Origin of the sequence: Pseudomonas sp. B22(2017) (assembly GCF_002113105.1) — a bacterium.
Lineage (GTDB): Bacteria > Pseudomonadota > Gammaproteobacteria > Pseudomonadales > Pseudomonadaceae > Aquipseudomonas > Aquipseudomonas asiatica.
Genome location: NZ_NEJN01000004.1, coordinates 343,594 through 398,860 on the forward strand (window position 1 = coordinate 343,594; position 55,267 = coordinate 398,860).

Genomic DNA, 55,267 nt, shown 5'->3' on the forward strand with positions numbered 1-55,267 from the left:
AGCTCACGGGCAAATTCGAGGATACCGGTCTTGTCGGAGACGCTGATCAGGGCGCGGCGGACTGGCAGGCGGGTAGTCTGGTCGGTCATTTCGGGTTCCAATAACGCGGTGGAGTCAGCAAAAAAGGCGCCTCTGTTCAGGGAGCCGCCTTTTCTGGTTGGGATTCTGGCTTACAACAAGTCGTACTGCTTGAGCTTCTTGCGCAGGGTGCCTCGGTTCAGCCCGAGCATCTCGCTGGCCTTGGTCTGGTTGCCCTTCACGTAGTTCATCACGCTTTCGAGCAGGGGCGCCTCGACTTCGGAGAGCACCAGGTTGTACACGTCCGTCACGGTCGCGCCTTCCAGGTGGGCGAAGTAGTTGTGCAGCGCCTTCTCGACGCTGTCGCGAAGGGTCTGGCCCTCCTCGCTCGGCGTGTTGAGGTGCTGTTTCAGGTTGGCGTTGTCGCTCACGGGCGTTGTTCCACTCACAAATGTCTCGGTCATCATCGTCATGCGGCCACCCCTTGTCCGTCCTCTGTCTCAAGGCTCTGTCGACGTTCGCTGAAAAACGCGCGAACGTTGGCGCACTGCGCTTGTGTGTCTTCCAAAGCGTTGAACCGGGAGCGAAACTCCTTGCCGCCGGGTCGTGTTGCCAGGTACCAGCCAACGTGCTTGCGGGCGATACGTACGCCCATCACATCGCCATAGAAGGCATGCAGCGCGGCCAGGTGCTCCAGCAGGATGCGTTCCACTTCCTCCAGCTGCGGCGCTGGCAGGTGTTCGCCAGTGCGCAGGTAATGCTCGATCTCGCGAAAGATCCATGGCCGCCCTTGGGCGGCCCGGCCGATCAACAGGCCATCGACCCCGGTGGCGTCCAGCACCGCCCGGGCCTTTTCTGGCGAGGTGATATCGCCGTTGGCAAAAACCGGGATCGACACCGCCTGCTTGATGGCAGCGATGGTGTCGTATTCGGCTTCGCCGGTGTACAGGTCGGCGCGTGTGCGGCCATGCACCGCCAGCGCCTGGATGCCGGCCTGCTCGGCAATCTTCGCCACGTTCAGGCCGTTCTTGTTCGCCCGGTCCCAGCCGGTGCGGATCTTCAGGGTCACCGGGACGTCCACGGCGCCGACCACGGCGTGGAGAATCTCGCTGACCAAGGCTTCATCTCTCAATAAAGCAGAGCCTGCGGCTTTGTTGCAGACTTTTTTTGCCGGGCAGCCCATGTTGATATCAATGATCTGGGCGCCTGCTTCGACGTTGGCCTTTGCCGCCGCTGCCATCATCTGCGCATCACCACCGGCGATCTGTACCGAGCGTGGCTCGGGATCACCTTCATGGATGCGGCGCAGGCTCGACTTGCGGCTGTTCCAAAGGCTCATGTCACTGGAGACCATTTCCGACACCACCATGCCGGCGCCCAGGCGCTGGCAAAGTGTACGGAAAGGCTGGTCCGTGACCCCGGCCATGGGCGCGAGGATCAGGTTGTTGCGTAGTGTGTATGGGCCGATGCGTACCGCCGACATAGGTGATCCCTGTTGTGGGGCCGAATCTTGGAGTTCGAAAAAGGGTTGGCATGATACCCGCTCTCGGTGACCGGATAAAGATGGATTTGGATAAAATCTGAACAGTTGTCGGCTTATGACTTTTGGTATGGGTGAGGTCCAGGACCTTGCGCGGCCCCTGTGGGAGCGGGCCTGCCCGCGAAGCAGGCGGCGCAATGGATGGCACGGGCTTCGCCCGTGTTCGCGGGCACGCCCGCTCCCACAGGGCTGCTGGTTATTCCGGCGAACGGAAGCTCAGGCTGTAATTAACGGCCTTCGGCCCTGGGTCGAGGATGTCCAGGGCGATATGGATCGGGGTCTGGCTTGGCATTTCGCCGCGCCCGGCCAGTTCGCCGGACAGGTATTCGCTGGGCTTGAAGCGACGGCTGGCGATCAGCTGGCCATTGAGGTCGGCGAAGCGCAGCTCCAGCAGCGGGAACGGCTGGGCGAACGGCGCGCGGTTGTAGATGATCGCATCGACGATCAGAGCGCCCTTGAAGTCCGGGTGGCTACGAACCACCAGGTTGCTGCTCTTGATTCGGGCGATATCGACGCGGGTCGGCACCTCGCAGCCGACCAACGGGCAGATTTGCTGGAAGATCGGCCGGTATTGGTCCTGGCGGGCCATTTCGTCGAAATGGAACCAGACGTACTGGAACGCAAGCAAGCCAGCGGCCAGCAGTGTCAGGAAGCCCCACAACAAGCGCTTGCCCCAGTTGGGTGCGGGCTGTTCCCAGCCTAGTTGCAGGGGGTCGTCGACCACATCTACCAGCGGCTCCTTGCGCGCCGGGCGCTCGGCTTTGCCGGCTAGGCCTGGTTCAAGACGTTCGCCGGGCAGCGGCTCGACAGGTTCGTCGTCGCGCGCTGACAGGTGCAGCTCCAGTGGCTCGTCGTCGCGGGCGCTCAGGCCCCGTACAGGGGCCTCATCATCGGCGGCCCGCAGCGGTTCGTTGAATTCGGGGTGGTCATCGATTTCGGCGGCACGGTGTACCGGTGGTTCGTCGTCGATGTCCAGGTCAAGATTGCCACCTAACGTCGGCTCGGTACGCTCGCCTGGGGCGGGTTCCAGGTCCAGCTCCAGGGGCTCCGGCTCCCGCAGCACGGGCGTGGGTTCTACCGCCTGTTGCGGCTCGAACGGCTCATCGGTTGCCGTACCGAACAGGTCGTCGGCATGTTCGTCCGGGTGCAGTTCGTCACGCCGCGCCTGCAGGCCGTCATCCTGGCTTGCCGGGCGAGCCGAGGCCGGTTGGCCGCGGCGCTCCAGGCGCTCCAGTTCCATGTCGAGGTCGAGCGATTCCAGCGCCTGGGTGGTGAGCGCCCAGTCCTCGTCCGAGGGGGCGCTGGGCTCGCTGGCGACTGGCTGGGGTGCGATCGCCGGTTCGACCAGCGGTTCGGCAGGTGCAGCTGGTATCGGCACCGCAGGTGCGCTGGCTCCGCTGGCGCGGTTCTGCTCCAGCAGCTGCCTGGCGGCGTTGAACACCTGCAGGCAGTGGCCGCAGCGCACTACACCGCGGGCCACGCTCAACTGGTGGTGGGTGACGCGAAAGCTGGTCTGGCAATGCGGGCACTGGGTGACGAAACTGTCGGTCATGCGGCAATCCGGGAGCTGTGCAGAAAAGTATTCTAGGCCCGCTTAACGGCGGCGACCACTGATGCGCACCCAGCCATCGCGAACGACGATCGGGTCCAGTTCGAAGTCGGCGGCATAGGCTGCGGCCACTTCCTCACCTTGCTCGGCGAGGATGCCCGACAGCGCCAGCAGGCCACCTGGGCGGACCAGGCCGGACAGTTGCGGTGCCAGCGACACCAGCGGGCCGGCGAGGATGTTGGCGACCAGCACATCGGCCTGCATGGCCGGCATGTTCTCTGGCAGGTACAGCGCCAGCTTCTCGTCGGCGATGCCGTTGCGCTGGGCGTTGTCGCGCGAAGCCTCGATGGCCTGTACGTCGATGTCGGTACCGACCGCCTCACGGGCGCCCAGCAGCAACGCGGCGATGGCCAGAATGCCGGAGCCGCAGCCGAAGTCCAGCACCTGGGTGCCTTCGAGCTGCTGGCCGTCGAGCCATTCCAGGCACAGTGCGGTGGTGGGGTGGGTACCGGTGCCGAACGCCAGGCCCGGGTCGAGCAGCAGGTTCACCGCGTCCTGTTCCGGGGCCTCGTGCCAGCTTGGCACGATCCACAGGCGGCGGCCGAAGCGCATCGGCTGGAAGTTGTCCATCCAGCTGCGTTCCCAGTCCTGGTCCTCGATCACCTCGGCCTGGTGCTCGGGCAGTTCGGCAGCGGTCAGCAGGCGCAGGTGGGCGAATACCTGCTCAGGATCGGCATCGGCCTCGAACAGGGCCAGCAGGTGGGTGTGCGACCACAGCGGAGTGGTGTTGAGGTCTGGCTCGAAGATCGGTTGATCCTCGGCATCCATGAACGTGACCGAGACGGCACCCACTTCGAGCAGGGCATCTTCGTAGGTTTCGGCTTGTTCCGGGCTGATGGCCAGGCGTACTTGCAGCCAGGGCATGGCGGGCACCTTTGGTAAATCGACAGGGGCAGCCCTAGGCTGCGCGAAGGCTGGCAGTTTACGCGAGTGCGGGGGATTTGTGGATCTGGGCTGCTGTGCAGCCCGTTCGCAGCACAAGGCTGCTCCTACAAGAGATCACATACCCCTGTAGGAGCAGCCTTGTGCTGCGAATAGGGCGCGAAGCGCCCCCGGAATGCATCAGACAAAACAGAGGGAAAGCGACTCAGCTATATAAGCAGGCTTCTCTTCTCCCTCGATCTCCAGCGTGGCAATCGCCTTTAGCAGCCATTGCCCTGGTTTCTTTTCCGTCACTTCGGCCAGGTCCACCTTCAGCCGTACCTGGCTGTCGACCTTGACCGGCTGGATGAACCGCACGCTGTCCAGCCCATAGTTCACCACCATCTTCAGCCCTTCCGGCAGAACCAGGATGTCCTCGATCAGCTTGGGAATCAGCGACAATGTCAGGAAACCGTGGGCGATGGTGCTGCCGAACGGGGTTTTTGCCGCCTTTTCCGGGTCAACATGGATGAACTGGAAATCGCCCGTGGCTTCGGCGAACAGGTTGATGCGTTGCTGGTCGATCTTCAGCCAGGCCGAGCGGCCCAGTTCCTTACCAACGTACTGCGAAAGCTCTGTAACCGGTACATGGGGCATCGCGAACTCTCCGGGTTGTCAGTTGGTACGAAAGTGCAAGATCAGCACGGCGAACCGTTTCAGTCAAGTTGCACGTTTTTCGACGAATATCGGTATATGACGGCACATGCTTATAATGGCGGCCATGCCCGAGGGAGATGCTTATGCTGTTGCGTGGTTTGACCTGGCTGGTGCTATTCCAGCTGCTGGGGACGGCAATCAACCATCTGTTGGTGCCGTTTCTGCCGGGGCCGATCATCGGCCTGTTGCTGCTTTTGTTCTTCCTCATGGCCCGTGGTGAGGTGGGCAAGCCGCTGAACGAGGCCGCCAGCAGCCTTCTGCGTTACCTGCCGCTGTTGCTGGTGCCACCAGCGGTGGGGGTGATGGTGTATGCCAGGGATATCGCCGCCGACTTCTGGGCCATTGCCGGTGCCTTGCTGATCTCCTGCCTGGTGACCCTGGTGTTCGTCGGCGTGTTGATGCAAAAGCTCATCCACCGTCAGGGCCGGAGCGAGGAGCAGCCATGATGCTCGACTGGCAAGGCGCACTGGATGCGGTCGTTCATCATCCCTTGTTCGGTATCGGCATCACGCTTGGGGCCTACCAGGTGGTGCTGGCGGCCTACGAGAAGACCCGCTGGATCTTCCTGCAGCCGGTACTGGTCTCGATGCTGCTGGTGATCGGCGTGTTGCTGGTGTGTGGCATCGACTACAGCGAATATCGCAAGAGCACCGAAATCATGAACATCCTGCTGGGGCCTGCCACCGTAGCCCTGGCTGTGCCGCTCTACCTCAACCTGCGGCGTATCCGACAGCTGTTCTGGCCCACATTTACTACGCTGGTAGTCGGAGGCCTGTTCGCCACGCTGTGCTGCCTGTTGTTGGGCTGGTGGTTCGGTGCCGAGCACATGATCCTGATGACCATGGCGCCGAAGTCGGTCACTTCGCCGATCGCCATGCTGGTGGCTGAGCAGATTGGCGGCGTGGCTGCCCTGGCGGCGGTGTTCGTGCTGATTACCGGGGTTATCGGGGCAATCTTCGGCCCGGCGCTGCTGAGCCGTTTTGGCGTGCATAGCCCCGAGGCCCGTGGCATGTCTTTGGGCGTGACCGCGCATGCAGTGGGCACTTCGGTGGCCCTGCAGGAAAGTGACGAATGCGGCGCCTTTGCCGCGCTGGCGATGAGCCTGATGGGGGTGGCCACGGCGGTGTTCCTGCCGCTGGCGGTCAGCCTGGTGGCTTGAGGACTTGTGATGACGCTACCGCTGTTTCCTCTCAATACCGTGCTGTTTCCTGGTTGTTTCCTCGATTTGCAGATATTCGAGGCACGCTATCTGGACATGATCGGGCGCTGCATGAAGCGGGGCGAAGGTTTTGGTGTGGTGTGCATCCTCGAAGGCGAGCAGGTCGGCAAGGCGCCGCCGGTGGTCGCCTCGATCGGCTGCGAGGCGGTGATCCGTGACTTCGTGCAGCAGGATAACGGCTTGCTGGGTATCCGCGTCGAAGGCGTGCGGCGCTTCAACCTGGAAAGCACCGAGGTGCAGAAGGACCAGTTGCTGGTGGGGCAGGTGCAATGGCTGCCGGAGCAGGCGGATAGCCCGTTGCTGGAGGCGGACGAAGACCTGCTGGCGTTGCTGGTGGCCCTGGGTGAACACCCGATGGTCGAAGCCCTGGACATGCCGCGGCCTGTGGACGGGCGCCAGACGTTGGCCAACCAGTTGGCGTACCTGCTGCCGTTCATGGAAGAGGACAAGCTGGATTTGCTGAGCCTCGACTCGCCGCAGGAGCGGTTGGGGGAGATCCAGAAGCTGCTGGAGCGGATTCAGGGTGAATTGTTTGCCTGATACTGCTGTGTTGCCAGTGCCAGCCTCTTCGCAGCACAAGGCTGCTCCTACAGGCTGACGAGAGCCCTGTAGGAGCAGCCTTGTGCTGCGAAGAGGCCGGTACAGGTGACATCAATATTGATACCGCAGCAAAGCCTGCGGCAGCGCATGCATGGCAAAGAACGCCAGCAACGCGACACACGCCGGCAACACCAGCCACCACACCCGCAGCGGCAAGGCCGGGAGCGTCTGGTGACGCTGCGCCAGTGCCAGGCTGAGCGCGCACACGCAGCACGCCAGCAAGGCCCCGGCGAGGATGTCGGTCGGCCAGTGCGCCCCGAGGTACACCCGTGACAGGGCAATCGCCAGCGCCGGAATGCAGCCCAGCATCACCCAGGTGAGGCGCATCCGCGGCGGCTGACCGCGACCGGCCAGCACTGCCATTACCAGGAAGAACGCAAACGACGCCGAACTGTGCCCACTGGGCATGCTGTAGCTGGTCAGCGGGTCGCTCAGCACTTCCGGGCGGGCCCGGGCGAACAGCCACTTCAGCGTGCCGTTGGCAAACGCCGTACCCATCAGTGCGCCCGCAGCGAACATGGCATGCCGCCACTGCCGGGCAAGCAGCAGCAGGCCCGTCAGCAGCCCGCCGAGGAATAACTGGGTGCGGAAATCGCCCAGCCGGGTCACCAGCACCACGGCGCCATCGATGGCCTGGCTGCGGTGCTCCTGCACCAGTGTCATCACGCCCTGGTCGAACTCGTGCAGGTAGGGCCAGCCGAGGAAGACCCCGGTCAAGGCCAGGAAACTCATGCCTGCGATCAGCCGGGTGCCGTGGCGTTGATCACGAATGCTGGTGTTCAGGCTCAGCCCGATGATGACTGCCAGGGTGCCGGCGATGATCCCGGCATCCAGCCAGAAGCCTTCCGGCAAGGGCAGGCGCATGGCTGCGCCGGTAGCCCAGCCGGGCAGCAGGTAGGCCACTGCCCAGCCGGCACCGGCCACCAGGCTGACGGCGATGAAGCGCGGCAGCGGCATGTCGAACATGCCGGCGACCATTGGCAGCATAGGCCGCAGCGGCCCGATGAAGCGCCCTACCAGCAGGCTGGCGATGCCGTAGCGCTGGAAGTAGGCCTCGGCGCTGCCGATCCATTCCGGATGGTGGCGCAGCAGGGGCAGCCTGCGAATGTTCTGGTGGAAGTACTTGCCCACCGTGTACGACAACGCATCGCCCACCAGGCCACCGAGAAAGCCCAGCAGCAGCGTTTCGCCCAGGCTGAAGGCGCCGCTGCCGGCCAGTACCGCGACCGCGAACAGCAGCACGGTGCCTGGCACGATGATGCCGGCAATGGCCAGGCACTCGATGCAGGCCACCAGGAATATCGCCAGGCCAAGCCACTGCGGGTTGGCGCTGAGCCAGCCAGTCAGGCTGTCGAGCCATTGGCCCATGGTTCAGCTTCCTTGTTCCAGAATGAAGAAGTCGCGGCCTTCGACTTGGCCGCGACGTAACGGGTTCCGCGTGCAGAAACGGGCGTACTCAGCATCGACGAAACGGTAGGGCAGGTGCTCGTCGCGGCCATGCGGGATGCCCAGGCGGGCGGCCTGGATCACCCGTGGCACGATGTTGCCGCAATCCTCCACGTACAGGCGCTCGGCGTCAAAACGCTGGGCGTCCCAGTGCGGCACCTTCAGGCCCAGGGCCCGGCACAGCAAGGTCTGGCCCGCGCACAGGCGCTCGGGCGGGCGGAGGTTGCCGCTGGCATCGGGGTTATTCAGTTGCATCTGTGCCAGGCTGTTCGGCCCCGAGCGGGCGTCCTGCCAAGGATAGGCCGACTTGATGAGCACCGCGTTGCCTGGCCCGTGGGCGCTGAAGTTCAGCGAGTCGCCGCCGCGCGCGTAGTACATATAGATGTGCCCGCCATCGAGGAACAGCGCCTTGCGCTTTTCGGTGTAGCCGAGCGAGGCGTGGCTGCCTTTGTCGGTGAGGTAGTAGGCCTCGGTCTCGATGATGCGCGCGGCCAGCCACAGGTCGCCGTGGCGATGGCGGATGACTTTGCCCAGCAGGGCCTTGGCCAGGGTCTGGGCGTCGCGGTCGAAAAAGCTGTCGGGCAAGGCTGGCATGCGGGCGGTTCGTGGCTGGGACGGCGGGGATGATAGCAATGAATAGCTTAATCGAGGCTGAATCGAGTGGGATGTTGGCAGTGCCGGCCCTTTCGCGGGCTCGCCCGCTCACAGGTACCTCGGAGGTCCCAGGCCTTGTGCAATCCCTGTGGGAGCAGGTTTACCCGTGAAAGGGCACTGACAGGAGATAGAAATTTCGATAACCCCGGTTACATCTTTCCTACACAATGCCCCAGCCATTTTCTACCATCCGCCACCCGCCGCTGGGCGTACACCTGCGCGCCAGTTATAATCAGCCGATTTCCCCTTCGCCAAGACACCGAACCCATGACTGAGTCCGTTCTTGACTATATGACCCGCCTGGGTCGCGCTGCCCGTGAGGCTTCCCGGGTGATCGGCCGTGCCAGCACCGCGCAGAAGAACCGCGCCCTGCAAGCTGCCGCCGACGCACTGGACGCCGCTCGTGCAGAGCTGACCGCTGCCAACGAGCTGGACCTGGCCGCCGGCCGTGCCAACGGCCTGGAGCCCGCGCTGCTCGACCGCCTGGCGCTGACCCCGGCGCGTATCGACGGCATGATCACCGGCCTGCGCCAGGTGGCCAGCCTGCCGGACCCGGTCGGTGCCATCCGCGACATGAGCTACCGCCCATCCGGTATCCAGGTCGGCAAGATGCGCACGCCGCTGGGGGTGATCGGGATCATCTACGAATCGCGCCCGAACGTGACCATCGATGCCGCCAGCCTGTGCCTGAAGTCGGGTAACGCGACCATCCTGCGTGGCGGCTCCGAAGCCATCCACTCCAACCGCGCCATCGCCACCTGCATCCAGCGTGGCCTGGCCGCCGCCGGCCTGCCGGCAGCCGTGGTGCAGGTGGTCGAGACTACCGACCGCGAAGCCGTGGGCGCGCTGATCAGTATGCCGGAATTCGTCGACGTAATCGTGCCGCGCGGTGGCCGTGGCCTGATCGAACGCATCAGCCGCGATGCTCGCGTGCCGGTGATCAAGCACCTGGACGGTATCTGCCACGTCTACGTCAGCCAGCATGCCGACCTGGACAAGGCCTGGCGTGTGGCGTTCAACGCCAAGACCTACCGCTACGGCATCTGTGGCGCCATGGAAACGCTGCTGGTCGACCAGCAGGTGGCCGAGCGCTTCCTGCCGGAAATGGCCCGCCGCTTCCAGGAGAAGGGCGTCGAGCTGCGTGGCTGCGAGCGCACCCGGGCGATCATCGAGGCCAAACCGGCCACCGAGGCCGACTGGCACACCGAGTACCTGGACGCGATCCTGTCGATCCGTGTGGTCGACGGCCTGGACCAGGCCATCGAGCACATCAACCACTATGGCTCGCACCACACCGATTCGATCATCAGCGAACACCAGGCTGAAGCCCGCCAGTTCATGGCCGAGGTCGACTCGGCGTCGGTCATGCTCAATACCCCGACCTGCTTCGCCGACGGCTTCGAGTATGGCCTGGGTGCGGAAATCGGCATTTCCACCGACAAGCTGCACGCCCGCGGCCCGGTCGGCCTGGAAGGCCTGACCTGCGAGAAGTACGTGGTGATCGGTGACGGCCAGCTGCGCGGCCAGGAGTCCTGCTGAGTTGAGCAAGGCCCAGGCAGTCCGGCGCATCGGCATTCTTGGCGGCACCTTCGACCCCGTGCACATCGGCCACCTGCGCAGCGCGCTGGAAGTGGCCGAGTTCATGGGGCTGGACGAACTGCGCCTGCTGCCCAACGCCCGGCCGCCGCACCGCGACACCCCGCAGGTGGCCGCGCAGGACCGCCTGGCCATGGTGCAAGGCGCTGTACAGGGCGTGCCCTGCCTGAGCGTGGATGCCCGCGAACTGGCGCGCGACAAACCGTCGTACACCATCGACACGCTGGAATCGATCCGCGCCGAACTGGCCGCTGACGACCAGTTGTTCCTGGTGCTGGGCTGGGATGCCTTCTGTGGCCTGCCCGGCTGGCACCGCTGGGAAGAATTGCTGCAACACTGTCACATCCTGGTGCTGCAACGCCCGGATGCCGACGTAGAACCCCCTGACGAGCTGCGCAACCTGCTGGCTGCGCGCTCGGAGAGCGATCCCACCGCCTTGTCCGGCCCGGCGGGAAACATTTCGTTCGTCTGGCAGACGCCGCTTGCGGTGTCGGCTACACAGATCCGACAGCTGCTGGCCAGCGGCAAATCGGTGAGGTTCCTGGTGCCGGACGCCGTACTGGCCTACATCGAGGCGCACGAACTGTATCGTGCACCTAACTGACGGTGCCTCTGGCGCCTCATCCAACGAGTTGAACGAGTTTTATATGACCAAGCAGAAAATCCACGGCGAAGAACTGGTTGCCCTGACCAAGGCAGCGCTGGAAGACGTCAAGGCCCAGGACATCCAGGTCATCGACGTGCGCGAAAAGCACAGCCTGACCGACTACATGATCATCGCCACCGGTACTTCCAACCGCCAGATCAATGCGATGCTGGAAAAGGTCCGCGAAGCGGTCAAGGCCAAGGGTGCCCAGCCGCTGGGTGAAGAAGGCAAGGGCGACAGCGACTGGGTGCTGCTGGACCTGAACGATGTCATCGTGCACATGATGACCGCCGCTGCCCGCCAGTTCTACGACCTGGAGCGCCTGTGGCAGGGTGCCGAGCAGAGCCGTGCCGCCGATGGCAAGCACCACAGCCCGGACCATGCCCACGAGTACTCCGACAAGCTCAAGGACCGGGAATAAGGAAAGCGCTGTGCGTCTGCGCCTGATCGCGGTCGGCTCGCGCATGCCAAAGTGGGTCGAGGAAGGCTGGCATGAATATGCCAAGCGCCTGCCCGCCGAGCTGTCGCTGGAGCTGGTGGAAATCCCGCTGAACACCCGTGGCAAGAATGCCGACGTCGCCCGCCTGATCCGTCAGGAGGGCGAAGCCATGCTGAGCAAGGTTCAGCCAGGGGAACGCATCGTCACCCTCGAGGTCCATGGCAAGCCCTGGAGTACCGAGCAGTTGGCGACCGAGCTGGACCGCTGGCGCCTGGATGCGCGCACGGTGAATTTGATGGTGGGCGGCCCGGAAGGCCTGGCGCCCGAGGTCTGTGCGCGCGCCGAGCAACGCTGGTCGCTGTCGCCGCTGACCTTGCCGCACCCATTGGTAAGGATACTCATCGGCGAGCAGATCTACCGCGCCTGGACCGTGCTGTCCGGGCATCCTTACCATAAATGAGCCTGTAAGCAGTCCGATGTCGCAGCCGATCCGTCTCAAGGACCACGAGAAAGACGCCCGCCTGGTGCGCAACCGCGTCGTGGTCGGCGCAGTCGCGATCATGCTGCTTATCTGCGTGCTGATTGCGCGTCTGTACTACCTGCAGGTCATCCAGCACGACTATCACTCGACGCTGTCGGAGAACAACCGGGTGCATGTGCAGCCGATCCCGCCGACCCGCGGGCTGATCTTCGACCGCAACGGGGTGATCGTCGCCGACAACCGGCCCAGCTTCAGCCTGTCGATGACCCGCGAACGTGCGGGTAACTGGCAGGAAGTGCTGGATACCATCGTCGAAGTGCTGGAGTTGACGCCCGACGACCGCGCCCTGTTCGAGAAGCGCATGCGCCAGGGCCGCAGGCCGTTCGAGCCGGTGCCGATCCTGTTCGAACTCAACGAAGAGCAGATCGCCCGTGTGGCGGTGAACCAGTTCCGCCTGCCGGGCGTGGAAGTGGTAGCCCAGCTGGTGCGCCATTACCCGCAGGGCGCGCATTTCGCCCATTCGGTGGGGTATGTGGGGCGGATCAACGAGAAAGAGCTGAAAACCCTCGACCCGGTGAACTACAGCGGCACCCACCACATCGGCAAGACCGGCATCGAGCGCTTCTACGAAGCCGACCTGCATGGCCAGGTGGGCTACGAGGAAGTCGAGACCAACGCCCGCGGCCGCGTGCTGCGGGTGCTCAAGCGCACCGACCCGAAACCGGGCAAGGACATCGTGCTGAGCCTGGACATCAAGCTGCAGGAGGCCGCCGAGGCTGCCCTGGGGGGCCGGCGTGGTGCGGTGGTGGCGCTCGACCCGCGTACCGGCGAGGTGCTGGCGATGGTCAGCCAGCCCAGCTTCGACCCCAACCTGTTCGTCACCGGCATCGGCTTCAAGGCCTATGCCGAACTGCGCGACTCGATCGACCGACCGCTGTTCAACCGCGTGCTGCGCGGCCTGTACCCGCCAGGTTCGACCATCAAGCCGGCGGTGGCCATCGCCGGCCTGGACAGCGGCGTGGTCAATGCCGGCAGCCGGGTGTTCGACCCGGGCTACTACCAGCTGCCCAACTACGACCACAAATACCGTAACTGGAACCGTTCGGGCGATGGCTGGGTCGACCTGGACACCGCGATCATGCGCTCCAACGACACCTACTTCTACGACCTCGCCCACAAGATGGGCATCGATCGGCTGTCCAGCTACATGAACAAGTTCGGCATCGGCCAGCGGGTTTCCCTCGACATGTTCGAGGAATCCGCCGGGCTGATGCCATCGCGTGAATGGAAGCGCGCCACCCGCCGCCAGGCCTGGTTCCCCGGCGAAACCCTGATCCTCGGCATCGGTCAGGGCTACATGCAGGCCACGCCGCTGCAACTGGCCCAGGCCACTGCGCTGATCGCCAACAAGGGCGTGTGGAACCGCCCCCACCTGGCCAAGACCATCGAAGGCCAGCCGCCGGTGGATGACAACCCCATGGAAAACATCGTGCTGCGTGACAAGTCCGACTGGGCCAAGGTTACCCATGGCATGGAGCAGGTGATGCACAATGCCCGCGGTACCGCACGCAAGGCGGCCATCGGCTCGCAATATCGCATTGCCGGCAAGAGTGGTACCGCCCAGGTGGTGGCGATCAAGCAGGGCGAGAAGTACGACCGCAACAAGCTTCAGGAGCGCCACCGCGACCACGCCCTGTTCGTCGCCTTCGCCCCGGCCGAGGACCCGAAGATCGTGGTTTCGGTGATGGTCGAGAACGGGGAGTCCGGCTCGGGCGTCGCCGCCCCGGTGGTGCGCCAGGTGATGGACGCCTGGTTGCTCGACGAAAACGGCCGGCTCAAGCCCGAGTTCGCGCCTGCCACGGTTACCCAGGAATCAGCCCTGTGATGAACAATTTCGATCGCATGCTCTCCAGCGAGGATGTGATGCGTCGGCGCGCCAGCTTTCTGCAGCGCATCCACGTCGACGGCCCTTTGCTGATCATTCTGCTGACCCTCGCGGCCGGCAGCCTGTTCGTCCTGTATTCGGCCAGTGGCAAGAACTGGGACCTGCTGCTCAAGCAGGCCACCTCGTTCGGCATCGGCCTGGTGTCGATGTTCATCATCGCCCAGCTGGAGCCGCGCTTCATGGCTCGCTGGGTGCCGCTGGCCTACCTGGCCGGGGTGCTGTTGCTGGTGGTGGTGGACGTGATGGGCCACAACGCCATGGGCGCCACGCGCTGGATCAACATCCCCGGGGTGATCCGCTTCCAGCCCTCGGAGTTCATGAAGATCATCATGCCGGCGACCATCGCCTGGTATCTGTCCAAGCGCACGTTGCCGCCGCATCTGAAGCATGTGGCGATCAGCCTGGTGCTGATCGGCGTGCCGTTCATCCTGATCGTGCGCCAGCCCGACCTGGGTACGGCGCTGCTGATCCTCGCCTCCGGGGCTTTCGTGCTGTTCATGGGCGGGCTGCGCTGGCGCTGGATCCTCAGCGTACTGGCGGCTGCGGTGCCAGTGGCGGTGGCGATGTGGTTCTTCGTCATGCATGACTACCAGAAGCAACGGGTACTGACCTTCCTCGACCCGGAAAGCGACCCGTTGGGCACTGGCTGGAACATCATCCAGTCGAAGGCGGCGATCGGCTCGGGCGGTGTGTTCGGCAAGGGCTGGCTGCTCGGCACCCAGTCGCACCTGGATTTCCTGCCGGAAAGCCACACAGACTTCATCATCGCCGTGCTCGGCGAGGAATTCGGCCTGGTCGGCATCTGCCTGCTGCTGATCGTCTACCTGCTGCTGATCGGCCGTGGCCTGATGATCACCGCCCAGGCGCAGACCCTGTTCGGCAAGCTGCTGGCGGGCAGCCTGACCATGACCTTCTTTGTGTACGTGTTCGTCAATATCGGTATGGTCAGCGGCCTTCTGCCCGTGGTGGGCGTGCCGCTGCCCTTCATCAGCTATGGCGGAACTTCGTTGGTGACGCTGCTGTCAGCGTTTGGCGTTCTGATGTCGATCCACACGCACCGCAAATGGATCGCTCAGGTTTGAATAAGGTGAAGAATTTCATGCAAGCAGTGCGTAACTGGGCTGCCCGTTGTGCGCCGTGGATCGGCGCGGTGGGCCTGTTCGGCGCTGTACAGCTGGCCCATGCCGGCGATTATCAGGGCTCGCCGCAGGTGGCCCAGTTCGTTGGCGAAATGAGCCGCGACTATGGCTTTGCCCCTGAGCAGCTGATGGGTGTGTTCGCGGAGGTGCAGCGCAAGCAGTCGATCCTCGACGCCATTTCGCGCCCGGCCGAACGGGTAAAGCCGTGGAAGGACTACCGGCCGATGTTCATCACTGACGCGCGTATTGCCCGCGGTGTGGACTTCTGGCGCCAGCACGAAGCGGTGCTGGCCCGTGCCGAGCAGGAATATGGCGTGCCGGCGCAGTACATCGTTGCCATCATCGGCGTGGAAACCTTCTTTGGCCGCAACACCGGTAACTACCGGGTGATCGATGCCTTGTCGACCCTGGGCTTCGACTACCCGCCACGGGCGGAATTCTTCCGCAAGGAGCTGCGCGAGTTCCTGCTGCTGGCCCGTGAGGAACAGCTCGACCCGCTGACGCTCAAAGGCTCCTACGCTGGTGCAATGGGCCTGCCGCAGTTCATGCCGAGCAGCTTCCGCAACTTCGCGGTGGACTTCGACGGCGACGGCCACATCAATATCTGGAACAACCCGGACGATGCCATTGGCAGCGTGGCCAGCTACTTCAAGCGCCACGGCTGGGTGCCCGGCGAAGGTGTGGTCAGCCGCGCCTGGGTGGACGGTGGGCGCGCCGACGAAGGCCTGACCACCGGCATCGAGCCGGTAAAAACCGTTGGGGAGTTGCGCACGCTTGGCTGGTCGGTCCATGATTCGTTGCGCGATGATCTGCCGGTTACCGCCTTTCGTCTCGAGGGCGACAATGGCCCCGAGTACTGGATGGGCCTGAAGAACTTCTACGCGATCACTCGCTACAACCGCAGCGTGATGTATGCCATGGCGGTGCATCAGCTATCGGAACAGCTGGTTCAAGCACGGGGCGTCAAGTAATGCGCGCAATCATCTCTGGCAAGTCTTTCAAGCTGCTCACCTGCCTCGCCGTGGGCGTGGTGCTGGCCAGCTGTTCGTCCAACCGCCCGCCCCAGCAAAGCAGTGGCAACGTGGTGCGCACCCAGCCGGGCCTGGACATCAACCGGGCGCACAAGGACGGCGCGCCGTGGTGGGACGTGGATGTGAACAAGATCCCCGACGCCACGCCAACCGTGCATACCGGCAACTACAAGGCCAACCCGTACACGGTGCTGGGCAAGACCTACTACCCGATGCAGGACTCGCGCAATTATCGCGCGGAAGGTACCGCGTCTTGGTATGGCACCAAGTTCCACGGCCAGAACACCGCCAACGGCGAGCTGTACGACCTGTACGGCATGAGCGCGGCGCACAAGACCCTGCCGCTGCCGGCCTACGTGCGGGTGACCAACCTGGCCAACGGCCGTAGCGTAATCCTGCGGGTGAACGACCGTGGGCCGTTCTATTCGGACCGCATCATCGACCTGTCCTATGCCGCGGCGAAAAAGCTCGGTTATGCCGAGATTGGCACCGCGCACGTGCGCGTCGAAGGTATCGACCCGCAGCAGTGGTGGGCCCAGCGTGGCCAGACACCACCGATGGTGCTCAAGGAGCCCCAGGTGGCCCAGACCCAGGCGATCCCGGCCAGTACCGGGCGCGTCGAGCAATGGACCCCGCCGCCCCAGCAGCATGCGGCGCCGGTGGTGCCGGTGCAGGTGGCCGGCAACAACGTGCCGGCCGGCAGTGGCGGCAGCTTCCTGCAGGTGGGTGCCTTCGCCAACCCGGACGCCGCCGAACTGCTGCGCTCCAAGCTCAGCAGCATGGTCAGCGCGCCAGTGTTCATCAGCTCGATCGTGCGTAACCAGCAGACCCTGCACCGCGTGCGCCTCGGGCCGATCAACAGCCAGGGCGAGATCCAGCAAGCGCAGGACAGCATCCGCCTGGCGAACCTTGGGCAGGCCAAGCTGGTCACAGCTGACTGACCGCGTTGCCTTCTTCGCGGGCACGCCCGCTCCCACAGGGCATGCGAAACCCTGTGGGAGCGGGCGCGCCCGCGAAGAAGGCAACACCAAACTGTCGGTTTTGTCATGAATTGACGGGCGCGGGCATGTACAATGTCGGCTTTTGCCCGCAGCGACATAAAGCCGCACATTGCGAGCCAGGCCTACGGCCGCAAAAACTAGACTGACTGGCGCTGGGCACATGATCTTGCCCAGGGAACATCAGACCATTAGCGATTTTCGAGAGACGGATGAACATCACCAACCTTGCCAAACGACTTTGCCTGCCCGTACTGCTGATGATCACGCCTGCCGCCTTCGCGGCTGAGCAGATGACGCCGGCGCCACCGCAACTGGCAGCCAAGTCCTACGTACTCATGGATGCGTCCAGCGGCAACGTGCTGGTCGAGAACAACGGTGACGAGCGCCTGCCGCCTGCCAGCCTGACCAAGCTGATGACGGCCTACATCGCCACCTTGGACATCCGTCGCGGCCAGATCGGTGAAAACGACCCGGTTACCGTCAGCGAAAACGCCTGGCGGACCGGCGGTTCGCGCATGTTCATCAAGGTGGGCAGCCAGGTGACCGTCAGCGACCTGCTGCATGGCATCATCATCCAGTCCGGCAACGACGCCTCGGTTGCCCTGGCCGAGCACATCGCCGGCAGCGAAGACGCCTTCGCCGACATGATGAACAAGACCGCTGCCGACCTGGGCATGGCCAACAGCCACTTCATGAACCCGACCGGCCTGCCGCACCCGGACCATTACTCGTCGGCCCACGACATGGCTACCCTGGCCCGTGCGATCATCAATGTCGACCCGGCCCACTACGCCATCTACTCGCAGAAAGAGTTCTTCTGGAACAACATCAAGCAGCCAAACCGCAACCTGCTGCTGTGGCGTGACAAGACTGTCGACGGCCTGAAGACCGGCCACACCGACGAAGCCGGCTACTGCATGGTGGCTTCGGCCGTTCGCGATGGCCAGCGCCTGATCGCCGTGGTCTTCGGCACCAACAGCGAGCAGTCGCGTGCTGCCGAGACCCAGAAGCTGCTGACCTATGGCTTCCGCTTCTTCGAAACCCAGACCTTCTACCAGAAGGGTACCGAGCTGACCAAGTCGCCGGTCTGGAAGGGCGCGACTGGCGAAGTGAAAGCTGGCCTGGCCAACGACCTGACCCTGACTATGCCTAAAGGCCAATTGAAGCGCCTGCAGGCTTCGATGACCATGAACCCGCAGCTCACCGCGCCAATCGCCAAAGGTGACGTGATCGGCAAAGTGGAAGTCAAACTGGACGAGAAAGTGGTTCACAGCGCCGACCTGATCGCCCTCGAGGGCGTCGAGGAAGGTGGTTTCTTCCGCCGTATGTGGGATAGCATCCGTCTATTCTTCTACGGGTTGTTCAACTGATACGTGACCTGCATGCCCCCGCGTATCCAGCGGGGGCGTTGTTGTTGCCACGGCTTACGAGGCCGTTTCCGCCATGAGCGAACCAGACGTCAAGTCGCACAAGATCGAATTCCCCTGCGACGATTACCCGATCAAGGTCATCGGTGACACCGTTGTCGGCTTCAAGGACACGGTGATCGAGATCCTGAGCAAGCACGCGAAGGTCGACCTTTCCACCCTGGCCGAGCGCCAGAGCAAGGAAGGCAAGTACACCACCGTGCAATTGCACATCGTTGCCGAAAGCGAGAACCAGCTGCACGATATCAACAGCGCCCTGCGCGCTACCGGCATCGTGAAAATGGTGCTCTGATGTCCGCCTGCCTCGGTTTTCGCGAGCTTGGCCTGCAGCCCTACGAACCGGTGCTGGAGGCCATGCGTCGCTTCACCGAGCAGCGCAGCCCGGACAGCCAGGATGAAGTCTGGCTGGTCGAGCACCCCGCGGTCTTCACCCAGGGCCAGGCCGGCAAGGCCGAGCACCTGCTGGTGCCGGGCGACATCCCGGTAGTGCAGACCGATCGCGGTGGCCAGGTGACCTACCATGGCCCCGGGCAGCTGGTGGCCTACCTGCTGCTGGATGTGCGCCGGCTGGGCTTTGGCGTGCGTGAGCTGGTCAGCCGTATCGAGCAGACCCTCATCGACCTGCTCGCCAGTTACGATGTCCAGGCCGCGGCCAAGCCCGATGCCCCGGGCGTCTATGTCGACGGAGCGAAAATCGCCTCCCTCGGCCTGCGAATCCGCAACGGCCGTTCGTTCCACGGCCTTGCCCTGAACGTGGACATGGACCTCGCGCCATTCCGCCGAATCAACCCCTGCGGCTATGCGGGGCTGGCGATGACCCAGCTGCGCGACCTGGCAGGTCCGATCGAACTCGACGAGGTCAGGACAAGGCTGCGCGGACAGCTGGTCAAGCACCTCGACTACGCTGAGCAGACGACCCTCACGGGCGGAATCGACTGAATATGACAACTGTGCAAGAAGCCGTGCCGAACCTGATACCTACCCAGGATGCCACCCCGCGCCCAGCGCCGAAGAAGGTGGAAGCCGGGGTCAAGCTGCGTGGTGCCGAAAAGGTGGCGCGCATCCCGGTGAAGATCATCCCCACCGAAGAGCTGCCGAAGAAGCCCGACTGGATCCGCGTGCGTATCCCGGTGTCGCCCGAGGTAGACCGCATCAAGCAGCTGCTGCGCAAGCACAAGCTGCACAGCGTATGCGAAGAGGCATCCTGCCCGAACCTGGGCGAGTGCTTCTCCGGTGGTACCGCCACCTTCATGATCATGGGTGACATCTGCACCCGTCGTTGCCCGTTCTGCGACGTTGGCCACGGCCGGCCGAAACCGCTGGACCTGGACGAGCCGAAGAACCTGGCCATCGCCATCGCCGACCTGCGCCTGAAGTACGTGGTGATCACCTCGGTGGACCGCGACGACCTGCGTGACGGTGGTGCCCAGCACTTTGCCGACTGCATTCGCGAAATCCGTGCGCTGTCGCCGGGCGTACAGCTGGAAACCCTGGTGCCGGACTACCGTGGGCGCATGGATATTGCCCTGGAGATCACCGCGCAAGAGCCGCCGGATGTGTTCAACCACAACCTCGAGACCGTACCGCGCCTGTACAAGGCCGCGCGCCCGGGTTCGGACTACGACTGGTCGCTGGACCTGCTGCAGAAGTTCAAGCAGTTGGTGCCGCACGTACCGACCAAGTCGGGCCTGATGCTCGGCCTGGGCGAGACCGACGAGGAAGTGATCGAAGTGATGCACCGCATGCGCGAGCATGACATCGACATGCTCACCCTCGGCCAGTATCTGCAGCCGTCGCGCAGCCACCTGCCGGTGCAGCGTTTCGTTCACCCGGACACCTTCGCCTGGTTCGCCGAGGAAGGTTACAAGATGGGCTTCAAGAACGTCGCTTCCGGCCCGTTGGTGCGTTCTTCGTACCACGCTGACCAGCAGGCTCACGAAGCCAAGATCAAGCTCTGAGCCAAGCACAGAGCCACGCATGCCGATGCGCGCCGAAGGGCCGCATCGGCATTTTTGTTTGTGCCACACGCGCTGCAAGGAGCCGCGATGAATTGCGCCGAAACCTTCCAACCCAGCCTGCCAGCCGCGCTGCCGCGTGATGCCTGTTTTGCCATTGTCGCCCCGGCGGGCGCGGCGCGGCTGGATACGCACAAGGTCAACCAGTGGTTCGTTGATAGAGGCTACAGCTGCCGCATCTATCCGGGAGCCCTTCAGGCTCAGGGCTATCTGGCGGGGCCGGACCGGCAGCGGTTACAGGACCTGCATGATGCCTTTGCCGACCCGGCTATCGACGCCATTCTGTGCATGCGTGGGGGGTACGGCAGCATGCGCCTGCTCGACCAGCTCGATTTCGAACTGATCCGGCGCAACCCCAAACCGCTGGTCGGTTACAGCGACATAACCGCGCTGCACACGGCGATCTACCGGCATACCGGGCTGCTCACCTTCCATGGCGGGATGCTCAATGCCGACCTGCTGGGGGCCAAGTTGCCGCCAACCGAGACTTCGTTGCTGGCGCAGCTGGGTGGGCATGTGCGGGCAGGGGAGCAGATCGTGCACCCTGCTGACTTCGCCTTGAGCAGTGTGTTGCATGGGGTGGCCAGCGGGCCGCTGCTGGGCGGCAACCTGTCGATGCTGGGCGCGACCCTGGGGACGATTGCCGAGCTGGATACGCAGGGCTGCATCCTGTTCATCGAGGACGTCAACGAGCCGCTTTACCGGGTGGATCGCTTGCTGACCCAGCTGCGCCTGGCAGGCAAGCTGGAGGGGGTGAAGGGTGTGCTGGTGGGGGACTTTGCCGGGATTACCACTGCGGCGTTGACGCCCCTGCTGGAGGATATCTTCGCGCCGCTGGGTGTGCCGGTGCTGGCCGGGTGGCGCAGTGGGCATTGTGACCCGAATGTGTGCTTGCCGTTGGGGGCTCGTGTAAGGCTGGACAGTGATCGGCAGAGCTTGCTGCTGGAGCAGGATCTTTTCCAGGCTTGAGATTGTCGGGGCTGCTGTGCAGCCCATCGCGACACAAGGCCGCTCCTACAGGAGACCGCGTTACCCCGATGGTTCGCGATCGCTTGTAGGAGCGGCCTTGTGTCGCGATGGGCCGCGCAGCGGCCCCAAGATTCTCACTGCTGACGCAGGCTCTCGAGCAGCTTGTGCGTCGGATACCCATCCGCCGGCCACCCCAGCCCCTGCTGGGCATTGCGGATCGCCTTGCGGGTATTGGCGCCAATGATGCCATCGGCATTGCCGGCTTCGTGCCCGTTGCTGTTCAGCAGGTTCTGCAGCTCCATGCGCTCGCTGCGGCTGAGGGGCAGGTCTTCTTTCGGCCAGCTGCCGGCAATGAAGCCCCAGCCCGTGAAGCGATCACCCAGCAGGCTTACTGCCAGCGCGTAGGACGACGAATTGTTGTACTTGAGGATGGCGCGGAAGTTGTCCAGCACCAGGAACGCCGGGCCACGCGCGCCCGCGGGCAGCAGCAGTGCGGCAGACAGCTGGTTGCTACCCACCGGCAACTGGGTACCGGCAGGCAGTTTCACGCCCATCGCCAGCCACTCGCTCACCGGCTTGCGCAGGGCGCCATCGGCCTGCCAGTAATCGAAGCCAGGCGGCACCTGTACCTCGAAGCCCCACGGCTGGCCACGCTTCCAGCCCGAACTCTGCAGATAGTGCGCGGTCGAGGCCAAGGCGTCTGCCGTGCTGTTCCAGATGTCGCGGCGGCCATCGCCGTCGAAGTCCACGGCATGGGTGTTGTAGGTGGTCGGGATGAACTGGGTCTGGCCCATGGCACCGGCCCACGAGCCACGCATGGCCTCAGGCTGGATGTCGCCGTGCTGAATGATCTGCAGCGCGGCGATCAGCTGGTCCTGGGCGAACTGCGGGCGTCGGCCCTCATAGGCCAGAGTAGCCAGCGAGCGGATCACCGACTTGTTGCCCTGAAACTGGCCGAAGTTGCTTTCCATGCCCCATACCGCGACCAGCACCTGGCGATCGACACCATAGCTTTGCTCGATGCGGGTCAGCAGTTCGGCGTTCTGCTCCAGCAGCTTCTTGCCGTTGCGCACGCGCAGAGGCGACAGGGCGCCTTCGAGGTATTCCCATACGGGGCGGGTGAACTCCGGCTGGCTGCGATCGGCCTTGATCACGTCCATGTCGGGGGTGACGCCGAGGAAGGCGCGGTCGAACGTATCCTGCGAAATGCCGGCTTGCAGGGCTTGCTGGCGAAAGCCTGCTTGCCATTGCGCGAAGGTTTGCAGAGGCTGGATTTCAGTGCTGGTGTCGGGCGTCGTACCGGGCAGGGTCACCACAGGGATGGGCTGGGCGGGGGCCAGCGGCAGGGCGTCGGCGGCGGTGGGCTTTTCTGCGCAGGCCACGAGCAGGATGAAACTGGAGGCCGCGATCAGCTGGCGGGTTTTCCAGCGGGGGAGAAGACTGAGGAGCATTCACAGATCCAGAATTGCAGGTCAGGTGACGACCATATCATGCCTGCGCTCTCGATGCTTTCATGCAGCCAAAAAGTAGGAAGCCTCCCAATCTCTCGATTGGAAGGCTTCGCGGCGGTAGCTGCCTTTGCCCTTGTTCGGCTGTTCCTGGCGGCAGCGGAACAGCGGTTGGGCGATGATCGACTTGGCCTTGTTGGGGCCGTGCTTTTTCGGCTTTTTGCTCATGGCGGGGTTCCCCGGTTGGGTGGGTTTCGCAGCGCACTGTAGGGCTTGGGGCAGGGTGGGGCCAATTGATTGTGTATATGGCCGAATACCTGGTTCTTATGGATTTGGCAGGGCCCTTGTAGGAGCAGCCTTGTGCTGCGAAGAGGTCTGTAAGGCAGAAGACTTTCTTCGGCACTTATGGCCTCTTCGCAGCACAAGGCTGCTCCTACAGGGCACTGAGGCAGTCTGGAGGACGATTTACTCGGGCGGGAGTGTCAGGCGCTGGCCGGCCATCAGCAGCGACAAGCGCGCCAGGCCGGTCCACGGCGAGCCCTCGGCCTGCCCCTTGATCTGTGCATCGATACGCTGGGCATCCTGCAGCAACTGCGCCCAACGCTGCGCCGACAGGCGCTGCAGGGCCTTGCTGACCAGTGGCCGGCGTTTGTCCCAGACCGGTGGGCGGGCCTGGCTGAAGGCCTTGTCCAGCGGTACACCTTGGCTGAACTGTTGGGCCAGCCCCGCCAGTTGGCGCAGCTCTCGGGCAAGGGCCCAGAGAATCACTGGTGGCTCCACGCCTTCACCGCGCAAGCCTTCGAGCATACGCAAGGCATGCGCAGCTTCGCCGTTGAGAATGGCATCGACCAGGCCGAAGACATCGAAGCGGGCACTGTCGGCGACGGCGGCCTGCACGGTCTCCACGGTGATCTGGTTGCCCTCGGCAAGCAGCTTGAGCTTTTCGATTTCCTGTGCGGCCGCCAGCAGGTTGCCTTCCACGCGCGCGGCAATCAGGTCGACGGCGTCACGCTGTGCCGACAGGCCGGCCTGCTGCAGGCGCTGGTTGATCCACTGCGGCAGCTGGTGCACATCCACCGGCCAGATCTGGATGAACTGGCAGTGGGCACCTTCGATCAGCGCCTTGCCCCACTTGGTCTTCTGTGCGCTGCCGTCGAGCTTGGGCAGGCTGACCAGCAGCAAGGTGTCTTCGGCAGGGTTGGCGCAGTATTCCATCAGCGCAGCAGCGCCCTTGTCACCAGGCTTGCCCGAGGGCAGGCGCAATTCCAGCAGGCGGCGCTGGGCGAACAGGGACAGGCTGGCGCCAGCCTGGAGCAGGGTGCCCCAGTCGAAGTTGGCGTCGGCACTGAATACCTGGCGTTCGTCGAAGCCCTGCTGGCGCGCGGCGTTGCGGATGGCGTCGGCGGCTTCCTGGCACAGCAGCGGGTCGTCGCCGCTGACCACGTAGACCGGTGCCAGGGCGCCTTGCAGATGCTTGTTGAGTTGGGCGGGAGCGAGCTTCATGGGAAACAGGCGGGGTACCCGAAGGTACCCCGCTCGGGCTTAGTTGCCCGGTACTTCCAGTGGCGACTGCTGAGGCGTTTCGGCCTGCTGGCGGCGAGCGGCCTCCAGCGCAGCGGCTTCGGCCTTGGCACGCTCGTCGGCTTGACGCTGCAGCTCGTCCAGCTGGGACGGGGTCAGCATCTGCAGGCGAACGACCATGGCGTTGACCAGGTCGCGACGCATTTCTTCGCGGGCGCGGTTGGCTTCCTGTTCGGAGCCGGTGATGTTCGAGCCGTCCCGCAAGTAGATCTTGCGCACTTCCAGCTTGTCGCTCATCAGCTCCAGGTTGTTCAGGCCCTGGATGCTGTAGTTCAGCACGGTGGTCAGCTCGTACTCGGCGGTACGGTTGCCACTGTTGTAGGTCGCCGAGCGCTCGCGCTCCTGCTCGTTGGTTAGCACCAGTCGGTACGGTGCGCCAGCGTGCACGTTGACGCCGCTACGCTGCAGTACTTCACGCAGCTGGACCACGGTCGGGCCGTAGGCGTTGCGTGCGCTTACGTCCATTTCCTTCACGCTCAGCTCGGTGGAGCCGGTGCCACGCAGCTGGAAACCGCAGGCGCTGAGCATGACCGCCAGGCCAATTACCAGCAAATTGCGTTTGATCATGTTGTTGCTCCCTTGTGGGCCTGTTCGCCCGCCCGCAGTGCCTGCGGGCGGGCGTTGCCATCAGTTGGCGACGATGTTGACCAGCTTGCCCGGAACCACGATGACCTTGCGGATGGTCAGGCCATCGATGAAGCGCAGGACGTTCTCGTTGCTGCGCGCGGCGGCTTCGATTTCTTCGCGGCTGGCGGCGGCCGGCATTTCGACCTGGCCACGCAGCTTGCCGTTGACCTGCACCACCAGGGTGACGGTGTCCTGTACCAGGGCTGCCTCGTCGACGGCTGGCCAGCTGGCGTCGATGACGGCCTGCTGGTGGCCCAGCTGTTGCCACAGCTCGTGGGAGATGTGCGGGGTGATCGGCGCCAGCAGCAGGGTGACGGCCTCCAGGCCTTCCTGCAGCAGGGCACGGTCCTGTTCAGTGGCCTGCGGGGCCTTTTCCAGCACGTTCATCACGGTCATCACCTGGGCGATGGCGGTGTTGAACTTGTGGAACTGGCCCACGTCGGTGCTGGCCTGCTTGATGGCGGCGTGGATGGCGCGGCGGATGACCTTCTGCGCGTCGTCCAGGGCGGCGACATCCAGCTTGCCCGGCAGGCCTTGGGCTACATGAGCCTGGGCCAGGCGCCAGACGCGGCGCAGGAAGCGGCTGGCGCCTTCGACGCCGGAGTCGGACCATTCCAGGCTCATGTCGGGCGGCGAGGCGAACATCATGAACAGGCGGCAGGTATCGGCGCCGTACTGGTCGATCATCGATTGCGGGTCGACGCCGTTGTTCTTCGACTTCGACATCTTCTCGGTGCCACCGATTTCCACCGGCAGGCCGTCGGTCTTCAGGCGGGCGCCAATGATCTTGGCCTTGGCATCACGCTCGACCTCGACATCGGCCGGGTTGAACCAGTCCTTGCCGCCGTTGCTGGCCACACGGTAGTAGGTTTCGGCGACCACCATGCCCTGGGTCAGCAGGTTCTTGAACGGCTCGTTCGAGGTGACCAGGCCTTCGTCACGCATCAGCTTGTGGAAGAAGCGCGCGTACAGCAGGTGCAGGATGGCGTGCTCGATACCGCCGATGTACTGGTCGACCGGCAGCCAGTGGTTGGCCGCTTTCGGGTCGACCATGCCACCTTCGTAGTTCGGCGAGGCGTAGCGGGCGAAGTACCAGGACGACTCGACGAAGGTGTCCATGGTGTCGGTTTCGCGCTTGGCCGCGGTGCCGCATTTCGGGCAGCTGCACTCGTAGAATTCAGGCATGCGCGCCAGTGGCGAACCGGCACCGTCCGGCACCACGTTCTCCGGCAGGGTGACCGGCAGCTGGTCTTCCGGCACCGGTACGTCGCCGCAGGATGGGCAGTGGATGATCGGGATCGGGCAGCCCCAGTAGCGCTGGCGGCTGATACCCCAGTCACGCAGGCGGAACTGGGTACGCGATTTGCCCAGCTCCTTGCGGATCAGGGCGGCTTCGATGGCGTCGAAGGCACCGGCGAAGTCCAGGCCGTCGAATTCGCCGGAGTTGATCAGTTGGCCGTGCTCGCCATAGGCGGCCAGCCACTCGCTGCCGACTTCGTCGCCAGCGCTGGTGCGCACCACGGCCTTGACTGGCAGGTTGTACTTGTGGGCGAACTCGAAGTCGCGCTCATCGTGGGCCGGCACGGCCATGACGGCGCCATCGCCGTAGTGCATCAGCACGTAGTTGGCGACCCATACCGGCAGCTTCTCGCCGGTCAGCGGGTGCTCGACCAGCAGGGAAGTGGCCATGCCCTTCTTCTCCTGGGTGGCCATGTCGGCTTCGGCAACGCTGCCGCTCTTGCACTCGTCGATGAACGCCTGCAGCGCCGGATTGCCCTGGGCGGCCTGGGTGGCCAGCGGGTGTTCGGCGGCGACGGCGACGTAGGTGGCGCCCATCAGCGTGTCGGGGCGGGTGGTGAAGACCTTGAGGGTGCCTTCGTGGCCGATGCTGGCCAGGTCGTACGGGAACTGCACTTCCATGCCGCGCGACTTGCCGATCCAGTTGCGCTGCATGGTCTTGACCTGCTCAGGCCAGCCCGGCAGCTCGTCGAGGCTTTCCAGCAGCTCGTCGGCGTAGTCGGTGATGCGGAAGTAGTACATCGGGATTTCGCGCTTCTCGATCAGCGCGCCCGAACGCCAGCCACGGCCGTCGATGACCTGCTCGTTGGCCAGTACGGTCTGGTCCGCCGGGTCCCAGTTCACGGTACCGTTCTTGCGGTAGATGATGCCTTTCTCGAACAGGCGGGTGAACAGCCACTGCTCCCAGCGGTAGTAGTCGGGCTTGCAGGTGGTGACTTCACGTGCCCAGTCGATGGCCAGGCCCAGGCTCTTGAGCTGGGTCTTCATGTAGTCGATGTTTTCGTACGTCCACTTGGCCGGGGCGACGTTGTTCTTCATCGCCGCGTTTTCCGCGGGCATACCGAATGCGTCCCAGCCCATCGGCTGCAGGACGTTCTTGCCCAGCATGCGCTGGTAGCGGGCAATCACGTCACCGATGGTGTAGTTGCGCACGTGGCCCATGTGTAGCTTGCCGCTCGGGTACGGGAACATCGACAGGCAGTAGTAGGTGTCCTTGCCTGGCTGTTCGGTAACAGCGAACGATTGTTGCTCGTCCCAGAACTTCTGGGCGGCGGCTTCGATATCACGGGGCGTGTATTGTTCGTGCATGGCTACTTTTTGCTGAGAGGGAAGAGACCTTGTTCCAGGCAGCGGAACCTCGCTGCGTCCGGCACTCCGGTGTCGTTTAGAGTGAACGCCGTAGCATACAGCAGCGCCGCGCATCGTGGGAAACCTTCGTTGCGAATGCCCGCTGGTCGCGGCACACGGCTGCTTTTTTCAACGACGCTAAGCTCAGGTGTGGGGGGAGATATTCTTATCTTCAATGAGGTGAACGGATGGGAGAGACGCAGCTACCCGCAATCAGACCGGAGCTATACGAACGCCTGATCGACCGGCTTGGCCTGGCGCTGGAAGTGGCCAGGACCTCGGTGCGATTGCGCGACGAAATGCCAGCCGAGCTGGAGTTGCGTGGCCTGAGCCACGCAGAGTTCGAACTGATCAAGGCCTACCTGGATTCCCTCCCGGAGCGCCACAATGCCTGTGTCGGCAGTTACCCACAAGCGGAGCCGACATCGGCCAAGATCATCTGGCTCAAGGACAAGAAACGCCCCGCCAGCACGGCGAGATCCAGGACGCTGCCGCATCGCTAGCCGTTCAGGACGCCAGGCGCAGGCAATCGCGCGCCGGTTCTTAAATTTTGCACAGCTCACGATTGGCGCCGGCCACACCCTTGTTGACCGGCGTCGATCCTTCTAGGCTGCACGCCTGCCAAGGAGGTGTGGCCAATGCCGATCCGATTCTTCGTCAAACAATGGCTGATGCCGCCAGGCGTCCTGTTCCTGCTGCTGCTTGTGGCGTGGTGGCTGCGTCGCCGCCGGCCCAGGCTGGCAGCGCTGTGTTTTGCCGTGGGCCTTGGTGGCCTGTGGCTGATGAGCCTGCCGCTGGTGGTGCAGGAAACCGCCCGTGCGCTGGAGACGGAAGCGCCGCTGGCGGTAAGCGATTGGGCCGGCCTGGCAAGCCGGGCGGATGCCATCGTGCTGCTGGGCGCGGGGCGTGAGCGAGGTGACCCGGCCTGGGGTGGTAGCGACCAGCCCACGGCCACGGCGCTGGAGCGCATGCGCTTCGCCGCGCGGCTGGCCAAGGCTTCGGGCTTGCCGGTGCTGACCAGTGGCGGGTTGCACTATGGCACGCCGCCGAGCGAGGCGCGGTTGATGGCTGATCGCCTGCGTGAAGATTTCGGTGTCGAGGTGAAATGGCGGGAGGAGGGCAGCCGCACGACCTGGGAGAATGCCCGGCTAACGGCCAAGGTGTTGCAGCCGTTGGGGATGCGCCGGGTGGTCGTGGTGACCCAGGCCTGGCACATGCAGCGCTCGCGCTGGAGCTTCGAGCAGGCGGGGTTCGAGGTGGTGCCGGCGCCAGTCGGGTTCCTCGGGCGCGATCATGCGCGGCCGTTCGGCGGGTTGCTGCCGGAGAGCCGGGCGATGTGGCAGAGCGGGCAGTTGCTCAATGAAGTGGCCGGGTTGGTGGGGTATCGGCTGTTCTACTGATTTACCGGCTTACGCGATCCCTTGTAGGAGCGGCCTTGTGTCGCGATGGGCTGCATGGCAGCCCCAGATTTCAGCTTCTATGCCGGGAATGCCGGGGCCGCTTTGCGGCCCTATCGCGACACAAGGCCGCTCCTACAGTGATCTGCGTCGCCTGGTTAAACAGTCTTGGCTATACGGCCTGCCAGCAACGCCCAACCCAGCAGCAATGCACAGACAATCGCCAGCGGCCACGACCGCCATTGCAGGTACGGCGTCAGCTTCTGCATCGGCACCACCTCGCCATACAGCACCGCCTGCTGGAACTGCGGTACCTGCGTGGTAATGCGGCCAAACGGGTCGATCAGCGCGGTCACGCCATTGTTGGTGGCGCGGATCATCCAGCGCCCGGCTTCCAGCGCGCGCATCTGTGCCATCTGCAGGTGCTGCAACGGGCCGATCGAGGTACCGAACCAGGTGTCGTTGCTGATGGTCAGCAGCAGGTCGCTGCGGGACGCCAGGCCTGCGGCGAATTCGGGATAGACCACCTCGTAGCAGATGTAAGGCGCAATCTGGTAGCCCTTTGCCTGCAGCAGCGGCTGGTCTTCCGGCCCGCGGGCGAAGTCCGACATGGGCAAGTTGAAGAACTCGATCAGGCCACGCAGCATGTCCTGCAGCGGCACATACTCGCCAAAAGGCACCAGCTTCTGCTTGAGGTAGGTGCCATCGCCTTCACCAGTGACGGTGATGCCGTTGTAGTAGCGGCGCTGGTGATGCACCACTTCACGCACCGGTACGCCGGTAATCAGCGCCGAATGCCGCTCGGCGGCAAACCGGCCCATCACGTCGATATAGCCTTGGGCCTGGTCCTTGAGCACCGGGACCGCGGTTTCCGGCCACACCAGCAGGTCTACCGGCCTGGAACTGAAGCTCAGGTCACGGTACAGCGCCAGCTGCGCATCGATGTGCGCCGGGTCCCATTTCAGGTCCTGCTCGACGTTGCCCTGGATGGCCGCCACTTTCAGTGGGTCGCCCGCCGGCTTGGTCCAGGCATGGCCCTTGAGCGCCAGGCCCAGCACCCACGGGGCCAGCAACAGCAGGCAGCCCACCGCGAGGAACGAGGGGCGGGCGCGCAGGCGGTGCACATTGCACAGCAGGGCAGCGGTCAGGGCCAGTGCGAAGGAAATCAGCCACACGCCACCCAGCGGTGCCAGGCCGGCCAGCGGGCCGTCCAGCTGGCTGTAGCCGGCGTAGAGCCAGGGGAAGCCGGTCAGGAACCAGCCGCGGAAGGCCTCTTGCAGCAGCCACAGGGCGGCAAAGCACAAGGCGTCGGCCAGTGGTGCTTCGGTGCGGCGCAGCCAGCGTGCCCACAGCCAGGTGGGCAGGGCGAAGAACCAGGCCAGGGCGGCGAAGAAGGCCAGCAGCAGCAGGATCGCCAGCAGCGGCGAGGCACCGCCGTAGGTGTTCATGCTGACGTAGATCCACCAGGTACCGGCACCGTACAGGCCGAAGCCGAACCACCAGCCGCGCCACATGGCCTGGCGCGGGCTGAGCTCGCGCAGGCCGAGGTAGAGCAGGGCGATGGACAACACGGCCAAGGGCCAGATGTCGAAAGGCGCCAGGGCCAGGAGGGTGGAGGCACCGGCCGCCAGGGCCAGCAGGTTACCGGGCCAGCCGGGGCGGGTGATCCAACGCATGTTTGTCCTTAACGGGTGATCGGTGTCAGGCGCAGCAAGTGTATCCGCCGGCTGTCGGCATTGAGAATACGGAACTTGTAAGGGCCGATCTCGGTGGTCTCGTTGCGCTTGGGCAGGTGACCGAAGGCGCTCATTACCAGGCCGCCGACGGTGTCGAACTCGTCATCGGAGAATTCGCTGTCGAAGAACTCGTTGAAGTTTTCGATCGGGGTAAGCGCCTTGACCAGGAAGTCGCCGCTGGGCAGCGGTTTGATGTAGCTGTCTTCCTCGACGTCGTGCTCGTCCTCGATGTCGCCGACGATCTGCTCCAGCACGTCCTCGATGGTGACCAGGCCGGCCACGCCGCCGTACTCGTCGATGACGATGGCCATGTGGTTATGGTTGGCGCGGAACTCGCGCAGCAGCACGTTCAGTCGCTTGGACTCGGGCACGAAAGTGGCCGGGCGCAGCAGGTCCTTGATGTTGAAGCTGTCGCCATTCTCCTTGAGGATCAGCGGCAGCAGGTCCTTGGCGAGCAGGATCCCGAGCACATCGTCGTGGCTTTCGCCGATCACCGGGTAGCGCGAGTGCGCGGCGTCGATCACCGCCGGCAGGAACTCGCGAGGCGACTGGCTGGCCTTGATGCTGATCATCTGCGAACGCGGCACCATGATGTCGCGAACCTGCAGGTCGGCCACCTGGATGGCGCCTTCGACGATGGTCAGCGCTTCGCTGTCCAGCAGTTTGTTCTGATGGGCTTCGCGCAGCAGTTCAAGGAGTTGCTGGCGGTTTTTCGGCTCATGGGCAAAAGCCTGGGTCAGTTTACCCAGCCAGGACTTCTGCCCGTTGCTCGATCGATCTTCGCTCATGGCGGTTCTCGTGATCCTTCGTGTTTCAGTGTGTGATGGTGTCGGTTTCATCGTCGGCGTACGGGTCGGGATGACCCAGTTCTGCCAGCAATTCCCGTTCCAGGCCTTCCATTTCCTCGGCTTCCTCATCCTCGATGTGGTCGTAGCCGAGCAGGTGCAGGCAACCGTGTATGACCAGGTGTGCCCAGTGCGCTTCCAGCGACTTGCCTTGATCGGCGGCTTCGCGCTCGACCACTGGCACGCAGATCACCAGGTCGCCCAGCAACGGGATATCGAGCAGGTCGTCGGGGACGTCGGCCGGGAACGACAGCACATTGGTCGCGTAGTCCTTGTGCCGGTAGGTGTGGTTCAGCTCGCGGCCTTCGGCTTCGTCGACCAGGCGAATGGTCATTTCCGAATCGGCGCTGCGCTGGCGCAGGGCCAGTTCGCACCAGCGGCGAAAGGCGGTGTCATCCGGGGCGGCAGCATCCGTGGCCCGTTGAATATCGAGTTCAAGCATCTTTGCCGGGCGCCTCGGGCTTGGCCTGGCGGGCATCGAAGCGGTCGTAGGCCTCGACAATGCGCTGCACCAGTGGGTGACGAACCACATCTTTGGGTTGGAAGTGGGTGAAGCTGATCCCCGGAACGTCCTTCAGCACCTCGATGACGTGTGCCAGACCTGACTTGGTGCCACGGGGCAGGTCGACCTGGGTGATGTCACCGGTGATGACCGCGGTGGAGCCAAAGCCGATACGGGTGAGGAACATCTTCATCTGTTCCAGCGTGGTGTTCTGGCTCTCGTCGAGGATGATGAAGCTGTTGTTCAGGGTGCGGCCACGCATGTAGGCCAGCGGGGCGATCTCGATCACCTGGCGCTCGATCAGCTTGGCCACGTGTTCGAAGCCGAGCATTTCGTACAGGGCGTCGTACAGCGGGCGCAGGTACGGGTCGATCTTCTGGGCCAGGTCGCCGGGCAGGAAGCCGAGCTTTTCGCCCGCCTCTACCGCAGGTCGCACCAGCAGGATCCGGCGCACCTGTTCGCGTTCCAGCGCGTCCACGGCGCAGGCCACGGCCAGGTAGGTCTTGCCGGTACCGGCCGGGCCGATGCCGAAGTTGATGTCGTTGGCCAGGATTTCCTTGACGTAGCGTTGCTGGTTGACCCCGCGCGGGCGGATGTTGCCCTTGCGCGTGCGCAGCGACACGCTGACCTCGTTGACGGCCGGGTTGTCGATGTTCTCGACGGTCGATTCCTGCAGGTACAGATGCACGGTTTCCGGCGACAGGTCGCTGGCCTTTGTCTCGCGGTAGAGACGGCGCAGCAGTTGTTCGGCAGCGGAGGTGGTCTTGGGTTCGCCGATCAGTTCGAACTGATTGCCGCGGTTGCGGATCTCGATGGCCAGGCGCTGTTCGATCAGGCGCAGGTGCTCGTCGAACTGGCCGCACAAGTTGGCGAAACGGTGGGCCTCGAAGGGTTCGAGGATGAAGCGATGGGGTTGTATGGGTGCGTTCAAGGTCGTTTTTAGCCGCTCGACGGCAATGGATGTGAACTCAAGAATAACCCTTGAATGGCAGTGGCGAAAGCACTGAAACGTTCAACGGTATGTATGGCCTGTTCCGGCCCTATCGCCGGCAAGCCGGGCTCCCACAGATACTGCACAGGCCTGAAGCTTGCGCAGTACCTGTGGGAGCTGGCTTGCCGGCGATCAGGCCGGGACAGGCAACACAGATCAGCAAACCTGTCTGCTATGATGCCCGCCTTTTCTTACGCATGTGTTATCCCGACGAACATGAGCAAACGCGAACCTGCCATCTATAAAGTGATCTTCCTCAACCAGGGGCAGGTCTTCGAGATGTATGCCAAGCAGATCTACCAGAGCGACCTGTGGGGGTTCCTGGAAATCGAGGAGTTCGTGTTCGGCGAGCGTTCGCAGCTGGTGGTGGACCCGAGCGAGGAGAAGCTCAAGAGCCAGTTCGATGGGGTGATCCGCAGTTTCGTGCCGATGCACTCGATCGTGCGCATAGACGAGGTGGAGCGCCTGGGTACGGCGAAGATCAGCGAAGCCAAGGGTGGCGGCAACGTGATGCCGTTCCCCATGCCGATGCCGGAAAAGTAACCCTCAGGGGAGTGGCGAGAACGGCGTGCGCCCTTCGGCGTTCTGCAGTTCCAGCAGGTACTTGCGGAAGATCTGGCCGAGCACCTGGGTGGCATGCTCCAGCTCGTCGCGGGGCATTTGCTCGGTCACTTCGTCGGCCATGTCCAGCGCATCCTCGGCGCCGTTGACCGCGGCCATCTTCAGCAGGATGTAGGCCTGCACATTGTTGGCCTTGACCCCTTCGCCACGGAAGAACATGGCGCCCAGGCGATACTGGGCCTCGGCATGGCCTTGCAGCGAGGCCTTTTCGAACCAGTTCAGGGCTTTGCCCAGGTTTTTCGGCGTTTGCGTGTAGTAGTACTCGCCCAGTTCGAATTGCGCCTGGGCATCCCCCGCCGTTGCCGTCTGCTCACAAGCCTTGAGGGCGTTTGCCAGGTCTTCAGGCTGGACATTCAAGGTGCAGCGGCCCGTCGCCGGAATCAGCAACGAGTTACCGCCCTCCGCCAGGGCCAGCAGGGGCTGAAGAAGCAACAGGCAGCCCAGGGTCAGGGCGCGGCCGGTGCGGTTCATGGGGATCGACTTACCTCTGCAAAGCTGCGGCCAATGTCTCTGGTGGCACATTATGGGATAAGCAGCGCCAACCTTACAAAGTTTTACTCGATTTTCTGCTTGGTTGGGGAAGTCAGCTGATTGTGCATGGGTATTTGTTGCCTGTGCCGGCCTCTGTGGGAGCGGCCTTGTGTCGCGAAAGGGCTGCGAAGCAGCCCCAGCAATCTGTGCATTACTGCTGAAGTGCTGGGGCCGCTTTGCGGCCCTTTCGCGACACAAGGCCGCTCCCACAAAAGCGCGGTGCTGCGCGCTATTTCAGGGCTGCAAAAGCCTTTTCAGCCGCATCCAGGGTGATCTGCAGCTCCTTGTCCCCATGGGCGATGGAGGTAAAGCCGGCCTCGAACGCGCTCGGCGCCAGGTACACGCCACCATCGAGCATCAGGTGGAAGAAGCGCTTGAAGCGCTCGGCATCGCTGGCCATCACGTCTTCGAAGGTGACGATGTCGTCGGCACCGCTGAAGTACAGGCCGAACATGGCACCGGCCTGGGTGGTGACGAACGGCACGCCAGCGGCATCGGCGCGCTGTTGCAGGCCGTCGAGCATGCGGCTGGTGTAGTCGGTCAGCTCGGCGTGGAAGCCCGGGCGGCTGATCAGCTTCAGGGTGGTCAGGCCGGCGGCCATGGCCAGCGGGTTACCCGATAGGGTACCGGCCTGGTAGACCGGGCCGAGCGGGGCGATGCAGCCCATGATTTCACGCTTGCCGCCGAAGCAGCCGACCGGCATGCCGCCGCCGACGATCTTGCCGAAGGTCGACAGGTCCGGCTTGATGCCGTAGTGGCCCTGGGCGCCGCCGAGCGAAACGCGGAAACCGGTCATCACTTCGTCAAAGATCAACACCACGCCGTGCTTGTCGCACTGCTCGCGCAGGCCTTCGAGGAAGCCTGGCGCCGGCGGTACGCAGTTCATGTTGCCGGCTACCGGCTCGACGATGATGCAGGCTACGGTCTGGCCGACTTCGGCCAGGGTTTTCTCGACGGCGGCTATGTCGTTGAACGGCAGGGTCAGGGTGTGCTTGGCGAAGTCCGCCGGCACGCCCGCCGAGCTTGGCACGCCCTGGGTCAGCAGGCCGGAGCCGGCTTTTACCAGCAGGCTGTCGGAGTGGCCGTGGTAGCAGCCTTCGAACTTGATGATGGCGTCACGGCCGGTGTAGCCACGGGCCAGGCGGATGGCGCTCATGGTGGCTTCGGTGCCCGAGCTGACCATGCGCACCATCTCCATGGATGGCACCAGCGAGCAGACCAGGTCGGCCATCTCGGTTTCCATGGCGGTCGGGGCGCCATAGGACAGGCCGTGCTCCAGCTGCCTGCGTACCGAGTCCAGTACCTCCGGGTGGCCGTGGCCGAGGATCATCGGGCCCCAGGAGCCGACGTAGTCGACGTAGCGCTTGTCATCCTCGTCAACGACGTAGGCGCCTTCGGCATGCTTGAAGAACAGCGGCGTGCCGCCAACGCTCTTGAAAGCGCGGACCGGTGAGTTGACGCCACCGGGGATGTGCTTCTGGGCTTGGGCGAACAGGGCTTCGGAACGGGACATGGGGGTTCTCTCGAATCAGGATGCGAACAAGGCGTTGAAGGCGCGGGCGCGGCGGGTGACTTCCTGCGCGCTGTCGGCACCGAACAGGCCGTGGATCACCGCCAGCAGGTCGGCGCCATGGGCGACCAGCGGGGCGGCGTTGTCGAGGGTAATGCCGCCGATCACCGCGATCGGCAGTTTCACCTGGGCGCGGGCCTGCTCCAGCAGTTCGATGTTGGCAGCGGGTGCACCCGGCTTGGTGACGGAATTGAAGAAGCGGCCAAAGGCCACGTAGCTGGCGCCTTCGCTGGCAGCCTGCGCGGCCAGCTCGAGGCTGGCGTGGCAGGTGGAACCGATGATCGCCTGGCGGCCGAGCAATGCGCGGGCCGGGGTCAGCGGGCCGTCGGTCTGGCCCAGGTGCACGCCGACGCCCAGGCGCGAGGCCAGTTCGGCGTCGTCGTTGATGATCAGCTGAGTGCCGTAGCGCTCGCAGAGCTGCATAAGCCCTTCAGCTTCGCGCAGGCGGCGTGCCGCGTCGTCACTTTTGTCGCGGTACTGCAGCAGGCATACGCCGCCTTCGAGTGCCGCCTCGACATGGGACAGGAAACGGCCAGCGAGCAGCTGGCTGTCGGTGATGGCGTACAGACCGCGTAGCTTCATTGGAGGCCTCGTGTCAGGAGCAGAAATCCAGCGGCAGGCGGCGCGGCACGAACTGGCCCTTGCCCAGCTGTTCGGCGTCACGCAGGGTGCGCCAGGTGTAGTCCAGGGCGCTGCGGACGGCGCTTTCCAGCTGCTCGCCAAGGGCCAGGCGGCCGGCCAGGGCACTGGCCAGGGTGCAGCCCGAACCGTGGTAGCTGCCCGGCAGGCGCTGGCAGGTCCAGGTGTGGTGCTGGCCGTCGCGGCTGTACAGGCGGTTGTGAATTTCGTCTTCGTCGCCGTGACCGCCGGTAATCAGCAGGTGTCTACAGAACGGCAACAGTTTCTCGGCACACTCGTCGGCAGTGCCTTCGGGCAGTTCGGCAAGGATGCGGGCTTCGGGCAGGTTCGGCGTGGCGATGGTCGCCAGCGGCAGCAGGCGTTCGCGCAGGGCGTAGCCCACTTCGTCCTTGCCCAGGCGGCCACCACCACCGGCACGCAGCACTGGGTCGCAGACCAGTGGCAGGTGCGGGTGGGCGGCCAGCAGTTCGGCGACGGTGTCGACCATTTCGATCGAACCGAGCATGCCGAGCTTGACGGCGGCCACCGTAGAGTCGGCCAGCACGGCGTTGGCCTGGGCCAGCACCCACTCGCGGTCGAGCACGCGGAAGTCGGAAACGTTGACGGTATCCTGCACGGTCAGGGCGGTCACTGCGGGTGCGGCGTGACAGCCTTGGGCGATCAGGGCTTCGATATCTGCCTGCAGGCCGGCGCCGCCACTGGGGTCGTGGCCGGAGAGACAGAGGACAACGGGGCGGGAGCTGTAGATATTCATGGTCGGCGAGCTTACCACCAATCCTGTTTGGGCGGATCGTCCTACAAACGAGTTTTGTTGATCATAAGGTCAGATTTTTGCCGGTTTAATTTCTGAAAGTATTGATTTAGAGCCTTTTCTTTGTGATTGGATATGGTCGATTGCCAGCTTGCGAAGCTATGCTAGAGTGCTCGGATAACTCTACAAACGGGTTCTGCCGGATCGTGTCGTCTCAAACGGATGGGAGGCAACCGCGACTCGACTGGACAGGCCATGCTGGGGCTGTATGCGCTATTTGCTGATTGTGCTTCTGGGCTTGCTGCCCGTGCTGGCCGGGGCAGTCGATTTCGACGCAGCTACCCGGCATCTTCCGCTGGGCAAGGCCATGCAGGTTTATGAAGACCCCGATGGCAGTGCCAGCATCACCCAGGTCAGTGCCCCTGATTTCGCCAAGCATTTTCGCCCCCACCACAAAGACGTGTTGAACGCCGGTTATTCCACCTCGGTGTTCTGGCTCAAGGTCGAACTGCGCCCTGTCGCCGCGCCTGACGCCGCCCCACGGCAATGGCTGCTGGAGTTGGCCTACCCGCCGCTGGATCACCTCGAGCTCTACCTGCCCGACGGCAGCGGCAGTTACCGCCTGGCCCGGCGCACCGGCGACGCCTTGCCCTACCACAGCCGTCAAATACTGCAGAACAACTATCTGTTCGAACTGCAGCTGCAGCCTGGCCAGGTGACCACCGCCTACCTGCGCCTGCACAGCCAGGGCTCGGTGCAGGCGCCGCTGGCGCTTTGGTCTGCCCAGGCCTACATGGAGGAGCAGCCCACGCGCCTGTATGTGCTGGGGATGATCTACGGCGTGTTGCTGGTGATGCTGGTGTACAACCTGTTCATCTACCTCAGCGTGCGCGACGTCAGCTACCTCTACTACATCCTCTATATCGCCTCGTTCGGCTTTTACCAGGTGTCGGTTAATGGCGCCGGTGTGGCCTACTTCTGGCCGGACAGCCCTTGGTGGGCAAATGCCTCGACGCCATTGTTCATCGGTTCCGCAGGCCTGTTCGGTTGCCAGTTCGCCCGGCATTTCCTTCAACTTGGCAGCATCAGCCGTGCTTTCGATCGGCTGCTGCAGTTGCTGATGCTGGGGGGCGCGCTGGTCATGGTGCTGGCGGTGACCATGCGCTACGGTGTCGCTTTGCGCATGGCCACGGTGCTGGCGTTGCTGTTTACCGTGAGCATCTTCGCTGCCGGGCTGTATGCCTGGTGGCGTGGCTTGCGCGTGGCACGCTGGTTCATCATCGCCTGGACTGCGTTCCTGCTCGGTGGGCTGGTCAACACCCTGATGGTGTTGGGCTACCTGCCGAACGTGTTCATCACCATGTATGCCAGCCAGCTGGGGTCGGCGCTCGAGGTTGCCTTGCTGTCGCTGGCGCTGGCTGACCGCATCAACAGCCTGCGCGAGCAGCAGGCGCAGGCCTTGCGTGAAACCGGGCGCACGCTGGAGCAACTGAACCTGCAACTGGCCAGGAGCAACCGGCTGAAAGACGAATTCCTGGCCAGCGTTACCCATGAGCTGCGCACGCCGATGAATGGCGTTATCGGCTCGCTGGAGCTGATGCATACCCTGCCGATGGAGGCCGAGATGGCCCAGTACCACCGCACGGCGGTGGGCTCGGCCCAGGGCATGATGGATATGGTCGATGCCATACTTACCCTCTCCGAACTACAGGCCGGCCGCCTGCGCGCGCAGCCGGCGCCATTCAGCCTGCGTGACCTGCTGCAGGGCGTACGTGCCGGTTATGCCGGGCAGGCTTTGGGCAAAGGCTTGTACCTGAGCCTGGACATCCCGGCCGATGTGCCGGACGGGTTGCAGGGCGATGCTCAGAAGCTGGCCCGCTGCCTGGGGTGCCTGGTGGACAACGGTTTGAAGTTCACCCACCAGGGCGGGGTGATGATCCAGGTGCGCGGGCGCCGGGTGGGGCCGGACGACCTGTCGCTGACCTTCATGGTCAGCGACAGCGGTATCGGCTTCGATGATCTCGATCAGGCGACCCTGTACCAGCGCTTCTTCCAGGTCGATGGCTCGATGACCCGGCGTTATGGCGGGCTGGGGATTGGTTTGTCGATTTGTCGGCAGATGGGGGAGTTGCTGGGGGCGAAGTTGTCGCATGAATCGACGCGGGGGTTGGGCAGCCGCTTCGAGTTGAGTTTGAACATGGCTATTGCGCAGGTGCAGATGAGCCCGCACATACTGCAGGCGCGGCAGTCGCTGTGAAGGCATGGCATTTGGTTGTGGCAAACACCTCTCATCCCCGCTGCATCCTCAACATATGCGCCCCCCACCACATGTTTAGTCATTAATGTCACTTTGACTGACCCACGGGGAGTGCTTCACTGGGGCTCTCAAGCTACCCGGATCCAGGAGCCCCCGATGAACCTGCACCAGTACGCTGAAACCCACGAAGTCACCAACCAGCCACCGCCCCTCGACGGTGCCAACCTGTACCGTCTCGACCTTCCGCTACAGGAATGGTCGCGGCGTTTCGGTGCGGGTTGGGCCGAATCGCGGATCGATGCCTACGGTGCCCTGGCCGGCGGCCCGCTGATGCAGGCGGGCTTTCTGGCCAATGCGCACAAGCCGGAGTTCAGTAGCCACGACCGCTACGGCCATCGCATCGACCTGGTCGAGTTCCACCCCGCCTACCACGAACTGATGCGCACCGCCGTCGAGCACGGCCTGCCGTCGCTGCCATGGGCCGAACCCCGCCCAGGCGCCCATGTGGCGCGGGCTTCGATGACCTACCTGCACAGCCAGGCCGAGGCCGGTACCGGCTGCCCGCTGACCATGACCTTCGCCGCCGTGCCAGCGCTGCGGCTGCAACCCGAACTGGCCGAATACTGGCTGCCGAAAATCCTCGCCTGCGAGTACGACCCGCGTAACGTCGGCGACCGTCACAAGGCCGGAGTCACCCTGGGCATGGCCATGACCGAGAAGCAGGGCGGCACCGATGTACGCGCCAACACCACCCGGGCTTATCCAGTCGGCGCCGCAGGCCCGGGCCAGGCCTACGAACTGGTTGGGCACAAGTGGTTCTGCTCGGCGCCGATGTGCGATGCCTTCCTGACCCTGGCCCAGACCGAAAAAGGCCTGAGCTGCTTCCTGCTGCCGCGTCACCGCCCGGATGACAGCCGCAACCAGTTCTATATCCAGCGCCTGAAGAACAAGCTGGGCAACAGTTCCAACGCCTCCAGCGAGGTGGAATTCCGCGGTGCCCTGGCTTGGATGGTCGGGGAAGAAGGGCGGGGCGTGCCGACCATCATCGAAATGGTGGCCATGACCCGCTTCGACTGCATGGTCGGCTCCAGCGCCCTGATGCGCCAGGCGCTGACCCAGGCGACCCACCATTGCGCGCACCGCAAGGTCGGCGGGCGGCTGCTGAGCGAGCAGCCGTTGATGCAGAACGTGCTGGCCGACCTGGCGTTGGAAAGCGAGGCCGCGCTGGCCCTGAGCCTGCGCATGGGGCAGGCGCTGGAGCAGCTGGAAGACCCGCAGCAGGCGCATTTCGCCCGGCTGGTCACGGCGGTGGGCAAGTACTGGATCTGCAAGCGCGCCCCGGCCATGATCAACGAGGCCGCCGAGTGCCTGGGCGGGGCGGGTTATGTGGAAGACAGCATCCTGCCACGGCTGTACCGCGAAGCGCCGGTCAACTCCACCTGGGAAGGCTCGGGCAATGTGCAGTGCCTGGACGTGCTGCGGGCCTTGTCCAAGGAGCCGGGGGTGCTCGATGCGCTGTTTGCCGAGCTGGGCGATGGGCACGGGGACCCGCGCCTGGCGGCGCACATCGGCAACCTCAAGGGGGCGTTTGCCGACACTGGCGACATGCAGTACCGCGCGCGGCAGCTGACCGAGGATATTGCCCTGGCGCTGCAGGCCAAGCTGCTGCTGGAGGCGGGCAATGCGGTGGTCAGTGATGCGTTTATCGACAGCCGCTTGACGGGGGGCGGGCGCGTGTACGGGGCGTTGCCGCGGGGTGTGGATGTGGAGGCATTGGTGGCCAGGGCTACGCCAACACAGGACCTGTAGGAGCGGCCTTGTGTCGCGATAGGGCTGCGAAGCAGCCCCAGGGGATCAGCGCAGATGCACAAATTGCCGGGGCTGCTTTGCAGCCCTATCGCGACACAAGGCCGCTCCTACAGGGACCAGCGCAGGCCTGCTGATTAACACCGATCAATGGGGGTGTATTTAGCCAAGAAGGCAGGCAAGATGGTTCACATGCATGTCCAGACAGGAAGCACAGTGTGAGCCAAGCTTTTGTAGTCGTTGATACCCCCGAACAGGCCGTCGACCGTCTGGCGGCCCTGCATGACCAGGCCACCGGGGCCCTTAGCCAGGCCCTCAAGCGTTACCTGAAGGACCGTACCGAGCCGGGCGCCGAAGAGCGCGACCTGTTCCGCTACCCGGCGCTGCGCCTGACCTATTACAGCCATGGTGAAGTCGCCGCCACCACGCGGGCCTACGCCAAGGTCCAGGTGGCCGGTACCTACAGCGTCACCATCACCCAGCCTGCTGCTTTTCGTGGCTACCTGCTGGAGCAACTGCGCCCGCTGATGCACGACTACACCGTCACGGTAGAGGTCGGCGTCAGTGAACAGAACATCCCTTACCCCTACGTGGTCGACCAGGGCGACGAACTGGCCGGCAGCGGCATCACCGCCGCGCAGCTGGCGCGGGTGTTCCCCAGCACCGACCTGTCGGCTGCGACCGACAACATCGCCGACGGCCTGTATGACTGGGGCAGTGCCGAGACTCTGCCGCTGGCGCTGTTCGATGCCGCGCGGGTCGACTTCTCGCTGCGCCGTCTGGTGCACTACACCGGCAGCGACTGGCGCCATGTGCAGCCATGGATCCTGTTGACCAACTATCACCGCTATGTCGACCAGTTCATCAGCCACGGCCTCGACCAGTTGCGTGACGACCCACGCTTCGTGCGCATGGTGCTGCCGGGCAACGTGGTGATCGAAAAGGGCATGGACCACGGTGAAACCCAGGCCCTGGTAGCAAGCGTGGTCTGGCACCGCTACCAGATGCCGGCGTACCACCTGATCGCCGCTGATGGCGACGGCGTCACGCTGGTCAACATCGGCGTCGGCCCGTCCAATGCCAAGAACATCACCGACCACCTGGCGGTGCTGCGCCCGCACTGCTGGCTGATGATCGGCCACTGCGGCGGCCTGCGGCAGTCGCAGACCATCGGAGATTATGTGCTGGCACACGCCTACATGCGCCGTGACGGTATTCTCGACCGGGTAGTGCCGCCGAACATTCCGATTCCGGCCCTGGCCGAGGTGCAGTTGGCCTTGCAGGAAGCCGCTGCGCAGGTAACCGGCGAGCGTGGTGAACAGCTGAAGAAGCGCCTGCGCACCGGCACTGTGCTGACCTACGACGACCGCAACTGGGAGCTGCGCTGGGCCCAGGAGCGGCCGCTGATCAACCTGTCGCGTGCCGTGGCGGTGGACATGGAAAGCGGTACCATTGCCGCCCAGGGTTACCGCTTGCGCGTGCCGTACGGCACCTTGCTGTGTGTGTCCGACAAGCCGCTGCACAGCGAGATCAAGCTGCCGGGTTCGGCCAACGCCTTCTATAACCGGGCGGTCAGCCAGCATCTGAAGATCGGCATTGCCGCCCTGGACCTGCTGCGCACCGAGCTCAACTCGCTGCACTCGCGTAAACTGCGCAGCTTTGATGAGCCGCCGTTCCGCTGAGGATCCATGTCACTGCCACCCCGTTCCAAGCCGCGCCGCCCCCAGGCGCGGCCGGCCACCGGCCCACGTCGCCAGCCCAAGGCGCCACCGGCCGAGCCGCGCCTGATCCTGTTCAACAAACCGTTCGACGTGCTGACCCAGTTCAGCGACGGCGACGGGCGCGCGACGCTCAAGGACTACATCGACATCCCCGGCGTGTACCCGGCCGGGCGGCTGGACCGCGACAGTGAAGGCCTGTTGCTGCTGACCAACGATGGCGGCCTGCAGGCGCGCATTGCCGACCCGAAGCACAAGCTGGCCAAGACTTACTGGGTTCAGGTGGAGGGGGAGCCGAGCGAGGAGCAGTTGCAGCGCTTGCGCGATGGCGTGGAACTGAACGATGGGCCGACCTTGCCGGCCGAGGCGCGGCACCTGGACGAGCCCGAGCTGTGGCCGCGCAACCCGCCGGTGCGTTTTCGCAAGAGCGTGCCGACCAGCTGGCTGGAGCTGGTTATTCGCGAAGGGCGTAACCGCCAGGTGCGGAGGATGACGGCGGCGGTGGGGTTGCCGACCTTGCGCCTGGTGCGGGTGCGGATTGGCGACTGGGCGCTGGATGGGTTGGAACAGGGCTGCTGGCGCGAAGTCCCGGCGAAGTTGCAGCGCTAGCGGGGGCCGCTTTGCAGCCCATCGCGACACAAGGCCGCTCCTACAGGTGCAGCGCGAACTCAGGCATTGTGCGATCCCTGTAGGAGCGGCCTTGTGTCGCGAAAGGAGCGCAAAGCGCTCCCGGCTTTCTTGAGCCTTACACCCCTTCGAGAAACCCCACCACCACGCTCTTGATGATAAAGGCCAACACCCCCAGCCCCAGTACGAAGAACAGGATCAGCGTCCCGAACCGCCCGGCCTTGGACTTTTTCGCCAGGTCCCAGACGATGAAACCCATGAAACCGATCAACACGGTGACCAGGATGATCATCATCCACTCTTCGAATACGGCGGGATCCATCGGTGTTCTCCAGGCGGGTTGAGCGTCCGATTATACGCCTGCTGGCGCAGGCAATTAACGCAGGTGGGTCAAGGGCAGCTCGGTGCTGGCCAGCACCTGGTTCAGCACGAAGCTCGAACGCACGCTGGTGACGCCTTCAATGCGGGTCAGGCTGCCTAGCAGCAGTTTCTGGTAGTGGTCCATGTCGGGCACCACCACCTTCAGCTGGTAGTCGGCATCCATGCCGGTGACCAGGCTGCACTCGAGCACCTGTGGCAGGTTGCGGATGGCCGCCTCGAAGGTTTCGAAACGTTCCGGGGTGTGGCGGTCCATGCCGATCAGCACGTAGGCAGTCAGGCTCAGGCCCAGCTTCTTGCGGTCGAGCAGGGCTACCTGGCGCGAGATGTAGCCATCGTCCTCCAGTTGCTTGACCCGACGAGAGCATGGCGAAGGCGACAGGCCGATGCGTTCGGCCAGTTCCTGGTTGGAAATGCGCGCATCGCGCTGCAATTCGGCGAGGATACTCAGGTCGTAGCGGTCAAGTTTGCTCATGGGTTATGCCTTTTCTGTTCAGATTGCGATGAATTATCAATCCAGGGTTAAAAATTGCGCAAGTGCTATTTATCTGAGCAATCTTCGCAATCATCTGCCGCAACCTGTCCGGTATCTTTATCCACAGAATCACTGCCCGGACATCAGTCCACGGCGACGCGCCCTAGGCGGGCGGTCGCGGCCAGCCATCCAACAGGATCTGCAGGCCCCCGGGCTACACACCTTCCAGAAGACGGTGTGAGGTGAGCCGGCGCCACAAGTGCCGAGCACGGACGACAATTCCTGAAGGGAGGCCCAGCGGCCTCCCTTTTTTCATGTCCGGAATTTAATTGGCGTGCGTGACAGGCGCGGTAGACTGGCTGTGGTTGCCGTATTTTCTACCGAGAGGAACAGCATGAAGTCGCGCATCTGGCAGTTGGCAGGTGTTGGTGTGTTGGGGTTGAGCATCAGCCTCGGGGCCATGGCCGAAGGGCCGGGCGAGGGGGCGCCGGGCCGCTCGCTCAATTCGCGTGACGAAGTGCAGCAGACCCAGCCGCCACGCCAGGGCTATTACCAGGACATTCCCCGCCGCCATGGCGATAACCGCCACTGGGAAGCCGGTGGCCCGGGGCAACGGCCCGGTGGTGACTGGCAAGGGCGCCCGGATGGTCATGGCAATGGCTGGGGGCCGGGGCCGCAGTATCGCCCGGGGCACACCATCGATCATTTCCCGGACCGCTACTGGAAAGTGCCCTACCGTGGCGATGACTACTTCTACTCCGGTGGTTACTGGTATCGCCCCCATGGTGGCCGTTATGTCGTGGTGACCCCGCCCCATGGCGTGCGGGTCGACTACCTGCCGCCCTATGCGCGGGAAGTCTGGCTGGGCGGGGCGCTGTTCTTCCTGGTGGCCAATACCTATTACCAGTACCTTGCCGACAGCCGCGAGTACGTGGTGGTCAACCCGCCGGTTGCTGCGCCGGCACCTGTAGGCGGTGGGTATGACGTGGTGGCCTACCCGATGTATGGGCAAGGGCAGGAGCAGCAGGACCAGGACCGTTACCAGTGCCACCGCTGGGCGGTGAGCCAGTCAGGCTTCGACCCGGCGACGGCGGCTTACGCGCCGCCGGCCAATGTGGCGGACAACTACCGGCGGGCGCTGGGCGCTTGTTTCAGCGGCCGAGGCTACAGCATCAACTGAGCCAGATGTGCTGCCTGTCGCGGCCCTATCGCCGGCAAGCCAGCTCCCACAGGTACTGCACCGGCCTGAAGCCATGTGTAGTGCCTGTTGGAACTGCCTGTCCCGGCCCTATCGCTGGCAAGCCAGCTCCCACTGGTATTGCGCATGCCTTCAGGCCGGTGCGGTTCTTGTGGGAGCTGGCTTGCCGGCGATAGGGCCCTTGCAGGTTCACACCGGATCCGCGTGCACCATCACATCCGCCTGCGGATAACGCTGGCGGATCACCTTCGAGGCCTCCACGCACAAGGCATGCGCCTCATGCAGCGGCAACTGCCCCGGCATCTCCAGATGCAACTGCACGAACCACTGGTTGCCCGACACCCGTGTACGCAGGTCGTGCACGCCTTTGACCCCAGGAATGGCCAGCACCAGCGCAGCCATGGCCTCGCCGACATCGCCGGGCAGTTCCTGATCCATCAGGATGGCCGTGCTTTCCCGTGCGATCTGCAGCGCGCTCCAAAGGATATAGACAGCGATGCCCAGGCCGAACAGCGCATCCAGCTGCGGCCAGCCAAAGCGTGCCAGCAGCAGGGCCAGCAGGATGCTTCCGTTGAGCAGCAGGTCCGAGCGGTAGTGCAGGGAGTCGGCCCGCACCGCCGTGGAGCCGGTCAGGCGGATGACCTTGTGTTGCAGTGCCAGCAGGGCAAGGGTCAGCACCAGCGACAGCAGCATTACCCCGATACCGACGGCGGTATCGCCCAAGGGTTGCGGGGTGTGCAGGCGTTCAACCGCCTGCACCCCGATCAGCACCGCACTGACCCCGATGAACAGCGCCTGCGCCATACCGGCCAGGGCTTCGGCCTTGCCATGGCCGAATCGGTGGTCGTCGTCGGCCGGGCGCAGGGCATAGTGCACGGCGAGCAGGTTGAGGAACGACGCAACGGCATCCAGTGCCGAGTCGGTCAGCCCGGCCAGCAGGCTGACCGAGCCGCTCAGCCACCAGGCCAGCGCCTTGCTCAGGACCAGGATACTGGCCACCGCCAGCGATGCGCGCGTGGCCAGGCGTAGCAGGCGCTGGTGTTCAGCCGAGGTGGTCATCATCCGTGGGCAGTGTCCTTGTGCTTCAGGCTGCCGGCACCAGGCCCAGGCTGGCCAACTGCTCGATGCTGCCGCGATGCTGGATCAGCCGTGGGTCGTTCAGCGGCAGGCGCTGGCCCAGTTCGCTTTCCAGAATGGCCTGCAACTTCAGGTTGTCGACCTTGCCATCGGGGCTCACGGCCTCACGCAGCTTGACCGGGTCGACCTGGGCGGATCGCCCGCCTGAGTAATAGATGGCGCCCGTGGCGAAGTCGATACCGAAGGCGATCAGCCCCGGGATCACGTAGAACAGGATGCCGATGGCATCCATTGCGGCAACCACAGGGTCGATCTTGCCGCCGATCTGGCCGCGCCGTTCCGGGTAGAGAATGGTGCCGCAGGCGGTCAGTTGGGTCAGCAGGGTGACGATGAGGGCGCCACCGATGACGCGGGTTGGGATGCGCATGTAAATCTCCGAAAAGGTATCCAGCAGGGCAAGCGAAGCGCCTGCACCTGAAGCTAAGACCATGATAGAGCAGGCTGGGTTCGCCGTTATACTCGCGGGACTGTTCGAGGACCACCATGATTTCATTACCGATCGATGCTGTCTTGCCGGCCCTGCGCCAGGCCCTGGAAAACCGTGACGAAGCGGTGCTCGAGGCGCCACCTGGCGCGGGCAAGACCACCCGCGTGCCGCTGGCGCTGCTCAACGAGCCGTGGCTGGCCGGGCAGAGCATTCTCATGCTCGAGCCCCGCCGCCTGGCAGCGCGGGCTGCGGCCGAGCGCCTGGCCAGCGAGCTGGGCGAAAAGGTCGGCGAGACCGTGGGCTATCGCATCCGCCTGGACAGCAAGGTCGGGCCGAAAACCCGCATCGAGGTAGTGACCGAAGGCATCCTTAGCCGCCGGCTGCAGGCCGACCCGGCGCTGGAGGGCGTGGGGCTGGTGATTTTCGACGAGTTTCACGAGCGCAGCCTTGATGCCGACCTGGCCCTGGCATTGAGCCTGAATGGCCGGGAGTTGCTGCGGGACGACCCGCCGCTGAAGGTTTTGCTGATGTCCGCGACCCTGGAGGGCGAGCGCCTTTCGCGGCTGCTGAATGATGCCCCGGTGGTGAGCAGCGAAGGCCGCATGCACCCCGTCGACATCCGTTGGGGGCGGCCTTTCCAGCCGGGTGAGTTCATCGAGCCTCGGGTAGTGGACAGCGTGTTGCAGGCACTGGCTGACCAGACCGGCAGTTTGCTGGTATTCCTGCCGGGTCAGGCCGAGATCCGCCGGGTGCACCAGAGCCTGCAGGAAGCGTTGGGCGAGCGTCCCGAGGTCCTGCTCTGCCCGCTGCATGGCGAGCTCGATCTCGACGCCCAACGTGCGGCCATCGACCCGGCGCCCAAGGGCCTGCGCAAGGTGGTGCTGGCCACCAACATTGCCGAGACCAGCCTGACCATCGACGGCGTGCGCGTGGTGATCGACGCAGGCCTGGCCCGGGTACCGCGTTTCGACCCCGGCAGCGGCATGACCCGCCTGGACACCCAGCGCATCTCCCGCGCCAGTGCTACCCAGCGCGCCGGTCGCGCCGGCCGCCTGGAACCCGGCGTATGTTATCGCCTTTGGTCCGAGGCCCAACATGACCAGCTGGCCGCCCACGGCAGCGCCGAGATCATGCAGGCCGACCTGGCCGGCCTGGCCCTGCAACTGGCACGCTGGGGCGTTACGCCCGAGCAGTTGCGCTGGCTCGACCAGCCCCCCACTGCAGCCTTCACCCAGGCCCAGGACCTGCTGGCACGGCTCAATGCCTTCAAGCCCGGCAGCCGTTACAACCTCAGCGAACACGGCCTGGCCATGGCCGAGCTGCCCGCGCATCCACGTATTGCGCATTTGCTGTTGCGCGGCCAGGACCTGGGCCTGGCACAGATGGCCTGTGATGTGGCTGCGTTGCTGGGCGAACGGGATATCCAGCGCGGCGGTGGTGCCGATTTGCACAGCCGGCTGGCGCTGGTCAGTGGCGAGAGCAGGACCGCCCGTGGCAGCCACGGCGGCGTGCAGCGTGCGCGCCAACTGGCTCGCCAGTACCGTGGCCTGCTGCGTGGCAAACCAGGCGTGCCGGTTGCGGACCCCGATCACCCGCGCTGGCTGGGCGCGCTGCTGGCGCTGGCCTACCCCGACCGCGTCGCCCAGCAGCGCCGCGAGGGCGGTGCGGAATACCGGCTGGCCAACGGCCGTGCGGCGCTGTTTGCCGAAGTCGATGCACTGATGAAGTGCACGTGGCTAGTGATCGCCGACCTGGGTAGCCGCCAGGGCCAGCGCGAAGAACGCATCTATCTGGCCGCCGAGTTCGATCCGGCGCTGTTCGAGGGCGTGCTAGCCGAACAGGTCGAGCGGGTCGATATCCTCGATTGGGACGAACGCGAGCAGGTGTTGCGCGCAGAACGTCAGGTCAAAGTCGGCGAGCTGGTGCTCAGCCGCGAACCGCTGCCCGGCCTGGATGACGAAGCGCGGGCTCGCGCACTGCTTGGGCTGGTCCGGCGCAAAGGCCTGAACCTGCTGACCTGGACCCCCGAGCTGCGGCAATGGCAGGCGCGCGTGGCCTTGCTGCGTCAACTGGACCTGGCCAAAGACGGCCACAGCGAATGGCCCGACCTGGCTGACGAGGCCTTGCTCGCCAGCCTGGAAGACTGGTTGCAGCCCTACCTGGGCAAGGTGTCGCGCCTCAGCCATTTCGCCGCACTGGACTTACCGTCGATGCTGCGCAACCTGTTGCCCTGGCCGCTGCCGCAGCGCCTGGAGGAGCAGGCCCCCGCGCACCTGGCGGTACCGTCCGGCTCGAACATCCGCCTGGACTACAGCGAAAACCCGCCGATCCTCGCGGTGCGCCTGCAAGAGCTGTTCGGCCTGGCCGAAACTCCACGCATCGCCAATGGCCGCCAGCAGGTCAAGTTGCACCTGCTGTCACCGGCACGCCGCCCGGTGCAGGTGACCCAGGACCTGGCCAACTTCTGGCGTACGACCTACGCCGAGGTGAAGAAAGATCTGAAGGGGCGTTATCCGAAGCATTACTGGCCGGATGATCCGCTTGTGGCCGAAGCCACCGCTCGGGCCAAGCCTCGAGGGACGTGACAACAGCGTTTCCCGGTCAAGCGATGAGCCTGGGCATCACGCCCCGGCTTCGCCTTCCAGCAACATGAACAGGCGATACAGCACCACGGTGCTGAACAACTGCAGGAAGCCGCTGAGGCTGTCCATGGCCAGCTCCATGCCGGGCGATGGCTCGGGGAAGGCCATCAGCAGCAGGCCGTCGATCAGCCAGATCGGCGCCAGCACACCTACGACACAGATCATGATGCGCATGAAGTGCCCGGTGGTCATGCTTGCGCTGTCGCGCATCGACTGCACCACCGGCCGGCCGCGAAGTACCAGCAGGTACTCGGCGAACACAAGGTTGATCATGATCCACACGCCCGGAAAGATGAACAGCGCCAGGCCGGCCATGATCAGCAGCGAGCTGATCAGGATCAGCAGGGCCAGCTGCGGCCACAGTTGCACGGCGCGGGCGAACAGGTCGCGCTTGGCGATTTCCTGGCCGTTGCTGCGGGTGTCGAGGTACAGGATCAGCGCGGCGCTGTACAGCGGGTAGAACAGCAGGCTGATCAGCATGCCGTAGGCCGGCGATGCCTGGTCGCCCATCTGCCGGTACAGCAGCTGGGTGAGCAAGGCTTCCAGCACCACCAGCGGCAGGCACAGCTGGAGGATGCTCGGCAGGTGGCGGCGGAAGAAGTACAGGGAGTCGCGCAGGACGCTCAGCGGATTCATCAGTCTACATCGCATGGCAGTAAAAACAGGGGCATAACTTTAGCCCAAAGCAGGCCTGGGGCTGTCACTTGCTGAAAAAAGTTTCACGCCGCCGGTGATTGAATCCCACGCCTGTACGCCCCATCTTTGACGCTGTCCGTTGTCCGCTACCCCACGAGGTCGCCCCATGAATACTGAAGAACAAACCCTGATCGACGGCCTGTTCGGCCGCCTCAAGCAAGCCGAGGACCCGAGCCAGCCACGCGATGCGCAGGCCCAGGCATGCATCGAGGCGCATGTGCGTCAGCAGCCGGCGGCGCCTTATTACATGGCCCAGGCGATCCTGGTGCAGGAGGCAGCGATCAAGCGCCTCGACGAGCAGAACAAGCAACTGGAAGCCGAACTGAAGCAGGCCCGTGCCCAGGCCGAGGCCGCCCGTGCCGGCAGCGCGCCGAGCAATGGCGGTGGTGGTTTCTTGTCCAGCATCTTTGGTTCGTCTGGGCGCAATGCGGCCCCGGCCGTGCAACCGCAGCGTCCCGCTGCAGCCCCCGTGGCATCTGGCGGTGGCTGGCGTGAGCCGTCGGCGCCGGGCTTCTCCCAGCCACAAGCGCAGCAGCCTGGCTTTGGCGCTGCGCCGGCCCGCAGTGGTGCCAGCAGCTTCCTCGGCGGCGCGATGCAGACTGCGGCCGGTGTGGCGGGTGGTGTGTTGCTGGCGCAGGGCATCAGCAGCCTGTTCAACCACAACTCGCAGCCGGAGGAGGTGGTAGAGGTGATCAAGGAAGAGCCGGCGCCGGCCAGCGACAGCGGTGGCTGGAGCGACTCGGGGGCGCAGCAGCAGGTGGCTGACAACAGTGGTTGGGGCAGCGACCAGGGTGGTTATGCCGACAGCGATTATGGCAGCGATGATGGCGGGTTCTTCTCGGACGACGATTCGTACGTCTGACAGGTCTGGCATACTGCTGGCAATTTTGGGGGCGCTTTGCGCCCCTTTCGCGACACAAGGCCGCTCCTACAAGGGTACGCGAACCCCTGTAGGAGCGGCCTTGTGTCGCGAAAGGGCTGCAAGGCAGCCCTCAGCATTCCAGGCCGACCAAGGGGTTCCAAGGTGAAAAAGATCGCGCTGTTCGCCGATGTGCAGAACCTCTACTACACCGTGCGCCAGGCCCACGGCTGCCATTTCAACTACACCGCCCTGTGGGCCGATGTCAGCCGCGAAGGCCAGATCGTCGAGGCCGTGGCCTATGCCATCGACCGTGGCGACAGCAAACAGCAACAGTTCCAGCAGATCCTGCGCAATCTCGGTTTCGATGTGCGCCTCAAACCCTTCATCCAGCGCAGCGATGGCTCGGCCAAAGGTGACTGGGATGTGGGTATTACCCTGGATGTGATCGACGCCGCCAGCCGCGTCGACCAAGTGGTACTGGCCTCCGGCGATGGCGATTTCGACCTGCTGCTGGAGCGGGTGATACAGCGCCATGGCACCGAGGCAGTGGTGTATGGTGTGCCCGGGCTTACCGCACTGTCGCTGATCCGTGCCGCCACCCGTTATGTGCCCATCGAGGGTGCGCTGTTGCTCAAACACTGAGGCCCCTGCATGGAACGTATCGCTGTCATCGACTTTGAAACCACCGGCATCAGCCCCGGTGCCGGCTGCCGCGCCACCGAGGTGGCGGTGGTGATGCTGGAGGGCGGGCGCATTGTCGAGCGCTACCAGAGCCTGATGAACGCGGGTGTGCCGGTGCCGGCCTTCATCGCCGGGCTGACCGGCATCACCAACGCCATGCTGCGCTGTGCGCCGCCGGTGGACAAGGTGATGAACGAAGTGGCCGAGTTCGTTGGTGGCACCCCGTTGCTGGCACACAATGCCGCCTTCGACCAGAAGTTCTGGGACTACGAACTGGGCCGCATCGGCCGTAGCCGCAGCCAGGCCTTCGCCTGCTCCTTGCTGCTGTCACGGCGCCTGTTGCCGGCGGCACCGAACCACAAACTGGGCACCCTGACCCGCTGGGCCGGGCTGCCGGATACCGGTACCGCGCACCGGGCCATGGCCGATGCCGAAATGGCCGCCAACCTGCTGCAACACCTGGCTGGTGTGCTGCGCCAGGGCCATGGTGTACAGCAACTCTCGCACGACCTGCTCTGCCGCCTGCAGAAAACCCCTGCTGCGAAGGTTCGTGAAACCCTGGCCAGGTTCTGTTAGGGCTTCTTCTCCAGTTGCGCCAGCGGCACCCGCCGCTCCACAGCGCTGGAGAGAATGATCGAGGTCTTGCTGAAGCCGAACTGCGCGACCCGGTTGATCAGCTCTTCAAGCTCCGGCATCGAACCCACCGCTGCCTGCATGATGACGCAGGGGTCGCCGGTTACCCGGTGGCATTCGGTCAATTGGGGGATCTGGGTCAACGCTTCGTAGGCCTGCTGGTTGCCGTGGCTGGCCAGGCGCAGTTCGATCACGCACTGGATCGGCAGGCCGATCTTGCTCATGTCGACCTTGGCCTGGTAGCCGGTGATAACCCCGCTGGCCTCGAGCTTGGCCACCCGCTCGGCCACCGCCGGCGCCGACAGGTTCACCTGGCGCGCCAGTTGCGCGAAGGTGGCGCGGCCATTGTCGAGCAGGGCGGCGAGCAGCATGCGGTCGTACTTGTCCATGGGTTATTCCTGCCTGGTTTCGATTCGATTGAAAAGCATCCGAATAACCATGCAATGCAAAGTGTTCGGGTAATTTAAAGCTGTTTTGTAACTTAAGTTTACACGGTGGCCTTTCTAAACTAAGCCACCCGTAAACGGATTTCGAGTGTTTCCCATGCCTGCCTCCCGTCGCTTCCCGTTGTTGCTCATTGGCGCTTTCCTGGCTTTGTACCTGGTCTGGGGCTCCACCTACCTGTTCATTCGCATAGGCGTCGAGAGCTGGCCACCGATGCTCATGGCCGGGGTGCGCTTCCTGATTGCCGGGGGCCTGCTGTATGGCTTCTTGCGCTGGCGCGGTGTGCCGGCACCGACCTGGCCGCAGTGGCGGGCTGCGGGGGCGATCGGTTTCCTGCTGCTCAGCTGTGGTAACGGTGGCGTGACCGTGGCCGAGCATGCCGGTGTGGCCTCGGGCGTCGCTGCGCTGGCGGTGGCGACGGTGCCGCTGTTCACGTTGCTGTTCGGCCTGCTGTTCGGGCACCGCAATTCGAAGCTGGAGTGGGCGGGGATCGCCCTCGGGTTGGTGGGTATCGGCCTGCTGAACCTGGGCTCCAACCTTCAGGCAAGCCCGATTGGCGCGGCGCTGATCATCTTTGCGGCGGCGTCGTGGGCGTTCGGCTCGGTGTGGAGCAAGACCTTGCCGCTGCCCCAGGGGCCCATGGCCAGCGCCGCGGAAATGCTCGTTGGTGGCGCTGTGCTGCTGCTCGGCAGCGCGCTGTCTGGCGAGCGCATGACGCAGATGCCGACCGCTGCCGGCTGGGGGGCACTGGCCTACCTGGTGTTGTTCGGTTCGATCCTGGCGTTCAGTGCCTACATGTACCTGCTCAAGCACGTGCGCCCGGCAGCTGCCACCAGCTATGCCTACGTCAACCCGGCAGTGGCCGTGCTGCTGGGTATCGTCTTTGCCGGTGAGCAGATTGGTGCCGAAGAGTGTGTGGCCATGGCGGTGATCATCGGCGCGGTGGTGCTGATCGGCCTGCCGCAGTGGCGCAAGGCACCTGAGCCGGCGCAGCCATTGAAAGGCGAAATCTGCAAGTAGGCAGGGGTGATGCGGTAAACTTGCCGCCTTCGCTGAACCCCCTGACGGTATTGCCATGAATTTCGCCAAACTCGGCCTGATCGAACCGCTGCTGCGCACCCTGCAGCAACTGGACTACACCACCCCGACCCCGGTGCAGGCCAAGGCCATCCCCGCCGTGCTGGCCGGCCGCGACCTGATGGCCGCGGCCCAGACCGGCACCGGCAAGACCGCGGGCTTTGCCCTGCCTGTGCTGCAGCGCCTGGCGCTGGAAGGCGAAAAGGTGGCCAGCAACTCGATCCGCGCGCTGGTGCTGGTGCCCACTCGTGAGCTGGCCGAGCAGGTGCACAACAACGTGCGCGAGTACGCCGAGAACCTGCCGCTGAGCACCTACGCGGTGTATGGCGGGGTCAGCATCAACCCGCAGATGATGCGCCTGCGCCGTGGCGTCGACCTGCTGGTGGCCACCCCGGGGCGCTTGCTCGACCTGTTCCGGCAGAACGCTGTGAAGTTCAACCAGGTGCAGACCCTGGTGCTGGACGAAGCCGACCGCATGCTCGACCTGGGCTTTGCCGAAGAGCTGCAGTCGGTGTACGCCGCGCTGCCACGCAAGCGCCAGACGTTGCTGTTCTCCGCCACTTTTTCCGACCAGATCCGCATGCTGGCGGGGCTGGCCCTGAACGACCCGCTGAGCATCGAAGTCAGCCCGCGCAATGCCACGGCCACCAGCGTCAAGCAGTGGCTGGTGCCTGTGGATAAAAAACGCAAGGTCGACCTGTTCTGCCACCTGCTGCGCAAGCAGCGCTGGAAGCAGGTGCTGGTGTTCGCCAAGACCCGTAATGGCGTCGATCAACTGGTGGAGCGCTTGCTGGCCGAGGGTGTGAATGCCGACGGTATCCACGGTGACCGCCCGCAGGCCACTCGCCAGCGCGCGCTGGACAGCTTCAAGGCCCGCGAAATCCAGGTGCTGGTGGCGACCGATGTGGCGGCCCGCGGCCTGGATATCGATGACTTGCCGCTGGTGGTCAACCTTGACCTGCCGATCGTTG

Annotated in this window: 57 protein-coding genes (2 of these 57 running past the window's edge); 30 read left to right on the top strand and 27 right to left on the bottom strand. The window is 64.3% G+C overall.

The genetic code is table 11. The features are described 5' to 3' along the window. From purH to CAG18_RS11945, 6 genes are all read right to left on the bottom strand, one after another. Positions 1-89 carry the start of a bifunctional phosphoribosylaminoimidazolecarboxamide formyltransferase/IMP cyclohydrolase gene (gene purH / locus CAG18_RS11920; RefSeq protein WP_015271952.1) on the bottom strand. Its footprint begins 1,519 nt before the window's first position, so the window shows 89 of its 1,608 coding nt (coding positions 1-89); its start codon is at positions 87-89; its stop codon lies beyond the left edge, outside the window. Between the two features lie 81 nt (positions 90-170). After that, positions 171-491, bottom strand: coding sequence for a DNA-binding transcriptional regulator Fis (gene fis / locus CAG18_RS11925; protein ID WP_012274390.1), 321 nt, complete (start codon positions 489-491; stop codon positions 171-173). Further along, positions 488-1,501, bottom strand: a complete 1,014-nt coding sequence (gene dusB / locus CAG18_RS11930; RefSeq protein ID WP_015271951.1) for a tRNA dihydrouridine synthase DusB — start codon at positions 1,499-1,501, stop codon at positions 488-490. Before dusB ends, fis begins: the two co-directional genes overlap by 4 nt. A 253-nt stretch (positions 1,502-1,754) precedes the next feature. Beyond that, entirely contained in the window at positions 1,755-3,110 is a 1,356-nt protein-coding gene (locus tag CAG18_RS11935) for a DUF3426 domain-containing protein (protein WP_085720941.1), read from the bottom strand. Positions 3,111-3,152: 42 nt separating this feature from the next. After that, a complete protein-coding gene (prmA, locus tag CAG18_RS11940; protein ID WP_015271949.1) occupies positions 3,153-4,031 on the bottom strand; it encodes a 50S ribosomal protein L11 methyltransferase in 879 nt (292 codons plus the stop codon). Between the two features lie 198 nt (positions 4,032-4,229). Next, entirely contained in the window at positions 4,230-4,685 is a 456-nt protein-coding gene (locus CAG18_RS11945; RefSeq protein ID WP_054573589.1) for a MaoC family dehydratase, read from the bottom strand. 143 nt (positions 4,686-4,828) lie between these two features. On the opposite strand from CAG18_RS11945, the gene CAG18_RS11950 reads away from it, so the two are divergent. The 3 genes from CAG18_RS11950 to CAG18_RS11960 are packed head-to-tail and all read left to right on the top strand — an operon-like array spanning position 4,829 to position 6,504. Next, complete coding sequence (locus CAG18_RS11950; protein ID WP_003257558.1) at positions 4,829-5,191, top strand: CidA/LrgA family protein; 363 nt, start codon at positions 4,829-4,831, stop codon at positions 5,189-5,191. Further along, positions 5,188-5,904 (top strand): LrgB family protein, encoded by a 717-nt coding sequence (locus tag CAG18_RS11955; RefSeq protein WP_013974365.1) that lies wholly within the window; start codon positions 5,188-5,190, stop codon positions 5,902-5,904. The genes CAG18_RS11950 and CAG18_RS11955 overlap by 4 nt, the downstream gene beginning before the upstream one ends. A gap of 9 nt (positions 5,905-5,913) precedes the next feature. Further along, on the top strand, positions 5,914-6,504 hold the full coding sequence (locus tag CAG18_RS11960) for an LON peptidase substrate-binding domain-containing protein (protein WP_015271947.1): 591 nt from the start codon (positions 5,914-5,916) through the stop codon (positions 6,502-6,504). Positions 6,505-6,615: 111 nt separating this feature from the next. Here CAG18_RS11960 and CAG18_RS11965 read toward each other — a convergent pair whose 3' ends face one another. Continuing rightward, entirely contained in the window at positions 6,616-7,932 is a 1,317-nt protein-coding gene (locus CAG18_RS11965; protein ID WP_015271946.1) for a bifunctional DedA family/phosphatase PAP2 family protein, read from the bottom strand. 3 nt (positions 7,933-7,935) lie between these two features. After that, on the bottom strand, positions 7,936-8,604 hold the full coding sequence (locus CAG18_RS11970; protein ID WP_015271945.1) for a DNA-3-methyladenine glycosylase: 669 nt from the start codon (positions 8,602-8,604) through the stop codon (positions 7,936-7,938). Between the two features lie 327 nt (positions 8,605-8,931). Here CAG18_RS11970 and CAG18_RS11975 point away from each other — a divergent pair, with 327 nt between their 5' ends. From CAG18_RS11975 to CAG18_RS12035, 13 genes are all read left to right on the top strand, one after another. After that, the gene (locus tag CAG18_RS11975) at positions 8,932-10,203 is read left to right on the top strand and encodes a glutamate-5-semialdehyde dehydrogenase (protein ID WP_015271944.1); all 1,272 of its coding nucleotides are present in this window, start codon (positions 8,932-8,934) and stop codon (positions 10,201-10,203) included. A gap of 1 nt (position 10,204) precedes the next feature. Further along, complete coding sequence (gene nadD, locus CAG18_RS11980; protein WP_039613553.1) at positions 10,205-10,864, top strand: nicotinate-nucleotide adenylyltransferase; 660 nt, start codon at positions 10,205-10,207, stop codon at positions 10,862-10,864. Positions 10,865-10,907: 43 nt separating this feature from the next. Then, positions 10,908-11,327: a ribosome silencing factor gene (gene rsfS / locus CAG18_RS11985; RefSeq protein ID WP_013974359.1), complete on the top strand. Its 420-nt coding sequence runs from the start codon at positions 10,908-10,910 to the stop codon at positions 11,325-11,327. Between the two features lie 10 nt (positions 11,328-11,337). Further along, positions 11,338-11,805 carry a 23S rRNA (pseudouridine(1915)-N(3))-methyltransferase RlmH gene (rlmH, locus tag CAG18_RS11990; protein ID WP_003249722.1) on the top strand — a complete coding sequence of 156 codons (468 nt, stop codon included), beginning with the start codon at positions 11,338-11,340 and terminating at the stop codon, positions 11,803-11,805. Positions 11,806-11,821: 16 nt separating this feature from the next. Further along, on the top strand, positions 11,822-13,711 hold the full coding sequence (mrdA, locus tag CAG18_RS11995) for a penicillin-binding protein 2 (RefSeq protein WP_015271942.1): 1,890 nt from the start codon (positions 11,822-11,824) through the stop codon (positions 13,709-13,711). A gap of 38 nt (positions 13,712-13,749) precedes the next feature. Continuing rightward, a complete protein-coding gene (gene rodA, locus CAG18_RS12000) occupies positions 13,750-14,853 on the top strand; it encodes a rod shape-determining protein RodA (protein ID WP_015271941.1) in 1,104 nt (367 codons plus the stop codon). A 17-nt stretch (positions 14,854-14,870) separates the two neighbouring features. After that, positions 14,871-15,881, top strand: coding sequence for a lytic murein transglycosylase B (mltB, locus tag CAG18_RS12005; protein ID WP_015271940.1), 1,011 nt, complete (start codon positions 14,871-14,873; stop codon positions 15,879-15,881). Further along, entirely contained in the window at positions 15,881-16,882 is a 1,002-nt protein-coding gene (locus CAG18_RS12010; protein WP_013974354.1) for a septal ring lytic transglycosylase RlpA family protein, read from the top strand. Before mltB ends, CAG18_RS12010 begins: the two co-directional genes overlap by 1 nt. A gap of 269 nt (positions 16,883-17,151) precedes the next feature. Further along, the gene (locus CAG18_RS12015) at positions 17,152-18,312 is read left to right on the top strand and encodes a D-alanyl-D-alanine carboxypeptidase family protein (RefSeq protein ID WP_085720942.1); all 1,161 of its coding nucleotides are present in this window, start codon (positions 17,152-17,154) and stop codon (positions 18,310-18,312) included. 73 nt (positions 18,313-18,385) lie between these two features. Continuing rightward, complete coding sequence (locus tag CAG18_RS12020) at positions 18,386-18,661, top strand: DUF493 domain-containing protein (protein ID WP_003249736.1); 276 nt, start codon at positions 18,386-18,388, stop codon at positions 18,659-18,661. Then, a complete protein-coding gene (lipB, locus tag CAG18_RS12025; protein ID WP_013974352.1) occupies positions 18,661-19,308 on the top strand; it encodes a lipoyl(octanoyl) transferase LipB in 648 nt (215 codons plus the stop codon). The genes CAG18_RS12020 and lipB overlap by 1 nt, the downstream gene beginning before the upstream one ends. Positions 19,309-19,310: 2 nt before the next feature. Then, complete coding sequence (gene lipA / locus CAG18_RS12030) at positions 19,311-20,327, top strand: lipoyl synthase (protein WP_003257574.1); 1,017 nt, start codon at positions 19,311-19,313, stop codon at positions 20,325-20,327. Between the two features lie 87 nt (positions 20,328-20,414). Continuing rightward, positions 20,415-21,353 carry an LD-carboxypeptidase gene (locus CAG18_RS12035; RefSeq protein ID WP_085720943.1) on the top strand — a complete coding sequence of 313 codons (939 nt, stop codon included), beginning with the start codon at positions 20,415-20,417 and terminating at the stop codon, positions 21,351-21,353. 134 nt (positions 21,354-21,487) lie between these two features. On the opposite strand, the gene CAG18_RS12040 is transcribed toward CAG18_RS12035, so the two are convergent. The 5 genes from CAG18_RS12040 to leuS all read right to left on the bottom strand — a co-directional run bounded on the left by CAG18_RS12040 (position 21,488) and on the right by leuS (position 27,616). After that, positions 21,488-22,804 carry a lytic murein transglycosylase gene (locus CAG18_RS12040; RefSeq protein ID WP_085720944.1) on the bottom strand — a complete coding sequence of 439 codons (1,317 nt, stop codon included), beginning with the start codon at positions 22,802-22,804 and terminating at the stop codon, positions 21,488-21,490. A gap of 60 nt (positions 22,805-22,864) precedes the next feature. After that, entirely contained in the window at positions 22,865-23,029 is a 165-nt protein-coding gene (gene arfA / locus CAG18_RS12045; protein WP_003257578.1) for an alternative ribosome rescue factor ArfA, read from the bottom strand. A gap of 237 nt (positions 23,030-23,266) precedes the next feature. After that, the gene (gene holA, locus CAG18_RS12050; RefSeq protein WP_039613557.1) at positions 23,267-24,304 is read right to left on the bottom strand and encodes a DNA polymerase III subunit delta; all 1,038 of its coding nucleotides are present in this window, start codon (positions 24,302-24,304) and stop codon (positions 23,267-23,269) included. 39 nt (positions 24,305-24,343) lie between these two features. After that, entirely contained in the window at positions 24,344-24,949 is a 606-nt protein-coding gene (gene lptE / locus CAG18_RS12055) for an LPS assembly lipoprotein LptE (RefSeq protein ID WP_003257580.1), read from the bottom strand. Positions 24,950-25,009: 60 nt separating this feature from the next. Further along, positions 25,010-27,616, bottom strand: a complete 2,607-nt coding sequence (gene leuS / locus CAG18_RS12060) for a leucine--tRNA ligase (protein WP_085720945.1) — start codon at positions 27,614-27,616, stop codon at positions 25,010-25,012. A gap of 227 nt (positions 27,617-27,843) precedes the next feature. Between leuS and CAG18_RS12065 the strand changes: the two genes are divergently transcribed. Further along, positions 27,844-28,158: a hypothetical protein gene (locus CAG18_RS12065; RefSeq protein ID WP_003257582.1), complete on the top strand. Its 315-nt coding sequence runs from the start codon at positions 27,844-27,846 to the stop codon at positions 28,156-28,158. 135 nt (positions 28,159-28,293) lie between these two features. Then, the gene (locus CAG18_RS12070; protein WP_039613559.1) at positions 28,294-29,055 is read left to right on the top strand and encodes a YdcF family protein; all 762 of its coding nucleotides are present in this window, start codon (positions 28,294-28,296) and stop codon (positions 29,053-29,055) included. Positions 29,056-29,210: 155 nt separating this feature from the next. On the opposite strand, the gene lnt is transcribed toward CAG18_RS12070, so the two are convergent. From lnt to CAG18_RS12090, 4 genes are read right to left on the bottom strand one after another with little or no spacing between them, the layout of a single operon-like run. Next, the gene (gene lnt, locus CAG18_RS12075; RefSeq protein ID WP_085720946.1) at positions 29,211-30,728 is read right to left on the bottom strand and encodes an apolipoprotein N-acyltransferase; all 1,518 of its coding nucleotides are present in this window, start codon (positions 30,726-30,728) and stop codon (positions 29,211-29,213) included. Positions 30,729-30,736: 8 nt separating this feature from the next. Further along, on the bottom strand, positions 30,737-31,576 hold the full coding sequence (locus CAG18_RS12080; RefSeq protein ID WP_003257584.1) for an HlyC/CorC family transporter: 840 nt from the start codon (positions 31,574-31,576) through the stop codon (positions 30,737-30,739). A gap of 25 nt (positions 31,577-31,601) precedes the next feature. Then, entirely contained in the window at positions 31,602-32,075 is a 474-nt protein-coding gene (gene ybeY / locus CAG18_RS12085) for an rRNA maturation RNase YbeY (protein WP_013974343.1), read from the bottom strand. Then, on the bottom strand, positions 32,068-33,066 hold the full coding sequence (locus tag CAG18_RS12090; RefSeq protein WP_013974342.1) for a PhoH family protein: 999 nt from the start codon (positions 33,064-33,066) through the stop codon (positions 32,068-32,070). Before CAG18_RS12090 ends, ybeY begins: the two co-directional genes overlap by 8 nt. Before the next feature lie 276 nt (positions 33,067-33,342). Here CAG18_RS12090 and CAG18_RS12095 point away from each other — a divergent pair, with 276 nt between their 5' ends. Then, positions 33,343-33,669 (top strand): DUF1820 family protein, encoded by a 327-nt coding sequence (locus tag CAG18_RS12095; protein ID WP_013974341.1) that lies wholly within the window; start codon positions 33,343-33,345, stop codon positions 33,667-33,669. A gap of 3 nt (positions 33,670-33,672) precedes the next feature. On the opposite strand, the gene CAG18_RS12100 is transcribed toward CAG18_RS12095, so the two are convergent. The 4 genes from CAG18_RS12100 to CAG18_RS12115 form a co-directional block, all read right to left on the bottom strand. Then, complete coding sequence (locus CAG18_RS12100) at positions 33,673-34,218, bottom strand: tetratricopeptide repeat protein (protein WP_003257587.1); 546 nt, start codon at positions 34,216-34,218, stop codon at positions 33,673-33,675. 289 nt (positions 34,219-34,507) lie between these two features. Further along, a complete protein-coding gene (hemL, locus tag CAG18_RS12105) occupies positions 34,508-35,791 on the bottom strand; it encodes a glutamate-1-semialdehyde 2,1-aminomutase (RefSeq protein WP_013974339.1) in 1,284 nt (427 codons plus the stop codon). Positions 35,792-35,806: 15 nt separating this feature from the next. After that, positions 35,807-36,430, bottom strand: a complete 624-nt coding sequence (thiE, locus tag CAG18_RS12110) for a thiamine phosphate synthase (RefSeq protein WP_085720947.1) — start codon at positions 36,428-36,430, stop codon at positions 35,807-35,809. Between the two features lie 13 nt (positions 36,431-36,443). Then, entirely contained in the window at positions 36,444-37,241 is a 798-nt protein-coding gene (locus tag CAG18_RS12115; RefSeq protein ID WP_015271931.1) for a hydroxymethylpyrimidine/phosphomethylpyrimidine kinase, read from the bottom strand. A gap of 265 nt (positions 37,242-37,506) precedes the next feature. Between CAG18_RS12115 and CAG18_RS12120 the strand changes: the two genes are divergently transcribed. The 4 genes from CAG18_RS12120 to CAG18_RS12135 all read left to right on the top strand — a co-directional run bounded on the left by CAG18_RS12120 (position 37,507) and on the right by CAG18_RS12135 (position 43,628). After that, positions 37,507-39,495, top strand: a complete 1,989-nt coding sequence (locus CAG18_RS12120; RefSeq protein WP_085720948.1) for a hybrid sensor histidine kinase/response regulator — start codon at positions 37,507-37,509, stop codon at positions 39,493-39,495. Between the two features lie 156 nt (positions 39,496-39,651). After that, positions 39,652-41,304: an acyl-CoA dehydrogenase family protein gene (locus tag CAG18_RS12125; RefSeq protein WP_054573600.1), complete on the top strand. Its 1,653-nt coding sequence runs from the start codon at positions 39,652-39,654 to the stop codon at positions 41,302-41,304. A 215-nt stretch (positions 41,305-41,519) separates the two neighbouring features. Continuing rightward, positions 41,520-42,983, top strand: coding sequence for an AMP nucleosidase (gene amn, locus CAG18_RS12130; protein ID WP_015271928.1), 1,464 nt, complete (start codon positions 41,520-41,522; stop codon positions 42,981-42,983). A 6-nt stretch (positions 42,984-42,989) separates the two neighbouring features. Next, the gene (locus CAG18_RS12135) at positions 42,990-43,628 is read left to right on the top strand and encodes a pseudouridine synthase (protein ID WP_085720949.1); all 639 of its coding nucleotides are present in this window, start codon (positions 42,990-42,992) and stop codon (positions 43,626-43,628) included. Positions 43,629-43,764: 136 nt separating this feature from the next. Here CAG18_RS12135 and CAG18_RS12140 read toward each other — a convergent pair whose 3' ends face one another. Then, positions 43,765-43,968, bottom strand: a complete 204-nt coding sequence (locus CAG18_RS12140) for a DUF2788 domain-containing protein (protein WP_013974331.1) — start codon at positions 43,966-43,968, stop codon at positions 43,765-43,767. 54 nt (positions 43,969-44,022) lie between these two features. Continuing rightward, the gene (locus CAG18_RS12145; protein WP_003249795.1) at positions 44,023-44,499 is read right to left on the bottom strand and encodes an Lrp/AsnC family transcriptional regulator; all 477 of its coding nucleotides are present in this window, start codon (positions 44,497-44,499) and stop codon (positions 44,023-44,025) included. A 394-nt stretch (positions 44,500-44,893) separates the two neighbouring features. Between CAG18_RS12145 and CAG18_RS12150 the strand changes: the two genes are divergently transcribed. After that, on the top strand, positions 44,894-45,679 hold the full coding sequence (locus tag CAG18_RS12150) for a DUF6515 family protein (RefSeq protein WP_085720950.1): 786 nt from the start codon (positions 44,894-44,896) through the stop codon (positions 45,677-45,679). Between the two features lie 207 nt (positions 45,680-45,886). Here CAG18_RS12150 and CAG18_RS12155 read toward each other — a convergent pair whose 3' ends face one another. Both CAG18_RS12155 and CAG18_RS12160 read right to left on the bottom strand, forming a co-directional pair. Continuing rightward, on the bottom strand, positions 45,887-46,759 hold the full coding sequence (locus CAG18_RS12155) for a cation diffusion facilitator family transporter (RefSeq protein ID WP_015271925.1): 873 nt from the start codon (positions 46,757-46,759) through the stop codon (positions 45,887-45,889). Between the two features lie 22 nt (positions 46,760-46,781). Then, positions 46,782-47,201, bottom strand: a complete 420-nt coding sequence (locus tag CAG18_RS12160; RefSeq protein ID WP_013974328.1) for a hypothetical protein — start codon at positions 47,199-47,201, stop codon at positions 46,782-46,784. Between the two features lie 116 nt (positions 47,202-47,317). On the opposite strand from CAG18_RS12160, the gene hrpB reads away from it, so the two are divergent. Further along, on the top strand, positions 47,318-49,846 hold the full coding sequence (gene hrpB, locus CAG18_RS12165) for an ATP-dependent helicase HrpB (RefSeq protein WP_085720951.1): 2,529 nt from the start codon (positions 47,318-47,320) through the stop codon (positions 49,844-49,846). A 36-nt stretch (positions 49,847-49,882) separates the two neighbouring features. On the opposite strand, the gene CAG18_RS12170 is transcribed toward hrpB, so the two are convergent. Continuing rightward, positions 49,883-50,539, bottom strand: coding sequence for a YciC family protein (locus CAG18_RS12170; protein ID WP_085720952.1), 657 nt, complete (start codon positions 50,537-50,539; stop codon positions 49,883-49,885). A 166-nt stretch (positions 50,540-50,705) separates the two neighbouring features. Here CAG18_RS12170 and CAG18_RS12175 point away from each other — a divergent pair, with 166 nt between their 5' ends. From CAG18_RS12175 to CAG18_RS12185, 3 genes are all read left to right on the top strand, one after another. Continuing rightward, positions 50,706-51,461, top strand: a complete 756-nt coding sequence (locus CAG18_RS12175; protein WP_085720953.1) for a DUF2076 domain-containing protein — start codon at positions 50,706-50,708, stop codon at positions 51,459-51,461. Positions 51,462-51,623: 162 nt separating this feature from the next. Beyond that, positions 51,624-52,103 (top strand): NYN domain-containing protein, encoded by a 480-nt coding sequence (locus CAG18_RS12180; protein WP_004576858.1) that lies wholly within the window; start codon positions 51,624-51,626, stop codon positions 52,101-52,103. Between the two features lie 9 nt (positions 52,104-52,112). Continuing rightward, complete coding sequence (locus CAG18_RS12185) at positions 52,113-52,718, top strand: PolC-type DNA polymerase III (protein ID WP_085720954.1); 606 nt, start codon at positions 52,113-52,115, stop codon at positions 52,716-52,718. On the opposite strand, the gene CAG18_RS12190 is transcribed toward CAG18_RS12185, so the two are convergent. Beyond that, positions 52,715-53,164: an Lrp/AsnC family transcriptional regulator gene (locus CAG18_RS12190; protein WP_015271918.1), complete on the bottom strand. Its 450-nt coding sequence runs from the start codon at positions 53,162-53,164 to the stop codon at positions 52,715-52,717. The genes CAG18_RS12185 and CAG18_RS12190 overlap by 4 nt on opposite strands. Before the next feature lie 154 nt (positions 53,165-53,318). On the opposite strand from CAG18_RS12190, the gene yedA reads away from it, so the two are divergent. Together yedA and CAG18_RS12200 are read left to right on the top strand one after the other, a co-directional pair. Beyond that, positions 53,319-54,239 carry a drug/metabolite exporter YedA gene (gene yedA / locus CAG18_RS12195; protein WP_054573605.1) on the top strand — a complete coding sequence of 307 codons (921 nt, stop codon included), beginning with the start codon at positions 53,319-53,321 and terminating at the stop codon, positions 54,237-54,239. Positions 54,240-54,294: 55 nt separating this feature from the next. Continuing rightward, positions 54,295-55,267, top strand: partial view of a DEAD/DEAH box helicase gene (locus CAG18_RS12200; RefSeq protein ID WP_013974320.1) — the 5' portion only. The gene runs 359 nt beyond the window's last position; the window shows 973 of its 1,332 coding nt (coding positions 1-973); its start codon is at positions 54,295-54,297; its stop codon lies beyond the right edge, outside the window.

Coding starts and splice junctions, on each gene's coding strand:
- fis (WP_012274390.1), bottom strand. CDS start 491: ATGACGATGATGACCGAGACATTTGTGAGTGGAACAACGCCCGTGAGC.
- dusB (WP_015271951.1), bottom strand. CDS start 1,501: ATGTCGGCGGTACGCATCGGCCCATACACACTACGCAACAACCTGATC.
- CAG18_RS11935 (WP_085720941.1), bottom strand. CDS start 3,110: ATGACCGACAGTTTCGTCACCCAGTGCCCGCATTGCCAGACCAGCTTT.
- prmA (WP_015271949.1), bottom strand. CDS start 4,031: ATGCCCTGGCTGCAAGTACGCCTGGCCATCAGCCCGGAACAAGCCGAA.
- CAG18_RS11945 (WP_054573589.1), bottom strand. CDS start 4,685: ATGCCCCATGTACCGGTTACAGAGCTTTCGCAGTACGTTGGTAAGGAA.
- CAG18_RS11950 (WP_003257558.1), top strand. CDS start 4,829: ATGCTGTTGCGTGGTTTGACCTGGCTGGTGCTATTCCAGCTGCTGGGG.
- CAG18_RS11955 (WP_013974365.1), top strand. CDS start 5,188: ATGATGCTCGACTGGCAAGGCGCACTGGATGCGGTCGTTCATCATCCC.
- CAG18_RS11960 (WP_015271947.1), top strand. CDS start 5,914: ATGACGCTACCGCTGTTTCCTCTCAATACCGTGCTGTTTCCTGGTTGT.
- CAG18_RS11965 (WP_015271946.1), bottom strand. CDS start 7,932: ATGGGCCAATGGCTCGACAGCCTGACTGGCTGGCTCAGCGCCAACCCG.
- CAG18_RS11970 (WP_015271945.1), bottom strand. CDS start 8,604: ATGCCAGCCTTGCCCGACAGCTTTTTCGACCGCGACGCCCAGACCCTG.
- CAG18_RS11975 (WP_015271944.1), top strand. CDS start 8,932: ATGACTGAGTCCGTTCTTGACTATATGACCCGCCTGGGTCGCGCTGCC.
- rsfS (WP_013974359.1), top strand. CDS start 10,908: ATGACCAAGCAGAAAATCCACGGCGAAGAACTGGTTGCCCTGACCAAG.
- mrdA (WP_015271942.1), top strand. CDS start 11,822: ATGTCGCAGCCGATCCGTCTCAAGGACCACGAGAAAGACGCCCGCCTG.
- rodA (WP_015271941.1), top strand. CDS start 13,750: ATGCGTCGGCGCGCCAGCTTTCTGCAGCGCATCCACGTCGACGGCCCT.
- mltB (WP_015271940.1), top strand. CDS start 14,871: ATGCAAGCAGTGCGTAACTGGGCTGCCCGTTGTGCGCCGTGGATCGGC.
- CAG18_RS12010 (WP_013974354.1), top strand. CDS start 15,881: ATGCGCGCAATCATCTCTGGCAAGTCTTTCAAGCTGCTCACCTGCCTC.
- CAG18_RS12015 (WP_085720942.1), top strand. CDS start 17,152: ATGAACATCACCAACCTTGCCAAACGACTTTGCCTGCCCGTACTGCTG.
- CAG18_RS12020 (WP_003249736.1), top strand. CDS start 18,386: ATGAGCGAACCAGACGTCAAGTCGCACAAGATCGAATTCCCCTGCGAC.
- lipB (WP_013974352.1), top strand. CDS start 18,661: ATGTCCGCCTGCCTCGGTTTTCGCGAGCTTGGCCTGCAGCCCTACGAA.
- lipA (WP_003257574.1), top strand. CDS start 19,311: ATGACAACTGTGCAAGAAGCCGTGCCGAACCTGATACCTACCCAGGAT.
- CAG18_RS12035 (WP_085720943.1), top strand. CDS start 20,415: ATGAATTGCGCCGAAACCTTCCAACCCAGCCTGCCAGCCGCGCTGCCG.
- CAG18_RS12040 (WP_085720944.1), bottom strand. CDS start 22,804: ATGCTCCTCAGTCTTCTCCCCCGCTGGAAAACCCGCCAGCTGATCGCG.
- arfA (WP_003257578.1), bottom strand. CDS start 23,029: ATGAGCAAAAAGCCGAAAAAGCACGGCCCCAACAAGGCCAAGTCGATC.
- holA (WP_039613557.1), bottom strand. CDS start 24,304: ATGAAGCTCGCTCCCGCCCAACTCAACAAGCATCTGCAAGGCGCCCTG.
- lptE (WP_003257580.1), bottom strand. CDS start 24,949: ATGATCAAACGCAATTTGCTGGTAATTGGCCTGGCGGTCATGCTCAGC.
- leuS (WP_085720945.1), bottom strand. CDS start 27,616: ATGCACGAACAATACACGCCCCGTGATATCGAAGCCGCCGCCCAGAAG.
- CAG18_RS12065 (WP_003257582.1), top strand. CDS start 27,844: ATGGGAGAGACGCAGCTACCCGCAATCAGACCGGAGCTATACGAACGC.
- CAG18_RS12070 (WP_039613559.1), top strand. CDS start 28,294: ATGCCGATCCGATTCTTCGTCAAACAATGGCTGATGCCGCCAGGCGTC.
- lnt (WP_085720946.1), bottom strand. CDS start 30,728: ATGCGTTGGATCACCCGCCCCGGCTGGCCCGGTAACCTGCTGGCCCTG.
- CAG18_RS12080 (WP_003257584.1), bottom strand. CDS start 31,576: ATGAGCGAAGATCGATCGAGCAACGGGCAGAAGTCCTGGCTGGGTAAA.
- ybeY (WP_013974343.1), bottom strand. CDS start 32,075: ATGCTTGAACTCGATATTCAACGGGCCACGGATGCTGCCGCCCCGGAT.
- CAG18_RS12095 (WP_013974341.1), top strand. CDS start 33,343: ATGAGCAAACGCGAACCTGCCATCTATAAAGTGATCTTCCTCAACCAG.
- CAG18_RS12100 (WP_003257587.1), bottom strand. CDS start 34,218: ATGAACCGCACCGGCCGCGCCCTGACCCTGGGCTGCCTGTTGCTTCTT.
- hemL (WP_013974339.1), bottom strand. CDS start 35,791: ATGTCCCGTTCCGAAGCCCTGTTCGCCCAAGCCCAGAAGCACATCCCC.
- thiE (WP_085720947.1), bottom strand. CDS start 36,430: ATGAAGCTACGCGGTCTGTACGCCATCACCGACAGCCAGCTGCTCGCT.
- CAG18_RS12115 (WP_015271931.1), bottom strand. CDS start 37,241: ATGAATATCTACAGCTCCCGCCCCGTTGTCCTCTGTCTCTCCGGCCAC.
- CAG18_RS12120 (WP_085720948.1), top strand. CDS start 37,507: ATGCGCTATTTGCTGATTGTGCTTCTGGGCTTGCTGCCCGTGCTGGCC.
- CAG18_RS12125 (WP_054573600.1), top strand. CDS start 39,652: ATGAACCTGCACCAGTACGCTGAAACCCACGAAGTCACCAACCAGCCA.
- CAG18_RS12135 (WP_085720949.1), top strand. CDS start 42,990: ATGTCACTGCCACCCCGTTCCAAGCCGCGCCGCCCCCAGGCGCGGCCG.
- CAG18_RS12140 (WP_013974331.1), bottom strand. CDS start 43,968: ATGGATCCCGCCGTATTCGAAGAGTGGATGATGATCATCCTGGTCACC.
- CAG18_RS12145 (WP_003249795.1), bottom strand. CDS start 44,499: ATGAGCAAACTTGACCGCTACGACCTGAGTATCCTCGCCGAATTGCAG.
- CAG18_RS12150 (WP_085720950.1), top strand. CDS start 44,894: ATGAAGTCGCGCATCTGGCAGTTGGCAGGTGTTGGTGTGTTGGGGTTG.
- CAG18_RS12155 (WP_015271925.1), bottom strand. CDS start 46,759: ATGATGACCACCTCGGCTGAACACCAGCGCCTGCTACGCCTGGCCACG.
- CAG18_RS12160 (WP_013974328.1), bottom strand. CDS start 47,201: ATGCGCATCCCAACCCGCGTCATCGGTGGCGCCCTCATCGTCACCCTG.
- hrpB (WP_085720951.1), top strand. CDS start 47,318: ATGATTTCATTACCGATCGATGCTGTCTTGCCGGCCCTGCGCCAGGCC.
- CAG18_RS12170 (WP_085720952.1), bottom strand. CDS start 50,539: ATGAATCCGCTGAGCGTCCTGCGCGACTCCCTGTACTTCTTCCGCCGC.
- CAG18_RS12175 (WP_085720953.1), top strand. CDS start 50,706: ATGAATACTGAAGAACAAACCCTGATCGACGGCCTGTTCGGCCGCCTC.
- CAG18_RS12185 (WP_085720954.1), top strand. CDS start 52,113: ATGGAACGTATCGCTGTCATCGACTTTGAAACCACCGGCATCAGCCCC.
- CAG18_RS12190 (WP_015271918.1), bottom strand. CDS start 53,164: ATGGACAAGTACGACCGCATGCTGCTCGCCGCCCTGCTCGACAATGGC.
- yedA (WP_054573605.1), top strand. CDS start 53,319: ATGCCTGCCTCCCGTCGCTTCCCGTTGTTGCTCATTGGCGCTTTCCTG.